The sequence below is a fragment of the Pseudonocardia sp. Ae717_Ps2 genome (genome assembly GCF_001932475.1).
Lineage (GTDB): Bacteria > Actinomycetota > Actinomycetes > Mycobacteriales > Pseudonocardiaceae > Pseudonocardia.
Genome location: NZ_MCIS01000011.1, coordinates 1 through 48992, shown reverse-complemented (window position 1 = coordinate 48992; position 48992 = coordinate 1). Strand labels below are relative to the sequence as shown.

The 48992-nt window shown below is 72.8% G+C and carries 43 protein-coding genes and 1 pseudogene; 23 read left to right on the top strand and 21 right to left on the bottom strand.

The window, feature by feature from the left end:
* Positions 1-1392: 1392 nt before the first annotated feature.
* The 3 genes from Ae717Ps2_RS39675 to Ae717Ps2_RS32375 form a co-directional block, all read right to left on the bottom strand.
* The gene (locus tag Ae717Ps2_RS39675; RefSeq protein ID WP_233147879.1) at positions 1393-1749 is read right to left on the bottom strand and encodes a hypothetical protein; all 357 of its coding nucleotides are present in this window, start codon (positions 1747-1749) and stop codon (positions 1393-1395) included.
* Positions 1750-2310: 561 nt separating this feature from the next.
* Complete coding sequence (locus tag Ae717Ps2_RS32380) at positions 2311-3459, bottom strand: hypothetical protein (RefSeq protein WP_075334782.1); 1149 nt, start codon at positions 3457-3459, stop codon at positions 2311-2313.
* Positions 3460-3495: 36 nt separating this feature from the next.
* On the bottom strand, positions 3496-4299 hold the full coding sequence (locus Ae717Ps2_RS32375) for a hypothetical protein (RefSeq protein ID WP_198932381.1): 804 nt from the start codon (positions 4297-4299) through the stop codon (positions 3496-3498).
* A gap of 323 nt (positions 4300-4622) precedes the next feature.
* On the opposite strand from Ae717Ps2_RS32375, the gene Ae717Ps2_RS32370 reads away from it, so the two are divergent.
* The gene (locus Ae717Ps2_RS32370; RefSeq protein ID WP_143510831.1) at positions 4623-5387 is read left to right on the top strand and encodes a hypothetical protein; all 765 of its coding nucleotides are present in this window, start codon (positions 4623-4625) and stop codon (positions 5385-5387) included.
* On the opposite strand, the gene mobF (Ae717Ps2_RS32365) is transcribed toward Ae717Ps2_RS32370, so the two are convergent.
* Positions 5384-10156 carry a MobF family relaxase gene (mobF, locus tag Ae717Ps2_RS32365; RefSeq protein WP_158071610.1) on the bottom strand — a complete coding sequence of 1591 codons (4773 nt, stop codon included), beginning with the start codon at positions 10154-10156 and terminating at the stop codon, positions 5384-5386. The genes Ae717Ps2_RS32370 and mobF (Ae717Ps2_RS32365) overlap by 4 nt on opposite strands.
* 387 nt (positions 10157-10543) lie before the next feature.
* Between mobF (Ae717Ps2_RS32365) and Ae717Ps2_RS37680 the strand changes: the two genes are divergently transcribed.
* The 7 genes from Ae717Ps2_RS37680 (at position 10544) to Ae717Ps2_RS32330 (ending at position 16560) form a co-directional block, all read left to right on the top strand.
* A complete protein-coding gene (locus tag Ae717Ps2_RS37680) occupies positions 10544-10861 on the top strand; it encodes a hypothetical protein (RefSeq protein WP_075334781.1) in 318 nt (105 codons plus the stop codon).
* Between the two features lie 381 nt (positions 10862-11242).
* Positions 11243-11434 carry a hypothetical protein gene (locus tag Ae717Ps2_RS37675; protein WP_158071609.1) on the top strand — a complete coding sequence of 64 codons (192 nt, stop codon included), beginning with the start codon at positions 11243-11245 and terminating at the stop codon, positions 11432-11434.
* 61 nt (positions 11435-11495) lie between these two features.
* Positions 11496-12401, top strand: a complete 906-nt coding sequence (locus tag Ae717Ps2_RS32350; protein ID WP_158071612.1) for an alpha/beta fold hydrolase — start codon at positions 11496-11498, stop codon at positions 12399-12401.
* A 416-nt stretch (positions 12402-12817) separates the two neighbouring features.
* Positions 12818-13792 carry a hypothetical protein gene (locus Ae717Ps2_RS32345; RefSeq protein ID WP_075334779.1) on the top strand — a complete coding sequence of 325 codons (975 nt, stop codon included), beginning with the start codon at positions 12818-12820 and terminating at the stop codon, positions 13790-13792.
* Between the two features lie 423 nt (positions 13793-14215).
* Positions 14216-14527, top strand: a complete 312-nt coding sequence (locus Ae717Ps2_RS32340; protein ID WP_075334751.1) for a hypothetical protein — start codon at positions 14216-14218, stop codon at positions 14525-14527.
* Between the two features lie 213 nt (positions 14528-14740).
* On the top strand, positions 14741-15613 hold the full coding sequence (locus Ae717Ps2_RS32335) for a hypothetical protein (RefSeq protein ID WP_143510843.1): 873 nt from the start codon (positions 14741-14743) through the stop codon (positions 15611-15613).
* A 146-nt stretch (positions 15614-15759) separates the two neighbouring features.
* Complete coding sequence (locus Ae717Ps2_RS32330) at positions 15760-16560, top strand: serine protease (RefSeq protein ID WP_075334776.1); 801 nt, start codon at positions 15760-15762, stop codon at positions 16558-16560.
* Positions 16561-16593: 33 nt separating this feature from the next.
* On the opposite strand, the gene Ae717Ps2_RS32325 is transcribed toward Ae717Ps2_RS32330, so the two are convergent.
* The 12 genes from Ae717Ps2_RS32325 to Ae717Ps2_RS32275 form a co-directional block, all read right to left on the bottom strand.
* The gene (locus Ae717Ps2_RS32325; RefSeq protein WP_075334775.1) at positions 16594-17298 is read right to left on the bottom strand and encodes a nuclease-related domain-containing protein; all 705 of its coding nucleotides are present in this window, start codon (positions 17296-17298) and stop codon (positions 16594-16596) included.
* Positions 17299-17373: 75 nt separating this feature from the next.
* The gene (locus tag Ae717Ps2_RS32320; protein ID WP_143510841.1) at positions 17374-17655 is read right to left on the bottom strand and encodes a hypothetical protein; all 282 of its coding nucleotides are present in this window, start codon (positions 17653-17655) and stop codon (positions 17374-17376) included.
* 74 nt (positions 17656-17729) lie between these two features.
* Positions 17730-18260 (bottom strand): hypothetical protein, encoded by a 531-nt coding sequence (locus Ae717Ps2_RS32315; protein WP_075334773.1) that lies wholly within the window; start codon positions 18258-18260, stop codon positions 17730-17732.
* A gap of 387 nt (positions 18261-18647) precedes the next feature.
* Positions 18648-19031, bottom strand: a complete 384-nt coding sequence (locus Ae717Ps2_RS32310; RefSeq protein WP_143510839.1) for a hypothetical protein — start codon at positions 19029-19031, stop codon at positions 18648-18650.
* Positions 19028-19318, bottom strand: a complete 291-nt coding sequence (locus Ae717Ps2_RS32305) for a hypothetical protein (RefSeq protein ID WP_075334771.1) — start codon at positions 19316-19318, stop codon at positions 19028-19030. Before Ae717Ps2_RS32305 ends, Ae717Ps2_RS32310 begins: the two co-directional genes overlap by 4 nt.
* A gap of 595 nt (positions 19319-19913) precedes the next feature.
* On the bottom strand, positions 19914-20042 hold the full coding sequence (locus Ae717Ps2_RS39960) for a hypothetical protein (RefSeq protein ID WP_255407986.1): 129 nt from the start codon (positions 20040-20042) through the stop codon (positions 19914-19916).
* Between the two features lie 349 nt (positions 20043-20391).
* On the bottom strand, positions 20392-20724 hold the full coding sequence (locus Ae717Ps2_RS32300) for a hypothetical protein (protein WP_075334770.1): 333 nt from the start codon (positions 20722-20724) through the stop codon (positions 20392-20394).
* A complete protein-coding gene (locus tag Ae717Ps2_RS32295) occupies positions 20721-21542 on the bottom strand; it encodes a ParA family protein (protein ID WP_075334769.1) in 822 nt (273 codons plus the stop codon). Before Ae717Ps2_RS32295 ends, Ae717Ps2_RS32300 begins: the two co-directional genes overlap by 4 nt.
* Entirely contained in the window at positions 21539-23266 is a 1728-nt protein-coding gene (locus Ae717Ps2_RS32290) for a ParB/RepB/Spo0J family partition protein (RefSeq protein WP_075334768.1), read from the bottom strand. Before Ae717Ps2_RS32290 ends, Ae717Ps2_RS32295 begins: the two co-directional genes overlap by 4 nt.
* Before the next feature lie 73 nt (positions 23267-23339).
* Complete coding sequence (locus tag Ae717Ps2_RS32285) at positions 23340-24548, bottom strand: hypothetical protein (RefSeq protein ID WP_143510837.1); 1209 nt, start codon at positions 24546-24548, stop codon at positions 23340-23342.
* A 551-nt stretch (positions 24549-25099) separates the two neighbouring features.
* A complete protein-coding gene (locus tag Ae717Ps2_RS32280; RefSeq protein WP_075334766.1) occupies positions 25100-26050 on the bottom strand; it encodes an SUMF1/EgtB/PvdO family nonheme iron enzyme in 951 nt (316 codons plus the stop codon).
* A 47-nt stretch (positions 26051-26097) separates the two neighbouring features.
* Positions 26098-26895 carry an aminotransferase class IV family protein gene (locus Ae717Ps2_RS32275; RefSeq protein WP_075334765.1) on the bottom strand — a complete coding sequence of 266 codons (798 nt, stop codon included), beginning with the start codon at positions 26893-26895 and terminating at the stop codon, positions 26098-26100.
* Between the two features lie 115 nt (positions 26896-27010).
* Here Ae717Ps2_RS32275 and Ae717Ps2_RS32270 point away from each other — a divergent pair, with 115 nt between their 5' ends.
* Positions 27011-27226: a hypothetical protein gene (locus Ae717Ps2_RS32270; protein WP_075334764.1), complete on the top strand. Its 216-nt coding sequence runs from the start codon at positions 27011-27013 to the stop codon at positions 27224-27226.
* 23 nt (positions 27227-27249) lie between these two features.
* Here Ae717Ps2_RS32270 and Ae717Ps2_RS32265 read toward each other — a convergent pair whose 3' ends face one another.
* On the bottom strand, positions 27250-28008 hold the full coding sequence (locus tag Ae717Ps2_RS32265; protein WP_075334763.1) for a GntR family transcriptional regulator: 759 nt from the start codon (positions 28006-28008) through the stop codon (positions 27250-27252).
* Between the two features lie 216 nt (positions 28009-28224).
* Here Ae717Ps2_RS32265 and Ae717Ps2_RS32260 point away from each other — a divergent pair, with 216 nt between their 5' ends.
* The 6 genes and pseudogenes from Ae717Ps2_RS32260 (at position 28225) to Ae717Ps2_RS32235 (ending at position 33018) form a co-directional block, all read left to right on the top strand.
* Complete coding sequence (locus Ae717Ps2_RS32260; protein ID WP_075334762.1) at positions 28225-28485, top strand: WhiB family transcriptional regulator; 261 nt, start codon at positions 28225-28227, stop codon at positions 28483-28485.
* Positions 28485-29135, top strand: coding sequence for an RNA polymerase sigma factor (locus tag Ae717Ps2_RS32255; protein ID WP_075334761.1), 651 nt, complete (start codon positions 28485-28487; stop codon positions 29133-29135). Before Ae717Ps2_RS32260 ends, Ae717Ps2_RS32255 begins: the two co-directional genes overlap by 1 nt.
* Positions 29136-29235: 100 nt before the next feature.
* Positions 29236-29778: pseudogene (locus Ae717Ps2_RS32250) on the top strand (hypothetical protein); the annotation flags it as partial.
* A gap of 404 nt (positions 29779-30182) precedes the next feature.
* Complete coding sequence (locus tag Ae717Ps2_RS37670) at positions 30183-30512, top strand: hypothetical protein (protein ID WP_158071611.1); 330 nt, start codon at positions 30183-30185, stop codon at positions 30510-30512.
* Positions 30509-32251, top strand: a complete 1743-nt coding sequence (locus Ae717Ps2_RS32240) for a type IV secretory system conjugative DNA transfer family protein (protein WP_075334759.1) — start codon at positions 30509-30511, stop codon at positions 32249-32251. Before Ae717Ps2_RS37670 ends, Ae717Ps2_RS32240 begins: the two co-directional genes overlap by 4 nt.
* Positions 32248-33018 carry a hypothetical protein gene (locus Ae717Ps2_RS32235; RefSeq protein WP_075334758.1) on the top strand — a complete coding sequence of 257 codons (771 nt, stop codon included), beginning with the start codon at positions 32248-32250 and terminating at the stop codon, positions 33016-33018. The genes Ae717Ps2_RS32240 and Ae717Ps2_RS32235 overlap by 4 nt, the downstream gene beginning before the upstream one ends.
* A gap of 1382 nt (positions 33019-34400) precedes the next feature.
* On the opposite strand, the gene Ae717Ps2_RS32230 is transcribed toward Ae717Ps2_RS32235, so the two are convergent.
* From Ae717Ps2_RS32230 to Ae717Ps2_RS32220, 3 genes are all read right to left on the bottom strand, one after another.
* Positions 34401-35165 (bottom strand): AAA family ATPase, encoded by a 765-nt coding sequence (locus Ae717Ps2_RS32230; protein WP_083702711.1) that lies wholly within the window; start codon positions 35163-35165, stop codon positions 34401-34403.
* A 238-nt stretch (positions 35166-35403) separates the two neighbouring features.
* Positions 35404-36708 carry a hypothetical protein gene (locus tag Ae717Ps2_RS37665; protein ID WP_075334757.1) on the bottom strand — a complete coding sequence of 435 codons (1305 nt, stop codon included), beginning with the start codon at positions 36706-36708 and terminating at the stop codon, positions 35404-35406.
* A 98-nt stretch (positions 36709-36806) separates the two neighbouring features.
* Positions 36807-37547 carry a hypothetical protein gene (locus Ae717Ps2_RS32220; protein ID WP_198932380.1) on the bottom strand — a complete coding sequence of 247 codons (741 nt, stop codon included), beginning with the start codon at positions 37545-37547 and terminating at the stop codon, positions 36807-36809.
* Between the two features lie 323 nt (positions 37548-37870).
* Between Ae717Ps2_RS32220 and Ae717Ps2_RS32215 the strand changes: the two genes are divergently transcribed.
* Positions 37871-38635 (top strand): hypothetical protein, encoded by a 765-nt coding sequence (locus Ae717Ps2_RS32215; RefSeq protein WP_143510831.1) that lies wholly within the window; start codon positions 37871-37873, stop codon positions 38633-38635.
* Here the strand turns inward: Ae717Ps2_RS32215 and mobF (Ae717Ps2_RS32210) are convergent.
* Positions 38632-43404: a MobF family relaxase gene (mobF, locus tag Ae717Ps2_RS32210; protein ID WP_158071610.1), complete on the bottom strand. Its 4773-nt coding sequence runs from the start codon at positions 43402-43404 to the stop codon at positions 38632-38634. The two genes, Ae717Ps2_RS32215 and mobF (Ae717Ps2_RS32210), sit on opposite strands and share 4 nt — an antisense overlap.
* A 702-nt stretch (positions 43405-44106) precedes the next feature.
* On the opposite strand from mobF (Ae717Ps2_RS32210), the gene Ae717Ps2_RS32205 reads away from it, so the two are divergent.
* The 7 genes from Ae717Ps2_RS32205 (at position 44107) to Ae717Ps2_RS32180 (ending at position 48859) form a co-directional block, all read left to right on the top strand.
* A complete protein-coding gene (locus tag Ae717Ps2_RS32205) occupies positions 44107-44358 on the top strand; it encodes a hypothetical protein (RefSeq protein ID WP_075334754.1) in 252 nt (83 codons plus the stop codon).
* Between the two features lie 132 nt (positions 44359-44490).
* Positions 44491-44682 carry a hypothetical protein gene (locus Ae717Ps2_RS37660; protein WP_158071609.1) on the top strand — a complete coding sequence of 64 codons (192 nt, stop codon included), beginning with the start codon at positions 44491-44493 and terminating at the stop codon, positions 44680-44682.
* Positions 44683-44743: 61 nt separating this feature from the next.
* Positions 44744-45502 carry an alpha/beta fold hydrolase gene (locus tag Ae717Ps2_RS32195; RefSeq protein WP_158071608.1) on the top strand — a complete coding sequence of 253 codons (759 nt, stop codon included), beginning with the start codon at positions 44744-44746 and terminating at the stop codon, positions 45500-45502.
* A gap of 1372 nt (positions 45503-46874) precedes the next feature.
* Entirely contained in the window at positions 46875-47042 is a 168-nt protein-coding gene (locus tag Ae717Ps2_RS37655; protein ID WP_158071607.1) for a hypothetical protein, read from the top strand.
* Between the two features lie 420 nt (positions 47043-47462).
* Positions 47463-47774: a hypothetical protein gene (locus Ae717Ps2_RS32190; RefSeq protein WP_075334751.1), complete on the top strand. Its 312-nt coding sequence runs from the start codon at positions 47463-47465 to the stop codon at positions 47772-47774.
* Between the two features lie 213 nt (positions 47775-47987).
* Entirely contained in the window at positions 47988-48323 is a 336-nt protein-coding gene (locus Ae717Ps2_RS32185) for a hypothetical protein (RefSeq protein WP_143510827.1), read from the top strand.
* Positions 48320-48859: a hypothetical protein gene (locus Ae717Ps2_RS32180; protein WP_143510825.1), complete on the top strand. Its 540-nt coding sequence runs from the start codon at positions 48320-48322 to the stop codon at positions 48857-48859. Before Ae717Ps2_RS32185 ends, Ae717Ps2_RS32180 begins: the two co-directional genes overlap by 4 nt.
* Positions 48860-48992: the final 133 nt, after the last annotated feature.

The window sequence follows — 48992 nt, the reverse complement described above, 5'->3', positions numbered from 1 at the left end:
GGGGGACCCGCTGGCCGGACATGCAGGGCCCCAATAGACCTAGTGAGTCGACGCCTAGCCGGGATTGAGCCGCACATCCCCCGTTCGGCCCAAAGGGAAGATCTGAACGGGGGTAACGCCATATACGATTTAACACACAGTCGCAATAACGGGCACTGAATGTGCGATAGATCGTTTTACTCGCCACGTGAGATTGTCTCCCTAGTCCTCACTAGGGAGATCAGATGCGCACACCACGGCGGATGGCATATCTTTTTACAGCTGCAGCCGGCGTCGGCATTAGCCTTGGTCGCAGCTCCAGCGACGGCCGATTCTCTCGCTTCTGCCGCGTCAGCCGCTGCCCCGAAGGGCAACTGCGGCGGAGGAGTGCAAACCTACCGAATGACCGGACCTATCAATGCATGGGGGGGTCCGAGTGACCGGAGTCAACCTAACAGGGCAGCTTGGTCTTAGGACCGGCAAATTCTACGTAAACATCGACTCGCCAACAGACCCGGACTTCAGCCGGATCATTCCGTTCGACGAGTTCAATTCTCCCAGTGCATACCACACGATCAACGGGCCGACTGCCAGAGTCTCGGTCCACGTCGAGCCAACTGACCCACCGACCGGTCGCTCTTGTAACTACAGCTTCGTGGCCGAGTACCCTGGACCTACGTAGCCAAGTACCCTCGACCGTAGAGGGTCCTCCAACAGCACTGCCGAGCGCGCACGGATGGGGAGGCCCACACCCGTCACGGCCGGAGGATACATGCCGTTAGGTGCCGCGCTGCACCAGCTCAAGGAGCTGAGCAACGCCTCGCAAGTCGCTCTGCAGAATCATTCAGAATCTGAGTGCGAGATCCGTTCTGAGACATTCGAGGAGGCTGCTCGCTCCTTAACGATAGTGCTTCACCACATCGGAGCACTTGCGGGCGAGGTAGGCCTAGAGCTTCCTCACCACCGCAATGATGCGCAGGACGAGTGGGCCGATTTCATTGGAGCGCTCGACCACAGTCTACGGGCGTCAACAAGGCTGCGGATCGCACTTCGAGGCGGGGAAAGCGAGATCGAGATACCGAGTAATTCAGGCCGGTGGATCGGACCACACTAGTCCGATACCGAGACTCTCGCGCCGCAGCAGTTCCCCAACCAGTGTCAGTATTCAAAAATGTCGAATAAATGATTCCGGATCGGAGAGAAAGGCTCGAGTCAAAGCGACTACGTCCGCGGTGTTGTAGTCGACCTCGTCGATCTGGCCAGCGGAGTCGATTTGCAGAATCCGCGCGCCCGGCAGAGCGAGCAGAATTGGCGAGTGTAGCGACAACGAACTGCGAGCCGTGAGCGACCAGCTCTGCCATTCGAGCGAGCACCGCCATCGCCCCGGTAGGCGACATGGCGGCCTCCGGCTCATCAAGGAGGTACAGCCCCCTTGGGCCGGAAGCGGTGACTCAACAGGGCCAAGAACGCCTCCCCGTGCGACCGGCCGTGCGGGGACCCGCCGAACGCTGGGAGAAGCGGCGGGCCGCCTGGCCCGTCATCGAGCCGCTCAAGCTCGGTGGCGACGTTGTAGTAGGACTCCGCACGCAAAAAGAATGAGCTGCGTTCCCGGCCCGGACGGCGAGTGACCCGTAAGTACCGACCAAGATCGGACTCGCTAGCCCTCGATGCGAATCGGAACGACCGCGAACCGCCTTCAGGGTTCAGCCCGAGCGCAACAGCGAGTCCTTCGACCAGGGTTGACTTACCTGAGCCGTTCTCTCCGACCACGAACGTCACGCCAGGCGCCAGGGCCAAACCACCCCGGCGCCGGAGGCCCGTCGACGGCAGGCAGATCGAACGGGTAGCCCTGGCTCGGGGCGTCCGACCCTCGATAGCAACGCGGCTGATGAAGTGCCCGGCTCGGCGATCCGCGCGCACGCTGCCCGACACCCCCGAAGACTAACCGCAGAGTCCAGACCAAGTACCTCGGGCAGCGCCGCCGCATATGGCTGCTGCGGGGACTGCGGGCAGCACTACCCGCCATCGTTCCCCCGACTCCCAGCACGCGGGTATTGGACGCGCGAGCCCGTAACGAAGATCCCGGCCAGCGCCTGACCAGACCGCCGGATCACGACGGCGTAGCGTCCTCGCGATCGCCACGCTGACCGACCCGGCACCGCGTGATCCTGCTCAGCCTCCGGGTGCTTCCGCCGGACGCATCCGTCCGGCCCGACCGCCGCCGTCTCGGCGGCGTGGCGCGGGCATCGTCCTGGGCGTCCGCCTCGGCCGTCTCGGGCGTCGCGGCCGTCGTCGCGGTCCCCGATGCGGGCCAGCAGGATGCGAACCTGATCAGCGGCGTCCCGCTCGCAGCGCTGCTCGCTCCTCTCGCGCGTCGGCCCGCAGCTGGTCCAGCTCGGCCCGGTGGTCAGTGCGCAGCTGGTCGAGCTCGCCGCGCAGCCGCTCGGCGGTAGCCCTGTCCTCCTCCGCGCGCCGGTCGGCGGCCGCCCGCTCGGCCTCGGCCCGGGTGCGCCCCTCCACCGCGTCCGTCGCCCGCTCCTGCGCGGCCCCGACGTCTTGGGCCGCCTGACGCTGGACGGCCGCCACCTGCGTCTCGGCCTCCCGCCGCACCTGATCTGCGACCTCCTGCGCGGCCTGGACCCGGGCGTCGGCGTCGGCCCGCACACCGGCGATCTCCTCGCGGGTCTGCTCGGCCCGCTCGGCGAGCACACGGTCCCGCTCGGCCTCGACGTCGCGCCGTGTCCGCTCGGCCGTCTCCCGGGCCTCCTCGATCTCGGCCGTGGTTCGCTGGCGCATCCCGGCGAGTTCGGCCGCGGTGTCCTCCCGCACGTGCTCGAGCTCGGCGCGGGCGGCCGCAGCATCGGCGCGCGCGGCCTCGGTGTCGGTGAGCGCCTCCTCGGCCGCCGCGTCGGCCTGCTCACGCAGCTCGGCCTCGCGCTCGGCCCGGCGGGTCTGGTCCCGCGCGGCCCGTTCCGCCGCCGCCTGCGCGCTCTCCGCGGCCGCGACCTGGGTACCGGCCTCGCGGCGGGCCTGGTCGACCTCGTAGCCGGCGGCGTCCGGGTCGGTCGCCGTGGCCGCGATCCGCTCGGCCCGCTCCAGCAGCTGCGTCATCCGCGCCAGCCGGTCGGTCTCAGCCTGGCGGCCCGCGGCCGCCTCCTCCTGGAACCGTGCGAGCAGCACGCCGAGGGTGACCCGCCCGTCGGACACCGGCCGCTCGGCCAGCGCCTCCTCGTCGACGTCGACAGCCGCCGCGCCTGGTCCGGCGCCGGTGCGCTCCAGCGCCCGCCGCGCCGCGAACGCCTTGGCCCGGGTGTGGTCGGGCAGATCGCAGTACCGGCCAGGTCGACCGACGCCGCCGGACCGCTCGATCGGCCGCCCACACACCTCGTCCGGCCCGGTCGGGAACTGGCACCCCTCGACACGCTCGGGGTCGACGTCCTGACCCGGAACCTGCCCCGCCGGACGCTCGCTCTCGGTCATATCGTCACCCTAATACGTCATAGCGTTATTGTCAATCTATTTTGTTAGTAACGTTATTGACGAAATAGAACCACGTCCTACAAGATCACCGGCGACGCCTACTCGCCGCCCTCGGCCTCGTCTTGTTCCGGGGCGAACTCCTGATCGCAGACGCCGCAGACGATCGGCCCGAGCTCGCGCACCGAGGCGGCGACCCGGATCCGGCGACCGCAGCCGCACACGCACGGCGGCGGTCCCGGCTTCTTCGGCTTCGCTGGCCCGCCGCTCTCGCTGGCCGCGGCGCATCCGCAGCGCGCCGCGCAGCTGCTCGATCACCTCGCCGTACGCGGCCTGCGTGGCGTCCGGGACGGTGGTCGGTGACCAGCCGAGCTTCGGGTCCTTCTCGACCGCGATGCCGACCTCCGCGGCGATGGCCTTGAACCGGGCGTTGTGCCAGCGGCCCTGCCGGGAGGTGTCCTGGATCCCGCGGGCGTGGGCCAGGGCGTGCGCGGCCTCGTGCAGCAGCGTGCCGAGCACGTCGACCGGGCCGCGGGCCAAGCCCTCGCCGCCCACGAACACCTCGGCCAGCTGCTCGACGTCCGCCCCGTCCGCACTGGCGTCGGTCGTGCTCCAGCGCATCGCCGCGAAGTGACCGAGCCGCAGCCCGCCGCGGTCGCCGGAACCGGCGCCGAGCACCACCACCACGGCGGGCAGCTCCGGGTGCCGGTCACGGATCGCCGACCACGCCAGTTCGAGCGCGGCCACCATCGGGGCGCTGATCGCCCGCCCCGTTGACACGACCGCGTCAACCTCGGCTGTGCGGTGTCCCGGGCCGATCTCCTGCACGGCGAGCGCGCTCATGCTGGCCTCCTACGAACGGTGCGAGCTGCGGGCCGGTCGGGCCGGGCCCCCTGGTGGCGGCGACTGCTGCCACCCGCGCCGCGGCGCGCCCGGCCTCCGAGGCTCGCTGTCAAGGGCGGCCGCAGGCCGTCGCCGAAGGCGATGCGCAGCACCCTTGATAGGGAGTGAGGCCGGGACATCCTCCGGGCCGGCCGGCCCGCACAGCCCCGCCGCAGGCGGGTCCTCCTGGTCCTCGGCCCGCCCGGCCGTGAGGGCAGAACCTGCACCGCGCCCCTGCCGCCGGCCCGCGGGCGAACAGGCGATGCGCTGGGAGTTGTCGGTGGGTGCCCGTACCGTGGTCGGCGATCCGACTGGCGGTGATGGTGATGGCGGTGCTGGGCAGGTTCGGGGCGACCCGGGTGGAGCCGGCGGTGCTGTTCGACGCGTCCGAGCTGGACGGGCCGGGCCCGCCGGCGGACGCGATCGACGTGCAGTTCCGGGCGCCGCTGTCGTTCTCGCTGCTGGTCGACGGTCTGCTGGCGGCGGGGCGGGACTTGGACGCTGGGACGTGCTTCCGGGTCTACGAGCGGGCGATCGACAAGTCCGTGGCCAGCCTCCAGTTCGCCGGCGGGTACGTCGTCGACGACAACGGCGACTCCGCGCCGGCACGGCTGGAGCTGACGGCGCTAGGCGAGTCGGGGATCCCCGGATTCGCCGAGGTGCGAATGCACCACCACATCTGGGTCGGTGCCACCGCGGAGACCCTCGACGACGGGGTACGTCGTCCCCTCGACCAGCGCCGGCTTGCTCGTGGGATCAAGAACGTTGCCGCGGGTGACTTTCTCTCCGAGCTCCGCCAGGTCTCCGAGCAGATGCTCGGCGTGCGATGGGGGTCCCCACAGCTGGGTGCATCGCTGCAGATCGTGGAGCCGCCGGTGCATGAGCAGCTCGCCGGCCGCGAGCTCGGCGTGTGCCCGTCGCCGTGGGGAGCACGCACGATCTGGGAGCAGCCCACCCCGGACGAGCTGGAGTGGGAGGCGCGAGACGTCGCGCAGCTGGCCGCCCGCGGCCGCACCCGGCCGTCGCGGGGGAAGGTGCTCGACTACTAGTAGGCGATCCCGGGGTCGCCGCTCCAGTCCACCCCGGCGTCGTGGCCCGCGTCGGCTGCACGGCCACGTCCGACGTCGTGGCCGGTGGAGCGCTCGGCCTGGTGGTCGAGCGAGGACCGGGCGGCCTGCGCGTCCGCGGCGTCCTGCTCGGCCTGTGCGGCGCGTTCGCGCTCGGCGGCGCGGTCGCGCTCGGCCTGGCGGCCGCGCTCGCGCGCGTCGTGGTCGCGGCTGGCCTCGGCTACCTGCTGCAGATCCGAGACGACCGGCTCCGGCGCCTCGTCCACCACCGGCTCCGGCGCCTCGTCCACCACCGGCTCCGGCGCCTCGTCCACCACCGGCTCCGGCGCCTCGTCCACCACCGGCTCCGGCGCCTCGTCCACCACCGGCTCCGGCGCCTCGTCCACCACCGGCTCCGGCGCCGGGGTGCTTCCTGCGGAAGCACCCGGCGCCACGTCGTCGCGTTCGCTGTCCAGCTCGGGGCCAGCGACCTCGACTCCCACGTGGGGCTCCGCGGGCTCCGGGTGCGGCTCGGTGCCTCCGGCGGACGCACCGGCATCGAGGTCGTCGACCAGGTCCCCCGCCGAGACCTCGACAGGCTCGGCGGGGTCCCGGTCGTCCTCGTGGCTGTCCGCCTCGTAGTGGGTGTCGTGCTCCGGGTCGGCGCCCCGCTGCTCAGGCCCGGGCTCGTCCGGTCCGCCGGCTCGCTCAAGCGGCAGGCCGCGCCGCCCGAGTTCCTCGGCCGCGAGGCGCGCCTCCTGGGCGGCCGTACGGGTCCTGGCCGCCCACTCCCCGCGCAGCTCGTGCTCGTACTCCAGCCAGTCGACCCGGTCGGCGTGGGCGTCGACCAGGTCGCGTTCCTCGCCCAGGCGAGCGACCACGCTGCCCCACCGCTGATCGTTGCGGGGCATCCGCTCCAGCTCGGCCGCGGCCAACTGGAACGTGATCTGGTGCTCGTGCAGGCTCCGGTGCGCCTCGGCCAGCTCCTCGGCCACCCACGGTGGCGCCGCCTGCTGCTCGCGCACCCACCGCTCGGTCGCTGCGTACAACTCGCCGTCGTCCGCGGCCTCCGGATCCGAGACGTCGACCGGCTGGCCGAGGGCCGCCCGGGCGTGGGACCACAGTGCCCGGTGGAACTCGTACTCCCGGCTCGGCGCGGCGCCGAGAGACACCTGCTCGTCCGGGACGCGGTGCAGCTCCCGGTACGCCGCGGCGATGCCGGCGCGGCGCTCCCACTCCGCGCGCTCCGCCGCCGCCTCGACGGCGTCCGGGACCGGGCCGAGGTGCGCGGTCGCCCACTCCGGGCTTTGCTCGGCGACCTGGCGGCCGAGCACGTCCTGCCGGTCGGTGGCCAGCACCGCGAGGGCTTGGGCGTACTCGCCGACCTCGCCGTCCAGCGGCGCGGCCAGGGTGGTCCAGTCCCGCGGGTCCACCGCCTGCTCCGGCTCCCGGGCCGCGGTGTTGGTGCGCAGCCGCCACCGCACCACGTCCGACACGGAGTCGGCGCCGGCGAACCCGCGCTCGGTCACCGCCTCGACCAGCACGGCCTCGGCGTTGTGCCCGGCCATCTCCGCCTCCCGCACCGCGCGCAGCAGCCGCCCGTACCCGGACTCCTGCCGCAGCTGCTCGACCTGCTGCGGGCCGAGCACCTCCACCAGCGTGGCCTCGTAGCGGCCGCGGGCGTACTGCCCGGCGACGGTGTCCCAGTCCGCCGCGGCCACCAGGAACGACTCCGCGTCGGCGACCCCGCGCTCCCGCACGTGGCTGGCGGCCTGCTGCGCGCTCGACGTGGCCAACACCGCGGCCAGTCGCTCGCGCGCGGACTCGTCGAGACGCTCCGGCTCGTGCACGTCCGGCGCCCGTTCGGTCACCAGGTGCAGCACGTTGCGGGCGCGGCCGCGGGTCGCGGCCGGGTACAGGTTCTCCCGCGCCCAGTCCCGATCCACGATCGGATAGCCGGAGTCCACCGTGACGCCCTGCGCCGAATGCACCGTCACCGCGTACGCGAGGTTCAGGTGCTCGCGCACGTAGTCCGGTGGCAGGTGCACCGTCGCGCCGTGCCGGTCGGTCGCCAGCAGGTCCCCGGTGTGCTGATCGACGCCGGTCACGGTGTAGATCGCCCGGCGCATCACCGGCTCCACCGGGCCCGCCTGCCCGGCTGCGGGGTCCACACGCAGGTCGTAGTTGTTCATCAGGGCCTGCACACGGTCACCCACGGAGACCAACTGGCGGTAGCGCCCGGCCACGGCGACATGCTGCTCGCCGACATGGCCCAGCTCGACGAGTTCGTCGCGGACTCGCCGCGACAGCTCGTTGGCGTGGTCGTTGGTGCCGACGATCAGCAGCGACGACCTGCCAGCCACCGTGTCCGCGAGGTACGCGCGGGCAGCCTGCTCCTGCATCTCCTCCACGGTGCCCGTACGCAACCGGCCCCGGTCGCCGTAGGCGTCCACCGCCGCCTGGTCCCCGGCGCGCAGCTGCAGACTCGCCTCGGCCTCCCACGGCTCCAGGAACCGGTGCACCTCGGTCAGCTCGTGGTGCGGCCCCGTACGCACCAAGTGCGCGAACAACCCGCCCGCCTCGACCGCGTCGAGCTGCTGCTGATCACCGGTGTAGACGACCTTCGCCCCCGCCGCCGCGCACAGCGCGGTGATCTCCGAGAGGTCCCGGGTCGACGACATCCCGGCCTCGTCGATGACCACCATGTCCCCCGCGGCCAACCGGTCACGGGACTGGCCGGTGACCGGGTCCGGGGAGAACGCGTGCAGGAAGCGGGTCGAGTTGATGGCCTCCAGGCCGTCCCCGGCCAGGTTCTGGGTCGCGATCTGCGAGGTGGCCACCCCGATCACCCGGCCACCGGTCTGGCCGGTCCACACCGTGGCCAGCTGCCCGACCGTCCGCGACTTCCCCGCGCCGGCCGGACCGACCAGGACGTCCCCGACCCGGCCAGACGACACGATCCCCGCGACCGCGTCCACCTGGTCACCGGACAGCCCCGCGGCCTGCAGCTCGACGCGCAGCATCTCCAGCTGCGGCCCGTCGACCGCGAGGCCGAGCTCGGCCCCCGCCTGCGCCAGCACCCGATCCTCCGTCGCCAGGTGCTCCGCGGTGGCGTAGCGCTGCCCGTTCGCCCTCCGGTAGATGCTGCCGCCGTCCGGGCGGCGCAACTCGCCCGGCACGATCACGGGATCCGGCGCGGACACCAGCACCACGTTCGACCGGTGCAGCGCCTCCCGGGTCAGCTCCTCGAGCAGCGCCGGCCGCACGGCGGCGTCCACGCCGAGCTCGTGCGCACCGCCGAGTCGGCGGTCCAGCGCGAGCGCGAGGTTGCCCATCGTCCACACCGCGTACTGCGCCTGCACGTCCTCGACCGCGGCGGCCATGACCGCCTCCCGGTCCAGCCCGGCCACCGGCCCGACAGCCTGACCGGTCATGTCCGGCCCCGTCCCGAGCTGCTGGCCGGTCCGCTGCGCGGTGGCCGCGTGGCCAGACGCCCCGCTGGCCACGTCCGGCCCGGTCACCGGGCGGCCGTCCGGGCCCAGCTGGTGGCCGTGGGCCTCGACCTCGTCGAGCATGTCCACCAGCCGCTCGACCCGCTCCGCTCCCCACGCGGCCACCGCCGCCGGCCCGGCCTCCGCGCCCTTGGCCTTGCGGGTGTCCAGGGTGGCCATGTCGGCCATCGCCTTGCGCGCCGCCGCGTCCGGCTCCCGGCCGTGCCGTGACCGGTACTCCGCGGCCAGCTCCTCCACCCGTGCGGTCACCTGGCCACGCCGGGTGGACGCCTCGGCCATCAGCTCCGGGTCCACCCCGACGATCTCCCGCGCGACGCCGTCCGGGCGCAACGCGAACCGCGCCCCGGTCGCCTCGGTCGTCAGCTGCTCCAGCGCCCGCTCGTACGCGGTCGCGATCGCCTCTTTCACCCCGCGGAACGCCGACCCGTCCAGCGCCCGGACCTTCCCGTCCGCCGTCGTGGTGCGGTTCAACAGCCCACCGTGGGTGTGCAGCTGCGGCTCGTTCTCCCGGCTCGTCGAGTGCCCCCACAGGGTCCACACCGTGCCGCGGCCGGCCTCATGCTTCCCGACCGACTCGTTCCCACTGGTCGTGCGCCCATGCCAGCCCGTGCGGGTCTGCGCCAGGTACTGCTCGCCGTAGGAGACGGCGATCTCCACCGCCCGCTCGTGCGCCCCGCGCACCGCCGCGGCCTCGCCCTCCGCCCCGGCCGCCAGCAGGGCCGCGTAGTAGACGCTGACGCTCTTCGGCGCGGAGAACGTGAAGTCGTAGTAGGCGACGCCCTTCCGGCCGTCAGTGACCGACTGTTCCCGCAGCTCACGCTCCCGCTCCGGCGTGACCAAGCCACCCGGCTCCTTCGCGGCCAGGGCCTGATACCGCTGCTCCGCCGTTCGGTACGTCGGCGGCCGCCGGCCCAGGAACTCCGGCGCCTCCTCCGTCGACTCTGGGCGCCGCAGCTGCCCGAACACCGCCCGCACATCATCCGGATCAGCGACGTCCCCGGACCGCGCCGCCAGGCCCATCGCCTCCAGCCCCGAGCCGAACCAGTAGCCCTGCGGCTCCCCGTGCACCACCGCGGCGTCGAAGTACGCCGGGCCCTGACCGTCACGCTCCGCGCCCACCGCGGCGGCCCGCTCGGCGCTGTGACCCCCTCCGTTCCCGGCAGTGCGGTCCAAGTCCTGGACGTGCTCGTGGTCCGTGCACCCCGACCCGCGAATCAGGTACTCCACCGCCCCGGCGGAGATCGCGGTGATGCGGAGCATGATCGACATCATACCGGACCGACCCAAGATCACAAACACTATGCATAGGTGTGTGGCAGTAGCAGTAGGTAGTGGAAGTGGAGGTGTTGAGTCTTAGAGGTTGAGAGATGGGTTGTACAGGAGGTGTGTCTGAAGAGATGGGTCGACGAGGTGTCGGGAGGGATGCAGGAGGAGTGGATCGTGAGGAGGTGAGGACGTAACGGAGCGCAGAAAGTAGGCAGCGCGGTGCGCGGCAAGCAGTTACGGCGCGTGGCCGGTCGCGCGCCGTCGACTTGGCGGCGGGGCCTGCGCTGGCGGCGAGCCTCGCGCGCGATCGGAACTTGTCGGGGGTGCAGAGGACGCTCAGGCCGCGACGCCACGAGCGTCGCCCGACGACAGGAGGACACGATGGCCACCCGCTGGGGACCCTGGCAGCTCACCAACAACGGCGACGCGCTCACGCTCGACCCGAGCGGCGCCACCCTCGCCCACGACTGGATCGACCTCACCCGCTGCACCACCGCCGCCGAGACGCTCGACGCGATCGTCCACGCCTCCCGCCACGCCCCCGACGGCGGCGAGCGCGACGACGCCTACATCGCCGGGCTCGTCCGCGCGATCGACGACATGCTCGACCCGATGGCCAACCTGTGCTCCGGCGGCCAACCCAAGACGCTGTCGCCGCGGCGCCTGCGCAGCATTCTCGACGACGGCGGCGCACGATGACCCGCGCGCTCCCCGACCACGAGATCCTCCGCCAGCGCGAACCACACTGGCGCGAGCAGGGCTGGACCGCGCGGGAGGGTCGCCGAAGCGCGGGAGCACGCGCTGCTCGGCACCGACCCGCCGTGCCTGCGTGAGCCCCGCGACATCTGGGAGCTGGTCCACGAGATGAGCGGGCACCTCGACACCCGGCGATCCGCCCGCGACAAGAGCGCCGACCTCGACGTCGACGACCTCGAACTCGCCCCGTAGGACGGCCCCTGCCCCAACAGGACAGTACGGGCACGCGCGAACGCGCACAGCCCACGTGCATAGGTCGTCCCACCCGACCGCGCCGACCAGCACGACCTGGCGCAGACCAGCGAGGTACATACCGTGGCCGACGTGACCACCGACCAGGACCCGGCAACGGGCGCCGTCCCGACCCTGCGGGACCGGATGCGCGCCGCCGGTATGTCCGATGAACGGATCGCCTACCACGCCGAGGCGAACGCGATCGCCCTCGACGGCGAGCTGGCCCGCGGCCTGGACCAGCCCGCGCCGCCCGGGACCCGTTGGCACTTCGTCGGCCGTTGACACGGGGGCGTCAACGGCCGACGAACGTGGAATGTCGGTGGCCCGCCGTACGGTCACCGGCATGTCCGAGCCCCCTGAGCGACGCGACCCGGCGTCCTCGACCGACAGCGAGCGGCCGGCCGCTACCGACCGGAGTGTGCCTGGCGAGCGGCGTGTCCCGGTGGAGAGCCGGGACGTGGCGGTCCGGCTCACCGGAGCGGACCGGCCCGGCCCACCAGTTGTGTTCCTGTCGGGGCTGACCGGCTCGCACTCCGAGTGGGAGGGCGTTGTACCGCTGCTGCCGGACAGCCCGCTGCTGACCTACGGCCGCCCCGGGCTCGGCGGTAGCGACCCGCTCCCGCACGAGGAGCGGCAGCGCGACGACCCGAGCGACGTCGCCGAACACCTCCACCAGGTCCTGCGCGCCACCGGGCTCCCCGGCCCGTACGTGGTGGTCTCCCACTCGATCGCGGGCTGGTTCGCCGACCGCTACGTCGCCCGGCACCTTGAGGACGTGGCCGCCGTGGTACTCATCGATCCGACGAACTTCACCTCGTGGCCCGACGAGAGGACCGGCCTGGCCGACGGCGGGCCCGGCGGGTTCCAGCTCGAATGGCAGGCGAGCTTCGCCGACCTCGAATGCCCGCCCCGCCGCCCACCCGGCGGCGCCGTAGTGATCAGCACGGCCGTCGGCGCTTGGGTCCGGAAACCACCGAAGAGCCCCTGGTACGCGCCGCTGACGCTGGGTCAGGCCGACGCGCGGTGGCAGCACGACCAACGGGCCTGGGCCGCTCGACTGCATGCAGACCACGTCATCGCCCACGCACCGGAGCACCTGATCCAGCGAGCGCAGCCGCTGCTCGTCGCCGTGTGCGTCACCGCAGCGGTGCGCGCGGTCCGCGCAGGCGTCGCGGTGGCCCTTGACCCGAGCATGGTCTCGACAGCAGGCGGGACGCTCGTCTCCACCGGTTCAGCCGCCGCACGATGATCAGGAGCGGTTCATCCGCAGTTCTGTCCAACAGCACCTCGGCGCGGGCGCGGGCGGCCGCGGGACGGCACAGGGCCCGCCCCGGCGTACGAGACCGGCGGCGGGCCCTGGCTGGAAGGTCGTCCGAGCTGCTCCGGCCCCGGGAGTCCGGCTCCGGCGAGGAGTGCAACCTCGACGCGGAACGCAGGCGAACGAACCTTCCGACGATCACTTTGCACGGCCCTGCGTGACCGGGCAAGGGCGTTCGGCCGCCGGATTCGACCGGTTCCGAGCAAAGCCGTCTTAACCCTCGGGAGCTGATACGCTAGCGCCTCGGTGTGGCACTCTGCGCCTCATGATGGAACGTACGCTTGCGCATGGGATAGAAGCAGGTCAGTGCACTGAACTATGGAGTGCTCAGAGTGCAAAGGATAACCGTGGATGCCATCGAGGATACGGACGAGGCGCTAGCGTCGCGAGTTCTCGAAGCCGGCCCCGGAGGGGCACCGGAGGCGGCGGTCGACGAGACCGGCCCCGCGGTCGGCGGGACCGCCGCCGACGCCGGGGAGGAGTTCGCCAAGCGCCTCGGGGCCAAGCGTCGAGAGGCCGGCGCCCCGGTCCGGAACTGGTTCGTGGCCAACGACAACCCCGACGTCCGACCCCCGCTGGCGCAGCTGCTCAGCTCCGGGCGCACCGGGGGCGGCGGCCGCGGCGGGCAGCTGCGCGTCAAGCTGTACCTGTCGCTGCTCTGGATCTGCGCCGCAGCTCCGTACGAGACGGTCCGGCCGGGCCGGGCGTGGGCCGGCCTGCTCGGGCTCGACGACCCGGAAGTCAACGGCGCCCGGCGCGTGCAGGCAGCGATGCGGGACCTGCGGGCCCGGAACATGGTCACCACCCGGGACCGGGGCGGCTGGGCCACCGCGGTCACCCCGCTGATCGAGCACGGCACCGGTGCGCCGTACAGCTCCCCCTCCGAGATGCACAACCAGCTCCGCCAGCACGGCGCGTCGAACGACCAGCTCGCAGGCCACCGGTACTTCCGGCTGCCCTCCGCGGTCTGGACCAGCGGACTGCTCAGCCGACTCTCCGGGCCCGGCCTGGCGATGCTGCTCGTGCTGCGCTGCGAACAGCAAGGCCGGGATGGGACGCCGGTGTGGTTCTCCCCCGAGCGCGCAGTGAACCGTTTCGGCCTGGCCGAGAGCACCCGCCGCCAAGGCCTCGCCGAACTACGGGAGCTTGGCCTGGTGACCACCGCCAGCCAACGACTCTCGGAGAGCGGCGACTACATCGACGTCTACCGCCGCCGGAAGGTCCACACCCTCACCTTGGCCGCCGCGACTGCAGCCGGCACGGCGACCGCTAGGGTCGACGGCCGCCCGACGATCGGCGAGTTCATGGCCGGTCAGGGGTGAGCGGGCCCCACCCACACCGGCTGCTCCGAGCAGTCGGTCTCGGCGATCACCAGCCGTGACAAGCGCTGCCTCCAGCAAGCACCAGTAAGCACCCTACCGGCCGGTAATCGAACATAAGAGCAGTTAGCGGCGAGCACGAGCAGGGGAAACACGGACCCCGTCCGTTATCCGGCCAGCAAGCACCCGAAATGTCCGATCATGCAGTGACGGACTGGATAGTTATGCGGCTACGGACGGCGACGCGGGCGAGCCGCGATGCGACCGGGGGTGCTTCCGGCGGAAGCACTCTGGCGGGCCGCGGCCGGTGGGTAGCGGCCAGGACCGTGGGTCGTTCATGCTGCGGTGCTGCAGGACCCGGTCCCGACGCTTCCCCCGGCGGGTCCGGTCGACCACTCGACGGCTCGACACCAGGGGGACGAACTCGTGGCAACCGACCATCACGCCGCCGACTCACCGGCGCTCAGTACACCGACATCGGTCCGGGAGCTGAAGGACGTCGTGCGGGCCGCGGCGTTCGGGCTGCGTCACGCGGCCACCCAGGGCGCCTACCGAGGCCTGCAGCGACCCGAGCGGGCCTACGCCCTGGCCTCGGTGCTCGACCTGTTCGAGATCCGCTGGGCCGAGCAGGACCCCGAGGTGCTCGACGAGCTGCTCCGCTGCTGCCGGGTGCTGCTGACCCCCGATGCTGCTGCCTGCGACGGCGGACCGCTCCCGGCGGTCGAGCTCGAGCGGTGACACTGACACGTCAACGCGTGCGCGTCCGCGAGTACGTGTTCGCGATCGTGACCGGTTGCCGTGCGATCGGTGATCGTCGGCGGCGCGGTGGCCCATGCTCCCGGCTATGCGACCTCGACACCTTGCGCTCGCGGTAGCCGCGGCCGTCGTGATGGCGACGGCGGTCACCACGGCTGTGACGGATCCGAGCGGTGCCGGAGTGCGGCCTGCGCGGTGAGCGAGACCTATCCGCCGCGGTCACGGCGACGCTGGGCAGTGGCCGGGCTCCTGGCCGCTGGTGCGCTGGTGGTGTGGCTGGTCGCGGGTGCGCCGTGGTGGGCGCCGGCCGCTCTGCTGGCCGGTGGCCTCGCCGGTCGTTTGATGGCCGCGCTGTTCCCGGCCCGCTACCGGGTGGCCGCGGTCCGGATCGGAGTGCTTGCTGCCGCGGTGTGGCTCGCCATCGGTCTGTCCCCGTCGGGCTGGGCGGTGGTCGCGGGCCTGCTCGCGCTCGCCGGGCTGGTGAGCATGCCGCCACAGCCCTCCCCCAGCGCAGCTGGCGCCGGGCGGATGAGGCTGGCCCTCGGGACGACGGCCACGGTGCTGCTGGTCGGCGGCGGAGTAGGGACGCTCGTCGAACGTGACCTGGCCGCCCGGGACCGGGCCGAGATCGACGCGCACGCCGGTGATCTGTCCCGGGCGCAGATGCTGCCTGCGACGCCGGCCCGCGCGGTGCAAGCGCTGCTGCGCGCGATCGCCGAGGACGACCCGCGGGCGGTCTGCTCCGCGTTTTCCGCCGCCGCGACGGCCGAGCTGGCCACCGCTCACGGCGGCGTGGACTGCGCGGACGCCGTCCACCGCCTGCACACCCAGGTCCGCGACCTGGCCCGCTACCCCCGCCCCGACCGCGGTTCGGTCACCGAGTGGATCGCCCCGGACGGCCAGTCCGGCGCTGGGAACGGGTGCGCGCTCACGTGGACGGGTCTGCCGAGGCTCCTCGATCCCGGCACGGCCGCGGCCGCCGCGCCGGCGGGCCCGTATCCGGGGGTACTGACCGGGCAGCGCCAGCTCGGCCAGGGCTACCTCGTGACCGGCTACCGCCCTTGCTGACACACCACGGACCCGGCCGGATCCGGCGCGGGCCGAGTAGTTCTACGGCTCCTGCGCCGACATCGGAGCTGATGGAATGCGTCCTGAACGACCTCAGCCCGGAACGGCGCCGTCGGAGGTCTCGACGTGGGTGGAGGGTATCTCGGATGAGCTGGACCGGAGCGAGCAGCGAGCGGACCACGCGGTGGGTGTCGCGGGCGGGCGTCCTGGCCGCAGTGCTCGCAGTGCTCGGCGTCCTCGGGGTGATGGCACCCGACGGGAGCGCGCAGGCGGCCGAGCCGGCGGCGCAGCAGCCGGCGAGTACCTCGACGGTCGGGTGGCTGGTGAGCTCGGGTCAGGCGTGCACCGCCACCGTGATCTCCTCGACCTCGCGCAGCCTCGCGGTCACCGCGGCCCACTGCGTCTACCGCGGAAGCGACTGGCAGCTGAACGGAGCGCGGTTCCTGCCCGGGTACCGGAACGGGACGGCCCCGTACGGCCAGTGGACGGTCCAGACGGCGTGGGTGCCGACTGCGTGGCAGCGCGGCGGCGGTGCCGCCGGCGACCGCGGCGGGCAGCCCGTCTCCGACGTGGCGTTCCTGCAGCTGGCCCCCGACCAGGACGGGCGCCGGGCTCAGGATGTCCTCGGCTCGCAGGGCATCCGGTTCGACGAGCGGGCGGGTGACGAGGTGACGGTGCTGGGCTATCCGGGCGCGCGCGGGTTCGACGGCGAACGCCTGGTCAGCTGCGCCGGGGAGACGACGACGATCCCGATGGACGACGGGGACGCCGTCGGCGTCGACTGCCGCTCGGGCGAGGGCGCGTCCGGTGGACCGTGGATCGCCGGACAGGACGCCGACCGCGCTGTGGTCGCGGTGATCTCCAGCGGCGAGAGCGACCGCGTGTACGGGCACCTGTTCGACGCCGCGACCGAACGTCTCTACCGGCAGGCCGACCAGGCGGGATGACCCGTGGCTGACCGTGGGATTGACACGCACGCGTCAACGGGGCGGGGCGGTGTCCCAGGTGGTGGAGCGGCGAGCGACGTCGAACAGCGCGTCAACGCAGTCGGGGTCGAGCTCGGGGCGCAGCGCGCGCAGGCTGTGCAGCAACCGCTCGGTCATCACCACGCTCGCCCCGGGCGGGTAGCTGCGGGCGGTGAGCCGGCCGCCGACGACCACCACGAACGGCCGGACCGAGATCTGCCGGATGCTGGCGGGGAGTGCGGCTTGCAGCAGCGCGGCCGCGCGGGAGGCCTCGCGGCGCGCCTTCGGTACGTAGTCGGTGCGGCGGCCGTTGAGGGTCAGGTCGTCGCCGTCGAGGCGCAGGCGCCCGGTGCGGTGGTGCTTGGTGTTGATCGTGACCACGCCGGGTGGGCCGATCAGGACGTGGTCGATGTCGCCGCGGATCCGGCCGTGGCCGTCGCCGAGCGGGACGGAGTGCAGGACCCGCCACCCGGGCCGGCGACCGCGTAGTCGTGACCATCCCCTGACCTGGGTGAGTTCGGCGAGCAGATCGGCGACCTCGGCCTCGCCGTCCGCGCCGACCCGCCACGACCGGTCCGCTCCCGCGCCCTGGGCGCGGCGTCGGCGCGTGCTCTCATGGAGCACTCCCGCGCCGGGCAGGGTCGCGGCCAGGTCCACCCACCCGCCGTGGCGGCCGCCGCCGTCATCGTTGTCGTCGGGCGCTGGCCAGTGCGTGCTCATTGGGTCCTCCCCCGGGTCCCACGGTGTGGCGGGCACGCTCAGTGTGCGGGCGGGCGCCGACGGGCCGTGGCGGATTCACCAGGTCGCCGCCGCTGCGGTGCGGTCGCGCGGGAGGACGTCGTCGACGCCGGACAAGTCCAGCCCCCCGGGCCGGTCGTCGTCGAGGCCGGGCCACGCGATCACCTCGATGTCGTCGACCTCCAGCCGGTACTCCTGGCGCCGGCCCTCCCGCAGGGCGAGCTCGTGCACCGCGTCGATCGCGCGCCGGCGCACGGTGCTCCAGTCGTCGGCCGCGCCGGACGCCGTCCAGGTGGTGTTCTCGGTGCCTGCTCGCAGGACTCCCACTCGCCAGTTCATGACCTGAGCGTGACCCGGTCGGCCCGGCCGCCCCAGCGGCCGGGCCGATTCGTGGCCGCGTTGTCCACATCCGGCTAGTCGAGGTCCGGGCTGTCCACAGCGAGCAGGTTCGCCGCGGCCCGCCACCCGTTGAGCATCGTGGTGTAGGCGGCGGCGTCGCACAGGTCCCAGGTGATCGGCCCGACCTGCAGGCGCAGCATGGTGGGCAGCTCGGACCCGGCTCGGGTAGGGATCAGCCCGCCGGTGAGCTTCGGCGCGCCGCCCAGCTGGACCATCGCCGCGACCGACCAGGGCCCGGTGGCCATCACTCCGCGACGGCGCCCGGCCAGGAACGGGACGAGGGCCGCTGCCTGCGGCGCGGCCGATGCCCAGGCCTGTTCGACCAGTCGGGCGGTGTAGTGGGTGCGCAGGTACACCAGCACCATCCCCAGCGAAAGTCCGAGCTGGCGGTCCGGTGTTCCGGCGTGGCGCAGGTCCAGCCGGGTCGGGACCCGCCCGGCGACCCGCACCGAGAACCCCATCACCTGGGCGGCGCCGCCCCGGCGCTCGAGCTCTTCGGTGTCGTGGTCGTCTACCTGCTGCTTGTGGTGCTGGCTGCTGTTCATGCTGGCCCTCCCCGGTCGTCGGGCCTGTCGGCCCGGGTACCCCTTGCGGGTGGCGGGGCGCTGTACCCCGCCGCCCGTGAGGGCGTCCCGGCACGCCCGGCGAGGCTCGCGGTCAAGGGCGGCCGCCAGGCCGTCGCGCAGCGACGCGGAGCGCCCTTGACCGGGAGACCGGGCGTGCTAAGCCACCGGGCCGTCAGGCCCCGCCGCAGGCGGTCCGCCGAGGTTCTCTTGGCCTCGCGCGGCCGTGAGCGCGGCCTCGAACTCGATGTTCGCAGCGGGTAGTGGGCACTCCGGTTGTGCCGAAGTGCCGTTGCAGGGTGCTCGCCGTCACGGGGCGGCTCTCGGGCTCGTCGCCGCAGGCGACGCGCAGAACCCTGTTGCCCGCGCTCATCGGCGCTGCTCCGGGATCCGGGCGGGTGCGTCGAACAGGCCTGGGAGCTCGTCGTCGGCCTGGCGGCGGGCGTCGCGGGTCTGGGCGGTCTCGCGCCGGCGGGCGCCGGGGATCTCGTCGGAGAGGTGGGCGACCCACGCCGGGAGCGGGCTGCGGTCCAGGAGGGCCTTGGCGATGACTCGTGACGGGCAGTCCCTCCGGGTGGTGGTGGCTCGCCAGTCGCAGCGCGGGCACTGGCTGATGCCGGGGCTGTCGTGGTCGACGAGGACCTGCAGCTGTGTGGTGCGCCCCGAGGGCTCGCGCAGCCGGGCGTCGACGTCACCGGCCTGTGGTGTCGGGTCCGGCACGTCCCACTCCAGGGCGGGTCTCTCCCGGCTCATGACCGGCACCCGGCCGCGACCGCACGCTGCCCGGCCTCGGTGAGCTCGTAGCGCCACTCGCCGATCCCGGCGGCGGGGTCGATCTCGACCGGCTCGGTGATGCGGCCGCGCGCGTCCGGGCACAGGACCGATCCGTCGCGGTGGGAGAACTCCGGCGCCTGCCCGGCCGCGGCCGGCCATTGGATCGGCGGCTCGGGTACCGCGGTGGAGCCGCAGCCGGGACAGACCAGGTCTTCGGCTCGTACGGCCGTGCTCACCGCGCTCGCGGTGCTGCTCGTGGCGCCCATGACGACCTCCGTCGTGGTGGATCGGATGGGCCGGTCGGCCCGACCCCCGGGTGGCGGCGTCTGCCCCGCCACCGCGCCGTCAGGCGCGCGCGGCCTCGGAGGCTCGCCGTCAAGGGCGGCCCTCGGGCCGTCGCCGCAGGCGATGCGCAGCACCCTTGATGGGGAGGGAGGCCGTGCTCAAACTCGGGCTGGGCGGCCCTGAGCCCCGCCGCAGGCGGGTCCAGCAGAGGGCCCTGGCCGGCGCGGCCGTGAGCGCCTTCTCCGGTGCGGGAGGCCTGCCGGGGCGTTCGCGGGGCACCGGAGCGGGAGATCCGGGGGGTCGACGTGGGCGCTTCCGTCGGAAGCATCGGAGGCGCTATCCAGGTCGCGACTGGACCGTCTCGGGAGCCGGGGATGGCGTTGTGAACGACATTCACGATGAGAACCGTGCTAGCGGGGTTCTGTAGTCTTAACGCGTACGGCTAACAAGTTCCCGCACTGGCGTCGTCAGGGATCGTCGCCAGCGGGAAGTTGAGGAACGTGCCGGGCCCCGAACTCCAGCGGGAACTGGAGCCGGGGTCCCGACACCCACCGCCCTAGGGCGGTGGTGCACCTCCTACGGGAGGTGCTGGGACAGGGCGTAGATCACCCACGCGATCCGGAACGCCCATCCCGCCACCGCCATCAGCCTGGCGACTGCCGGGCTGATGGCCGGTTTCTTGCTGGACTTGCGATGACGTGCCATCGCTCCTCCTGCACCTCTCCGGTTGTCCGCCGGAGATCCGCGGTCGAGCCGGAGGTCCCGGCGTCGCCGGCCGACGTCGGGGCGAACCCGTGACGCGCGACCCGGCGCCCGCCGCCCGACGTCGGGACGGACCCGCTCCGAGCGACCCGGCGTACCCGCGAGGTGCACTGCCCAGGGTACCGACGGCCGCCGACGCGCCGCGGCCGTGATCGCCCCCCGGAGCGGGCGCGGCCGAGGATCGTGCAGCGACTACGCTCGTGTCCGACCGGCCCGCCGGGCCGGTCGGACACGGGCTACGTCGCAGCACGACCAGGTGCCGACCACTGCCTCGCTGTGATTCGAATCACATCTACCGGGGGTCCGGCGGCTCTCCGATGCTACGGCCGGGCGGGAGCGCGCGCGGGTCGTCCGGCCAGGGCCGCCCGTCGTTGTGGCGCTCGGCGAGCCGGGCAGCGTGCTGTTCGACGGCCTCGGTCAGGAACTGGCGCAGGGTGAACCGCTCGCCGGTCGCGCGGGTGACGCCGTTGCACACCGAGCGAGCCAGCCGGCGGACCGAGGGCCGCACGCTGGTCTGCAGCACCACCCACCCGGCGCTCCCTGCTGCGCCGTCGTCGTCGGGTCGGGCCCTTCCGGCGGAAGCACCCGCGGCGTGCTCGGGGTCCGTCGGGCGCGGGTCGGTCACCGGGCGGCGCCCGCGCCGCCGGTGACGACGCCGGCGGCCAGGAGGTGGTCGACGACGGCGGCGAGGTCGGCGGTGACCTCCTCGCGGGGCGCGTACACCGACAGCGGCAGCTGGGCGCTGTAGGCCTCGGGGACGCGCACGGAGCGGCGCACGGGCGGGGTGACCAGGTCGCCCCATCCGTCACGGACCTGGTCGAGGACGTCGCTGTAGTAGCGGCCGCCGCCGCCGGGGACGATCGACGGGACGACGGCGGCCAGGCGCAGCGTCGGGTTGTAGGCCTGGGCGACCTGGCCGACGGTGTCCTCGAACGCGGCGACCGCGCCGGCCTCCTTCTCCATGGGCGCGAACACGGTGACGGCGACGTCGGCGGCGACGAGGGCGGCGACGGTGACCGTGCTCAGGGAGCCTGGGCAGTCGATGAGGGTGATCGCGGGCGGTGCCGGGTCGGCGGCGATCGCCATGCGCAGCTTCTGCTCGCCGCCGAGGATCCGGGACAGGGTGACGTCGGCGCCCTCCATCTCGGCCCGGCGGGCCGGGACGACGGTGAGGTGTTCGACGTCGACGACGGGGCGGGCCGCGTCGGCGAGGGCGGCGCCGGTGAACAGGACGTCGCTGACGGTGGGCTGGCCCTGCGGCTGGTCCGCGGCTGGGCGGGGGTCGAGGGCGTGGCCGAGCCAGTGCGAGGCGTTGGCCTGGGCGTCGAGGTCGACGACGCGCACGGAGCATCCGAGGAACTCGGCGAGCCGGGCCGCGGCGTTCACGACGAACGTGGTCTTGCCGGCGCTGCCGCCCTGGTTGCCGACGGCGATCACGGTCATGCCGGGGATCCTTCCGGGTCCGGAGTGCTTCCGCCGGAAGCGCCCGCCGCGGCGGGCTCGTCGGCGGCGGGGGCGGGGGCGAGACGGCGGTGGTCGTCGTCGGTGAGCTCGTAGCCGGCGACGGCGGCCAGGCGGCGGACGTGGCGGCGCGCCCGCTCCGGCCAGTCGGCATCCCGGCCGTCGCGGCCGTCACGCGGCCACCACATGGGGTGCGCGATGAGGTGCTCGGCCTCGGCGAGGGCGACGGCGACGGCGGCCCGGCGGGCGCGGATGCCGCCGAGGGCGGCCTCGCGGGCCATCCAGAACCCGACGATGTCGTCGAACGCGTCGGCCAGCTCGGGCTCCAGCCCCTCCTCGAGCGCGGCGAGGTCGACGCCGCACCACTCGGCGGCGGTGGCCGCGAACTCGTAGGGCTCGACGGTGTAGCTGACGAGCAGCGTGTCGGCGAGGATGTCGCCGGCCAGCTCGGCGTCCAGATCCCCGGCGACGAGCCGGGCGCAGGCCTGGGCGCGGGCGTCCGCGGCGAGGCGGGCCCGCTCCCGCTCGGCGGCGGCGTCCCGTCGCCGCCGCTCCTCCTCGTCGCTCAGCCCTCCGCCGGCTCCGGGCCCGGCCGGGCCGGGGTTGGTGGTGCTTCCGCCGGAAGCACCACCAACCGTGCCGTAGTGGTCGTCGGCCGGGTCGCGGGTGTAGTAGCCGACGAACGCGCGCTGGCCGTGGCGGGCGACATGGGCAAGGGCGCCGTCCGGTAGCGGCGGCGCCCCATCGGCCACGCGGGCCTCGACGCCGGGAACGGCGAAGTTCGCCCCGAGCTGGTGGCGGTAGTGGTCCCGGCCGAACTCGGCGGCCGGGTCGTCGATCAGCTCGATCCCGGCGGCGCGCAGCTGCTCGCGCAGCCGCCCGGCGAGGGCGTCGGCCTCGGCGACGGCCAGGCGGTACTCGACGACGCCCCGCACCCCGCGCCAGGTGTCGCGCTGGGCGTCGGACCAGGCCGCGGCGATCTCGCCGTCGGGCAGCTCCAGCAGCCGCAGCGCGTCGGCGACGGTGAGCGCTCCGGAGCCGAGGGCGGCGGCGACCGGTTCGGGGAGCCGGAGCAGGGACAGCCGCTTGTGCACCTGACCGGCGCTGACGCCGGTCTCCTTGGAGATCCGGCGCTCGGAGAACCCGCGGCCGCGCAGCCGACCGAAGGCGCGGGCCTCCTCCATCGGCGTCAGGTCCTGGCGCTGCAGGTTCTCCACCAGCATTGACACGACGGCGTCATCGTCGCCGGCGAGCTCGTCGCGGACCACGACCGGGACCGTCGGGGCCGCGGCGAGCTGGGCGCCGGCGAGACGGCGGTGACCGGCGAGGATGACCCACTCGGCTCCGGCATCCAGCTCGACGTCGGGGCGGGCGGCGCCGAACGCGGCCCGGCTCACGACGACGAGGGGCTGCAGGACTCCACGCTCGGCGATCGACGCGGCCAGCGACGTGACGTCGCCGAGCGCGTCCCGGACGTTGTCCGGGTGCGGTGCCAGCGCCCCGAGCTGCACGTCGAGGACCCGCTCCCCCGCGCCGGGCGGCTCTTCCACGGCGGCAGCGAGGGCGCCGAGGATGCCGCCGCTCTGCGGCGGGGTGCTTCCGGCGGAAGCACCCTCGGTCGGCTGCTCGGTGGCGGCGCCACGGCGCCCGATGCGGCTGCGGGCGTCGCCCTGCAGTCCGCGGGTGGTCCTGGTTCGTGCCGTCATGTGTGCGCTCCGCCCGCCGTCGACGACTGCTGTCCATCATCCGGGTCGGTGCTTCCGCCGGAAGCACCGACCGTCATTGTATGTATTGTACGTATTTCTGGGTCGGGGTGCGAGCCGGGGTGCTTCCGCCGGAAGCGGCCGTACGCTCCGCCGCGGTGATGCGGCTCGCGAACAGGGCGCGGGCGGCCTCGATCCCGCGCCGGCTCGCCGGGAAGTGCCCGCCCGCAGGGGCCGCTCCGCAGACTGCTGTCCCGCCGACTCCTGCGAACCGTGCGTTCCGCTCACGGCGCTCGTCGGGATCTACCGCGCCGAGCTCGGCCGGGATCTCGTCGAGACGCCCGCGCCACGGGGTGAGACGGAATCCGAGGACGCGGAGCGGGTCACGCGCGTTGCGCAGGGCGTCGCCGCGAGGCTCGCTCGGCCGGTCGGGATGGTGGTCGATCGCGTGCAGCAGCGCGGCGATGCAGGCGCTGTCGCGCCACCACGGCGTGAGGAGGCCGTGGGCTCGGTGCAGCGGCACCCGGCCGGTCAGGCCGACCCGCTCCAGCAAGGTCCGGGTCGCGGCGGTCCGTTCGGACGGAGTACGGGCCAGGTCCCGGGCCGGCCACGACGGCGGCCGGGGTCGTTCGTCGTGGCGGCTGTTAAGCCCTCGTGTTTCGCCGAGGGTTAGGTCTCTAACGCAAGATGCGGGGGGGTTGCCAGGTTCATCAACAGGCTGGTCAGGTGGGCTCCAGGAGGACGGTGGTGGGACACCGGTGGGGAGGGTGAACACGTAGGCGGGGGAGCGGTTGCGGTCGGTGCCGAGGAACTCGGCTGTCGCCCCGGTCTCCACGCACACGAGCAGCTCGACGTCGTAGGCCCAGGCGAGCAGCCGGGACACGGTGCGCTCGCTGACGCCCGCACGGGCGGCGAGGTGGGCGCGGGTGACGCCGGTGATCAGACCGGTGCTCCAGTCCATCCCGGCCGTCAGGGCGGCGCACAGCGCCAGCCAGGACCGCCGTCGGTCGGCCCGCCAGAGCTCTTCGTCGACGAGCTCGGCGGCGCGGGTGAGCGCGGCTCGCTGGTCGGTGAGCACGACGCGGCCGCGGGGGACGCGGTGGCGCCAGCCGGGGTGTACGGCGAACTGGCCTGCGGCGACCCGCCGGGCGGCGCGGCCGCGGCCGTAGGCCAGCCGGCGGGCGTTGCGTGGCGGCCGCGACCGGGTGGGCCGGCGTCCTATCGGAGCGGCGGGGGCGCGTTCGTGGGTCGGACACAGGTCGGCGTCAGGGGTGGCTGCAAGCACCGCCTGGCCGCCGGCGTAGCAGGTCGAGCACCAGCCGACCGGCTCGCTAACAGTTGTTTGGTGTCGTGCGTGCGCGTCGGGACGCGCAGGGGTTATCGTGGGCACGCGAAAGCGCCCCTTCTCCTGGCAAGGGTGTGGGGAACGTGCTCCGGTTCGCCGGGGCAGCGGCGTCCGTCCGGATGGCAGTCCAGACGGCGCGAGAACGGATCCGAGGCGGCCCCTGTGGCGGGGGCCGCCTCGTTCTCGTTACGAGGCCTTCGTCAGGGGCAGGCCTCCTTGTGGCCCGTACGGAACACCGACTAGCTCGGCTAGTGCTTCGCCGACGAAGTCGTTGAAGGTCATGCCGCGGCGCGTGGCCTCGGCCTGGAGCGCTCGGCGAAGCTGGACCGGTACGCGTGCGCGGACTTCCTCGCGCTCACCTTTGCTCGGAGGTCCCGGTTTCCTGCGCTCCATGTCGCGGATCATGCCGTCTCTGCGCGCAGAGACGGCTGTCGACACGCCGGTTTCTGCGCGCAGAGATGAACCGAGGGGCTGCTGCACGTGATCGCGGTCTATCGCGTGCTGAGCTGATCGGCTCGGCGCGCTACGCACCGGAAACCGGTGTCGTCGTCGTACATGTCGGCTGAGGCGTCGTTGAAGTTCGACGGTGTGCATCGCGCGAAAGGGCTGGTGAACGCGCTGCCCTTCAGCTGGTAGCGGCCCGCGGTGGTCTCGTCGGAGCACCACTCCCAGGTGTTGCCGCAGAGGTCGTAGACCTCGTACGGGCTGACGCCGCTCTGGTACCGGTCCACTGGGGTGGTCGCGTTGATGCCGCCCTCGCGCACGTTGCACTTGGCCGGAGTGAGCCGGCTTCCCCACGGATAGAGATCACCGCGGATGCCGCGGGCAGCCTTCTCCCACTGGACGCCGCTGGGTAGGGATTTCCCGGCCCAGTCCGCGTACGCGGCCGCGTCGTGCCAGGTCACGAAGACCACCGGGTGGTCGGCGAGGTCGCCGGCGGCCGCCGCGGCATCCCAGGCGTGAGGAGCCGGACGGCCGGTGGCGGCGAGGAAGCGTGCGTAGTCGGCGTTCGTCGTCGGGTAGACGTCGATGTAGAACTCGGGAAGCCAGAGCGGGACGTCGTTGCTGGGGCCGCTGATGAACACGCCCTCATCGACGCGCGCCATCAACTTCCCGTCGCGTGGGTGACGAACCAGCCGGTCGAGGTCGACGGCGACCTCCTCGGTCGCCGCGTCCGCGTCGGCGCTGGAGGGGGTCACATCCACAGCCACCGGGCGTGCGCTGCGGGCAAACCGGTCCTGCTCGGCCTCGGTGGAGATGTCGAGAAACGTGTCGAGCGCGCTCTGGTTGACCGGCCGCGGGACGGTGTCCTCGCCGCCGCCCTCCCACTTGGCGACCATCCGCTCGCTGACGCCGATCTTCGCCGCGAACTCCTGCTGGGTGAGGCGTTTCGCATCCCGGAGCGCGCGGATCAAGCGTCCGTTCCAGACGTCGATGGACACGCGAGCCATGGCTACTTGGCACCTTCGGGGATCGGTCGGACCGGAGGTCACGACCGTACGGTGCGGGCCACCGGCTCAGGCGGGATTTCGGCGAACTCGTCGCGCAGCACCTCGATGATCGGGTGCTCGGTGGGGAAATCGACCGTCTCGATAGCAGCGAGCGCTCGCACGCCGACGGTGACGTTGGTGGCGAATGCCGCCTGCATGGTGCCGACCTCGTCGAGGGTGACGGGTCGGATCACCGTGTCGTCGTGGACCTGCTGGAGCAGGGTCATCGTGATTCCGGGTAGGACCGCTGCGTCCGGCCAGATCACGTTCTCCCCGTCGTAGAAGCCGACGTTCCACGTCGCGCCCTCGGAGAGCTGCTTGGCGTCGTCGCAAAACAGGACGTCGTCGAAGCCGCGGAGTTGTGCCGAGCGTCGATGCGCGAGCGCGCCGAACAGGCCGATGTGCTTGGCCTCGGGGAACTCGCGGGTGTAGGGCGCGACGCCGGCACGGAGCGGTGGCGCGGGGAGTGCCACAGTCGGCCGAGTGGTCACGAGAACCTGCGGGTTGGCGCTGTCGCCCGGATGCCCCATCTCCAGGGCTGGGTCGTAGACCGTCACCCGGACGTTGAAGGAACCGGATCGGCCCTCGATGGCCTGAGCGATGTAGCCGTGCACCATCCCGCGGTCGAGGTCCACGCCGAACACGGTGCGGCAGTCGCGGACCAGGCGTTCGAGGTGGTGGGTGAGGCCGCGGACCGCGCCGTCGTCGACCCGCATGGCGGTGTAGTGCCCGTAGTTCGTCAAGGCGAGGGCCTGGAGCTCGGCGGCTGTCGCCGGCCGTCCGTTCAGCTCGGTCATGGCGTGAGCGTGACACGCTCGAACAGCCGTAGGGCCCCGAAGTTCAGGCGGAGTTCGGTGCGCCTGCAGGGCGAGGACGTTCTGGTCGGACCGGCGGTCGCGCACGCTCTTAATCATGGACATCGTCGCGGCGCTCATCGTGTTCTCGCTGATCGGGGCGGTCATCTGCGTCAAGGCGCGAGCTGCTGCACCTGCGCTGTTCTTCGGCGTCGTGGCGGTGGTGCTGTTCTGCATGACCCCGCTGGGATCCGGGCTCCCGGGCGCTGCGGCAGACGTCGCCGGCTGGATCGGCGACCATGGCGCCTCTGCAGTTGAGGCCGATGCGACGTGACGCCCGGGCGGTGTGAGTACGCGCTACTCGGCTGGGAGCTCGTAGACCAGCTCGTACCGGTGGCCAGTGATCGTGATGTCGTTCAGCTCAACCGCCCGCTCGCCGGACCACGCGATTCGGCGGAGCCGATAGACAGGCTCTCCCGGGCTGACCTGCATCTCGCGGGCCTCCTGCTCGGAGGCCCTGCCGATTCGGACGCGCTCCGTGTAGCGGGTCAGCTCGTAGCCAGCCTCTTCGAGCCGAGCGTAGATCCCGCCGGGGCCGGAAGACTGCTCCTCGATAAGCGTGCCCGCAGTGATCGAACGCGGCAGGTAGCTGGTCGCAAGCTGGAGAACCTCTCCATCTCCGCGCATGATGCGCTCGCGTACACAGACCTCGGTGCCAGCGTCGAGCCCGAGCGCTGCGGCGACCTCATCCGGGGCTGTCTGAAGTCGGACGTCGTTGCTGACGTCCGGCTCGATGCCCGCCTCGTGGCAATCGGTGGTGAACGCCCCCCGTCCTGCTCGTCGCTCCTGGCGGGAGAGTCGGTTCCGAGTCGAGCGCACGATCGAACGCTGCTCGCGCACGATCCAGCCGGCGGTCGAACGGGCAACGAGGTAGCCCTCATCGCGCAACTGGTGGGTGGCCTGGGCGATCGTCCGGTTGTTCGCGGCGTACTCGATCGCGAGCTGCCTGACTGTCGGCAGCCACTGGCCGGCCTGGAACTCGCCAGCTTCCAATCGACGACGCAGGTCAGCGGCGACCTGTTGCCAGGTCGTTCCGCGTTCTGCGTTCGGTGCCATCCGCGCACCGTATCCCGCTCTTGTCGTACGCCAAACGAGGGGGATGCTCGTGTCGACTATTGCTTGATGTACATCAAGTCTGCAACTCTCGACAAAGCTTGATGTACATCAAGCCGATGCTGGCAATGGCCTCGATTCGTGACGACGGCCTCGGCAGGGATTGGGCCCCTGCCGAGGCCTGGGCCGGACTCAACCAACGCGAGGGAGAGATGACCCATGGAGAGGTTCCCAGACTGGCGAGAGGCTGTCTGTCGCGGCGAGGACCCGGAGCTGTTCTTCCCCGTAGGGACGAGCGGCCCGGCGATGCTGCAGATCGCCGAGGCCAAGTCGGTGTGCCGACGGTGCCCGATGACCGGGCAGTGCCTGGCGTGGGCTCTGGACTCCGGCCAGGACGCCGGCGTGTGGGGCGGCATGAGCGAGGACGAGCGCCGCGCGCTGAAGCGCCGCGGGGGTCGCACTCGCGCGAGGACCGCGTGATGGCGGCTGCCGAGACCACCGCGGCCGCGGTACTGGTGGGGGAGCGGTTGGTGAACGTCGCCGACCTGGTGCGCCGGATCTGTGTGTCCCGCCTCGGCGTCGACGACGGCGCGGACGCCGCCCAGGAGGCGATGCTGCGGCTCTGGAGGGCCGTGCAGCGTCCCGAGTTCCGCGCGGAGGGTCTCTACGGCTACGCGGCCGCGGTGGCCCGCTACGAGGTGCTGCGCACCTACGGCCGCCGCGACCGGCACCGCCACGTCCGGCTCGGCGAGGCGGCCGAGCACGTGGTCGCCGACCCGGCGCCGGCCCTGGCCGAGCGGGTCGAGCAGAGGCTGGACGCGGCGGCCGCGGTGGCCGATCTGGCCGCCAGGTTGTCGCCCCGGCAGCGGGCGGTTCTCGCGTCGAGCCTCGCGGCTGACTGGGACACCGACTCCGTCGCCGAGCTGCTGTCGCTGACCCCGTCCGGGGTGCGCTCGTCGCAGGTCCGGGCGATGGCGCAGCTGCGTGCCGCGGCCGGGGTCGCATCGCCGAACCCGCTGGCCTCGCCGCTCAGCGAGAGCGCCCGGAAGCAGCGGCGCCGAGCGGCGGCGCACGACCAGGAGCCGATCGACGCGGGACGGCAGGAGGTGCTCTTCGATGTCGCTGCCTGACACTCACGAGCAGAACCTGGCGGCCGACGTCGCCGGGATCGAGTTGACACGTCAGCGTCAACTCCTCGAGGAGGCCTCCGCGGCTGACCGGCCGGCGCCGGTGTCCGGCGCCGCGCGCCGCCTCGCTGTGGAGGCGGCCGAGGCGGCGCAGGTGCGGGCGTTGTCGACCGACCCGGACGTGGTGGCGCTGCGCATCGAGCGGGTCCGTGTGCAGGTGGACCGGCTCGCCTGGTCCGGGATCGTCCTCGGCCTGGCCTTCACCATGACCAACGTCCAGGCGTTCGCCGCGGCCGGGCAGCCGGCGTGGTCGCCGACCTGGATCGCGGCCTGGGCGCTGGACCCGATGGTGTCGCTGGTGCTGATCGCCGTGCTGCGCGCCGAGCAGGTCACCGCCCGCTGGCAGGTCACTCCCGGGCCGTGGGTGCGCCGCGCCCGCTGGACCACCCTGGCTGCGACGTACGTGATGAACACCTGGTCGGCGTGGGCCGCCGGGATTCCGTCGCAGGTCGTCCTGCACTCGGTGCCGCCGCTGGTGGTGTTTGTGGCTGCCGAGGCGGTCACCGGCCTGCGCGAGGCGCTCACCCTGGCCGTGCTCGCCGCGGCGGCCGCCGGCACACCGCCTCGCACCGCGGCATCACCGGGTACCGAGGGCGCGGGCGGGTCCGGCGGAGGCACCCCGGAGACTGCTTCCGCCGGAAGCACTCCGGAGCTGCCGGCCGCCCCGACGCCGGACCAGCTGGAGGGGACACCCGCACAGGCCGAGGGATTCGAGCTGGACCCCCGCGTGCGGGAGCTGGCCGAGCTCTTAGTGGCCGGGGAGCCGATCACCGGTGCCCAGGCGGGTGCCCTGCACGCCGTGTCGGCCCGCTCCGGACGGCGTCTGCTTGCCGCGGCGCAGGACGCCGTCGGAGCCGGTGTCGTCACGGCCGGGCGGGCAGGCGCCAAGGGTGCTTCCGGCGGAAGCACCCCGACGGCGAGCGCCTCGCGCGGCGACGAGGAGACCGACGAGGACGAGCCGGTGCTGCTGTCCGTGGCGGGGTGGTCGTGATGCGTGCCGTCACTGGGCGTCCGGCCCACCGTGCGGGGTGGTGGCTGCTGCTGCGCCGCGTCTGGCCGCTGGGGGCGCTGCTCGTGGCGGGGGTGATCGTGCTGGCCTCGCCTGGGCTGCAGGCCCTGCTGACCGTGCTGATCTGGGCGTCGTGGCTGCTGATCGGGGTCTGCGCGGTCACGTCGTCGCCGCGGGTCCGTCACCTCGGGCTCCAGCTGGTGGTGGCGGGCGGCCAGGTCGGCGCGGCGGTGCTGCGGATGCTGCTGGTCCAGTACCGGAGGCTGCGGACCCGGGTGCGCGGCGAGCTCGCGGCGGGGGAGCGGTCGTGACCGGCGCGGCCGTGCGGCGCCTGTCCGGCGGACCGCCGCAGCGCACCGAGCACGAGGTCCGGGCGGTCGAGGTCCGCGTCGGCGCGGCCGGTGCGGCGGCCGCCGTCGGGTCGGCTGTGCTGGGCGCGGCGACCGGGGTGCCGCTGGTGGACGCGATCGCGCTGCTCGGCGGGGCCGCCGGGTCGGTCACCGCCGCGGCAGCGGCCTGCCATCACCGCTACTACTTCGAGCCGAACCGCCGGTTCCGTCGCGAGCTCGGCGGGCCGGCCGGGTGGCTCGACGAGCAGGACCTGCGATCGACCGCCGGCGCGGACGCCGTGCGCCAGTTGGCGGTCGGGACCTGGGGGGAGCGGGACCCGTGGGCGCACCACGTAGCGGTGTCCGGGTGGGAGGCCGGACGGCTGGTGTCCGGGCCGCGGCGGCTGCGCGGGCGGCGCGTATACAGCCCGTGGGCGCGTGGGATCGGGATACTCGGCCCGCAGGGCTCCGGCAAGACTCAGTACCTGATCCGGATGCTGCTCGACGCGCCGGGCGCGGTGGTCGCGCCGTCGACCAAGCCCGAGCTGGCGGAGGCGACGTTGGCGCTGCGCGCCGAGTCCGGGCCGGTGTACGTGTTCAACCCCGGCCGGCTCGGCACGCTCGAAAACACGTTCCGCTGGAACCCGGTCGCCGGCTGCGCGGACCAAGCGATCGCCGACAAGCGGGCGTGGGCGCTGGTGCGGGGCGGCACCCCGCCCGGCGGGAGCGAGAGGCAGGAGTTCTGGTCGCTCAAGGCCCAGGAGATCATCCGCTGCTACCTGATGGCGGCGGCGTTGTCCGGGCGCGGGATGGACGCGGTGGCGGCGTGGGCGAACCGGGACGCTGTGATCACCTCGGAGGAGCGCCGGCGCGGCACGACCGCGGATGACCCGGCGCAGATCCTGCGCGGTCACGCCCGCGCCGGCGGCCCGGTCCCGCCGGGCTGGGTGGAGACCCTGGAGACCCACCTGGGCGCGGCGCCGAACACGAAGACCGGGTACTTCGCCACGGTCACGCCGTCGGTCGGGTTCATGGACAACCCCACCGTGGCCGAGGCCTGCCGCCCCGGCGCCGACGAGCTCGACGTGCACGCGTTCCTCGCCGGGCGCGGCACCCTCTACATGATCGGCGGCTCCGGCGATCGCCGGTTGGCGCCGCTGCTGACCGCGCTGACCGAGCACCTGTTCGACGAGGCGCAGCGGGTCGCCGCCCGCTACGGCGGGCGGCTGCCGACGACGCTGGCGTTCCTGCTCGACGAGGTCGCCAACATCACCCCGGTCCCGCTGGACCGGTGGGCGGCGGACTCGCGCGGCTGGGGGATCACCGTCTGCGCGGTGCTGCAGTCGTTGGCGCAGCTGGCGACCACGTGGGGCCGCGACGCCGGGCACGTCATCTGGGAGAACCTCCCGACCAAGGTGATCCTGCCCGGCGTCGCGAACCCCGACGACCTGGACCACCTGTCCTACCTGGGCGGACAGCGCTGGGTCGCCCGCGAGTCCGAGGGCGCGTCGATCGGCGCCGACGGCCGTCATGGCCACTCGGTGTCCACTCAGCGCACCCGCGAGCCGGTCATGGCCGGGGACGTGATCTCCCGGATGCCGGCCTGGCACGCCTATGTTCTCGGGCTGGCCCGGCATCCTGCCGTCGTGCGCTACGAGCCCGGGTACCGCCTCGTCGCCCGCGCCCGCGCGGCCAACGGAGTCGGAGCAGGCCGCGGATGAGCGACGACAACGGCCAAGACATCAGCCCCGAGGACAACGGCCCGGACCCGGCGACACCGGGGCCGGGCCGACGGGCGCGGGCGAACCCGCGTGACCGCGCCCGCGACGAGCTGCTGGCAGCGCTGGACGCCCGCGGCCGACGGCTGGACGAGACCGTCGCCGAACACGCCGACCTGATCGGGCAGGCGCTGCCGCGGATCGACACCCTCGGCGAGCGGCTCGGCGAGCTCACCGGCCGGGTCGACGAGCTCGCCGGCGCCGAACCCGCGCCGCCGCCCCCGAACCCGCCGGTGCACTGGCCGGAGCTGACCGCGGAGCGGGCGCGTACCGAGTGGGACCGGCTTGCCGGCTGGATCGCCGAGATCCTCCAGCCCTGGTACGGGATCACCCGCGGGGAGCTACCCGACTGCTGGGCGCTGCACCCGCGCGCCGTCGTGACGCTGTCCTGGCTGCGCACCGCCTACGTTGCCGCCTACCTGCCCACCGCCCGCCCGGACGCGGCAGCCGAGTGGCACACCCGCTGGTACCCGGCCGCGCTGACCGAGGTCGACGCCGCGATCCCGGCTGCCTGGTGTCGCCCCGGCATCCACCGGGTCTACGCCCCCAACGAACGCCGTGACTGGACAACCCGCCCGGCCGAACCACACGAGTCCACCACCGGCACGGTCAAGGTCATCACCGACCCCACCAGCCAGCGGTACTGGGGACAGTTCTGCGACCAGGCCATCAGAGAGGACCTCGCGCGCCGGTCGGCCGCCAGTCGGTAGGTCCGTTGCGTGCCCGCACCCCGGAGTGCTTCCGCCGGAAGCGCCCAGCATCGGGCGGTCCGCTATCGGCCGGTGTCCACCGGGCGGACCGACGACGTCGCGACAGATCTGCGACGATGAGGCGATGAACACGCTCTGTAATTGCCCAGGTGCACTGAGTTAACAGGTGCGGTTCGAGATCCTCGCTGGCTCCTGCAGGAGATCCGGGGCAACCACCTCCTCGCCGAGGCGCCCTGGGGGGGACCCGCTGGCCGGACATGCAGGGCCCCAATAGACCTAGTGAGTCGACGCCTAGCCGGGATTGAGCCGCACATCCCCCGTTCGGCCCAAAGGGAAGATCTGAACGGGGGTAACGCCATATACGATTTAACACACAGTCGCAATAACGGGCACTGAATGTGCGATAGATCGTTTTACTCGCCACGTGAGATTGTCTCCCTAGTCCTCACTAGGGAGATCAGATGCGCACACCACGGCGGATGGCATATCTTTTTACAGCTGCAGCGGCGTCGGCATTAGCCTTGGTCGCAGCTCCAGCGACGGCCGATTCTCTCGCTTCTGCCGCGTCAGCCGCTGCCCCGAAGGGCAACTGCGGCGGAGGAGTGCAAACCTACCGAATGACCGGACCTATCAATGCATGGGGGGGTCCGAGTGACCGGAGTCAACCTAACAGGGCAGCTTGGTCTTAGGACCGGCAAATTCTACGTAAACATCGACTCGCCAACAGACCCGGACTTCAGCCGGATCATTCCGTTCGACGAGTTCAATTCTCCCAGTGCATACCACACGATCAACGGGCCGACTGCCAGAGTCTCGGTCCACGTCGAGCCAACTGACCCACCGACCGGTCGCTCTTGTAACTACAGCTTCGTGGCCGAGTACCCTGGACCTACGTAGCCAAGTACCCTCGACCGTAGAGGGTCCTCCAACAGCACTGCCGAGCGCGCACGGATGGGGAGGCCCACACCCGTCACGGCCGGAGGATACATGCCGTTAGGTGCCGCGCTGCACCAGCTCAAGGAGCTGAGCAACGCCTCGCAAGTCGCTCTGCAGAATCATTCAGAATCTGAGTGCGAGATCCGTTCTGAGACATTCGAGGAGGCTGCTCGCTCCTTAACGATAGTGCTTCACCACATCGGAGCACTTGCGGGCGAGGTAGGCCTAGAGCTTCCTCACCACCGCAATGATGCGCAGGACGAGTGGGCCGATTTCATTGGAGCGCTCGACCACAGTCTACGGGCGTCAACAAGGCTGCGGATCGCACTTCGAGGCGGGGAAAGCGAGATCGAGATACCGAGTAATTCAGGCCGGTGGATCGGACCACACTAGTCCGATACCGAGACTCTCGCGCCGCAGCAGTTCTCCCCAACCAGTGTCAGTATTCAAAAATGTCGAATAAATGATTCCGGATCGGAGAGAAAGGCTCGAGTCAAAGCGACTACGTCCGCGGTGTTGTAGTCGACCTCGTCGATCTGGCCAGCGGAGTCGATTTGCAGAATCCGCGCGCCCGGCAGAGCGAGCAGAATTGGCGAGTGTGTAGCGACAACGAACTGCGAGCCGTGAGCGACCAGCTCTGCCATTCGAGCGAGCACCGCCATCGCCCCGGTAGGCGACATGGCGGCCTCCGGCTCATCAAGGAGGTACAGCCCCTTGGGCCGGAAGCGGTGACTCAACAGGGCCAAGAACGCCTCCCCGTGCGACCGGCCGTGCGGGGACCCGCCGAACGCTGGGAGAAGCGGCGGGCCGCCTGGCCCGTCATCGAGCCGCTCAAGCTCGGTGGCGACGTTGTAGTAGGACTCCGCACGCAAAAAGAATGAGCTGCGTTCCCGGCCCGGACGGCGAGTGACCCGTAAGTACCGACCAAGATCGGACTCGCTAGCCCTCGATGCGAATCGGAACGACCGCGAACCGCCTTCAGGGTTCAGCCCGAGCGCAACAGCGAGTCCTTCGACCAGGGTTGACTTACCTGAGCCGTTCTCTCCGACCACGAACGTCACGCCAGGCGCCAGGGCCAAACCACCCCGGCGCCGGAGGCCGTCGACGGCAGGCAGATCGAACGGGTAGCCCTGGCTCGGGGCGTCGACCTCGATAGCAACGCGGCTGATGAAGTGCCCGGCTCGGCGATCCGCGCGCACGCTGCCCGACACCCCCGAAGACTAACCGCAGAGTCCAGACCAAGTACCTCGGGCAGCGCCGCCGCATATGGCTGCTGCGGGGACTGCGGGCAGCACTACCCGCCATCGTTCCCCGACTCCCAGCACGCGGTATTGGACGCGCGAGCCCGTAACGAAGATCCCGGCCAGCGCCTGACCAGACCGCCGGATCACGACGGCGTAGCGTCCTCGCGATCGCCACGCTGACCGACCCGGCACCGCGTGATCCTGCTCAGCCTCCGGTGCTTCCGCCGGACGCATCCGTCCGGCCCGACCGCCGCCGTCTCGGCGGCGTGGCGCGGGCATCGTCCTGGGCGTCCGCCTCGGCCGTCTCGGCGTCGCGGCCGTCGTCGCGGTCCCCGATGCGGGCCAGCAGGATGCGAACCTGATCAGCGGCGTCCGCTCGCAGCGCTGCTCGCTCCTCTCGCGCGTCGGCCCGCAGCTGGTCCAGCTCGGCCCGGTGGTCAGTGCGCAGCTGGTCGAGCTCGCCGCGCAGCCGCTCGGCGGTAGCCCTGTCCTCCTCCGCGCGCCGGTCGGCGGCCGCCCGCTCGGCCTCGGCCCGGGTGCGCCCCTCCACCGCGTCCGTCGCCCGCTCCTGCGCGGCCCCGACGTCTTGGGCCGCCTGACGCTGGACGGCCGCCACCTGCGTCTCGGCCTCCCGCCGCACCTGATCTGCGACCTCCTGCGCGGCCTGGACCCGGGCGTCGGCGTCGGCCCGCACACCGGCGATCTCCTCGCGGGTCTGCTCGGCCCGCTCGGCGAGCACACGGTCCCGCTCGGCCTCGACGTCGCGCCGTGTCCGCTCGGCCGTCTCCCGGGCCTCCTCGATCTCGGCCGTGGTTCGCTGGCGCATCCCGGCGAGTTCGGCCGCGGTGTCCTCCCGCACGTGCTCGAGCTCGGCGCGGGCGGCCGCAGCATCGGCGCGCGCGGCCTCGGTGTCGGTGAGCGCCTCCTCGGCCGCCGCGTCGGCCTGCTCACGCAGCTCGGCCTCGCGCTCGGCCCGGCGGGTCTGGTCCCGCGCGGCCCGTTCCGCCGCCGCCTGCGCGCTCTCCGCGGCCGCGACCTGGGTACCGGCCTCGCGGCGGGCCTGGTCGACCTCGTAGCCGGCGGCGTCCGGGTCGGTCGCCGTGGCCGCGATCCGCTCGGCCCGCTCCAGCAGCTGCGTCATCCGCGCCAGCCGGTCGGTCTCAGCCTGGCGGCCCGCGGCCGCCTCCTCCTGGAACCGTGCGAGCAGCACGCCGAGGGTGACCCGCCCGTCGGACACCGGCCGCTCGGCCAGCGCCTCCTCGTCGACGTCGACAGCCGCCGCGCCTGGTCCGGCGCCGGTGCGCTCCAGCGCCCGCCGCGCCGCGAACGCCTTGGCCCGGGTGTGGTCGGGCAGATCGCAGTACCGGCCAGGTCGACCGACGCCGCCGGACCGCTCGATCGGCCGCCCACACACCTCGTCCGGCCCGGTCGGGAACTGGCACCCCTCGACACGCTCGGGGTCGACGTCCTGACCCGGAACCTGCCCCGCCGGACGCTCGCTCTCGGTCATATCGTCACCCTAATACGTCATAGCGTTATTGTCAATCTATTTTGTTAGTAACGTTATTGACGAAATAGAACCACGTCCTACAAGATCACCGGCGACGCCTACTCGCCGCCCTCGGCCTCGTCTTGTTCCGGGGCGAACTCCTGATCGCAGACGCCGCAGACGATCGGCCCGAGCTCGCGCACCGAGGCGGCGACCCGGATCCGGCGACCGCAGCCGCACACGCACGGCGGCGGTCCCGGCTTCTTCGGCTTCGCTGGCCCGCCGCTCTCGCTGGCGCGGCGCATCCGCAGCGCGCCGCGCAGCTGCTCGATCACCTCGCCGTACGCGGCCTGCGTGGCGTCCGGGACGGTGGTCGGTGACCAGCCGAGCTTCGGGTCCTTCTCGACCGCGATGCCGACCTCCGCGGCGATGGCCTTGAACCGGGCGTTGTGCCAGCGGCCCTGCCGGGAGGTGTCCTGGATCCCGCGGGCGTGGGCCAGGGCGTGCGCGGCCTCGTGCAGCAGCGTGCCGAGCACGTCGACCGGGCCGCGGGCCAAGCCCTCGCCGCCCACGAACACCTCGGCCAGCTGCTCGACGTCCGCCCCGTCCGCACTGGCGTCGGTCGTGCTCCAGCGCATCGCCGCGAAGTGACCGAGCCGCAGCCCGCCGCGGTCGCCGGAACCGGCGCCGAGCACCACCACCACGGCGGGCAGCTCCGGGTGCCGGTCACGGATCGCCGACCACGCCAGTTCGAGCGCGGCCACCATCGGGGCGCTGATCGCCCGCCCCGTTGACACGACCGCGTCAACCTCGGCTGTGCGGTGTCCCGGGCCGATCTCCTGCACGGCGAGCGCGCTCATGCTGGCCTCCTACGAACGGTGCGAGCTGCGGGCCGGTCGGGCCGGGCCCCCTGGTGGCGGCGACTGCTGCCACCCGCGCCGCGGCGCGCCCGGCCTCCGAGGCTCGCTGTCAAGGGCGGCCGCAGGCCGTCGCCGAAGGCGATGCGCAGCACCCTTGATAGGGAGTGAGGCCGGGACATCCTCCGGGCCGGCCGGCCCGCACAGCCCCGCCGCAGGCGGGTCCTCCTGGTCCTCGGCCCGCCCGGCCGTGAGGGCAGAACCTGCACCGCGCCCCTGCCGCCGGCCCGCGGGCGAACAGGCGATGCGCTGGGAGTTGTCGGTGGGTGCCCGTACCGTGGTCGGCGATCCGACTGGCGGTGATGGTGATGGCGGTGCTGGGCAGGTTCGGGGCGACCCGGGTGGAGCCGGCGGTGCTGTTCGACGCGTCCGAGCTGGACGGGCCGGGCCCGCCGGCGGACGCGATCGACGTGCAGTTCCGGGCGCCGCTGTCGTTCTCGCTGCTGGTCGACGGTCTGCTGGCGGCGGGGCGGGACTTGGACGCTGGGACGTGCTTCCGGGTCTACGAGCGGGCGATCGACAAGTCCGTGGCCAGCCTCCAGTTCGCCGGCGGGTACGTCGTCGACGACAACGGCGACTCCGCGCCGGCACGGCTGGAGCTGACGGCGCTAGGCGAGTCGGGGATCCCCGGATTCGCCGAGGTGCGAATGCACCACCACATCTGGGTCGGTGCCACCGCGGAGACCCTCGACGACGGGGTACGTCGTCCCCTCGACCAGCGCCGGCTTGCTCGTGGGATCAAGAACGTTGCCGCGGGTGACTTTCTCTCCGAGCTCCGCCAGGTCTCCGAGCAGATGCTCGGCGTGCGATGGGGGTCCCCACAGCTGGGTGCATCGCTGCAGATCGTGGAGCCGCCGGTGCATGAGCAGCTCGCCGGCCGCGAGCTCGGCGTGTGCCCGTCGCCGTGGGGAGCACGCACGATCTGGGAGCAGCCCACCCCGGACGAGCTGGAGTGGGAGGCGCGAGACGTCGCGCAGCTGGCCGCCCGCGGCCGCACCCGGCCGTCGCGGGGGAAGGTGCTCGACTACTAGTAGGCGATCCCGGGGTCGCCGCTCCAGTCCACCCCGGCGTCGTGGCCCGCGTCGGCTGCACGGCCACGTCCGACGTCGTGGCCGGTGGAGCGCTCGGCCTGGTGGTCGAGCGAGGACCGGGCGGCCTGCGCGTCCGCGGCGTCCTGCTCGGCCTGTGCGGCGCGTTCGCGCTCGGCGGCGCGGTCGCGCTCGGCCTGGCGGCCGCGCTCGCGCGCGTCGTGGTCGCGGCTGGCCTCGGCTACCTGCTGCAGATCCGAGACGACCGGCTCCGGCGCCTCGTCCACCACCGGCTCCGGCGCCTCGTCCACCACCGGCTCCGGCGCCTCGTCCACCACCGGCTCCGGCGCCTCGTCCACCACCGGCTCCGGCGCCTCGTCCACCACCGGCTCCGGCGCCTCGTCCACCACCGGCTCCGGCGCCGGGGTGCTTCCTGCGGAAGCACCCGGCGCCACGTCGTCGCGTTCGCTGTCCAGCTCGGGGCCAGCGACCTCGACTCCCACGTGGGGCTCCGCGGGCTCCGGGTGCGGCTCGGTGCCTCCGGCGGACGCACCGGCATCGAGGTCGTCGACCAGGTCCCCCGCCGAGACCTCGACAGGCTCGGCGGGGTCCCGGTCGTCCTCGTGGCTGTCCGCCTCGTAGTGGGTGTCGTGCTCCGGGTCGGCGCCCCGCTGCTCAGGCCCGGGCTCGTCCGGTCCGCCGGCTCGCTCAAGCGGCAGGCCGCGCCGCCCGAGTTCCTCGGCCGCGAGGCGCGCCTCCTGGGCGGCCGTACGGGTCCTGGCCGCCCACTCCCCGCGCAGCTCGTGCTCGTACTCCAGCCAGTCGACCCGGTCGGCGTGGGCGTCGACCAGGTCGCGTTCCTCGCCCAGGCGAGCGACCACGCTGCCCCACCGCTGATCGTTGCGGGGCATCCGCTCCAGCTCGGCCGCGGCCAACTGGAACGTGATCTGGTGCTCGTGCAGGCTCCGGTGCGCCTCGGCCAGCTCCTCGGCCACCCACGGTGGCGCCGCCTGCTGCTCGCGCACCCACCGCTCGGTCGCTGCGTACAACTCGCCGTCGTCCGCGGCCTCCGGATCCGAGACGTCGACCGGCTGGCCGAGGGCCGCCCGGGCGTGGGACCACAGTGCCCGGTGGAACTCGTACTCCCGGCTCGGCGCGGCGCCGAGAGACACCTGCTCGTCCGGGACGCGGTGCAGCTCCCGGTACGCCGCGGCGATGCCGGCGCGGCGCTCCCACTCCGCGCGCTCCGCCGCCGCCTCGACGGCGTCCGGGACCGGGCCGAGGTGCGCGGTCGCCCACTCCGGGCTTTGCTCGGCGACCTGGCGGCCGAGCACGTCCTGCCGGTCGGTGGCCAGCACCGCGAGGGCTTGGGCGTACTCGCCGACCTCGCCGTCCAGCGGCGCGGCCAGGGTGGTCCAGTCCCGCGGGTCCACCGCCTGCTCCGGCTCCCGGGCCGCGGTGTTGGTGCGCAGCCGCCACCGCACCACGTCCGACACGGAGTCGGCGCCGGCGAACCCGCGCTCGGTCACCGCCTCGACCAGCACGGCCTCGGCGTTGTGCCCGGCCATCTCCGCCTCCCGCACCGCGCGCAGCAGCCGCCCGTACCCGGACTCCTGCCGCAGCTGCTCGACCTGCTGCGGGCCGAGCACCTCCACCAGCGTGGCCTCGTAGCGGCCGCGGGCGTACTGCCCGGCGACGGTGTCCCAGTCCGCCGCGGCCACCAGGAACGACTCCGCGTCGGCGACCCCGCGCTCCCGCACGTGGCTGGCGGCCTGCTGCGCGCTCGACGTGGCCAACACCGCGGCCAGTCGCTCGCGCGCGGACTCGTCGAGACGCTCCGGCTCGTGCACGTCCGGCGCCCGTTCGGTCACCAGGTGCAGCACGTTGCGGGCGCGGCCGCGGGTCGCGGCCGGGTACAGGTTCTCCCGCGCCCAGTCCCGATCCACGATCGGATAGCCGGAGTCCACCGTGACGCCCTGCGCCGAATGCACCGTCACCGCGTACGCGAGGTTCAGGTGCTCGCGCACGTAGTCCGGTGGCAGGTGCACCGTCGCGCCGTGCCGGTCGGTCGCCAGCAGGTCCCCGGTGTGCTGATCGACGCCGGTCACGGTGTAGATCGCCCGGCGCATCACCGGCTCCACCGGGCCCGCCTGCCCGGCTGCGGGGTCCACACGCAGGTCGTAGTTGTTCATCAGGGCCTGCACACGGTCACCCACGGAGACCAACTGGCGGTAGCGCCCGGCCACGGCGACATGCTGCTCGCCGACATGGCCCAGCTCGACGAGTTCGTCGCGGACTCGCCGCGACAGCTCGTTGGCGTGGTCGTTGGTGCCGACGATCAGCAGCGACGACCTGCCAGCCACCGTGTCCGCGAGGTACGCGCGGGCAGCCTGCTCCTGCATCTCCTCCACGGTGCCCGTACGCAACCGGCCCCGGTCGCCGTAGGCGTCCACCGCCGCCTGGTCCCCGGCGCGCAGCTGCAGACTCGCCTCGGCCTCCCACGGCTCCAGGAACCGGTGCACCTCGGTCAGCTCGTGGTGCGGCCCCGTACGCACCAAGTGCGCGAACAACCCGCCCGCCTCGACCGCGTCGAGCTGCTGCTGATCACCGGTGTAGACGACCTTCGCCCCCGCCGCCGCGCACAGCGCGGTGATCTCCGAGAGGTCCCGGGTCGACGACATCCCGGCCTCGTCGATGACCACCATGTCCCCCGCGGCCAACCGGTCACGGGACTGGCCGGTGACCGGGTCCGGGGAGAACGCGTGCAGGAAGCGGGTCGAGTTGATGGCCTCCAGGCCGTCCCCGGCCAGGTTCTGGGTCGCGATCTGCGAGGTGGCCACCCCGATCACCCGGCCACCGGTCTGGCCGGTCCACACCGTGGCCAGCTGCCCGACCGTCCGCGACTTCCCCGCGCCGGCCGGACCGACCAGGACGTCCCCGACCCGGCCAGACGACACGATCCCCGCGACCGCGTCCACCTGGTCACCGGACAGCCCCGCGGCCTGCAGCTCGACGCGCAGCATCTCCAGCTGCGGCCCGTCGACCGCGAGGCCGAGCTCGGCCCCCGCCTGCGCCAGCACCCGATCCTCCGTCGCCAGGTGCTCCGCGGTGGCGTAGCGCTGCCCGTTCGCCCTCCGGTAGATGCTGCCGCCGTCCGGGCGGCGCAACTCGCCCGGCACGATCACGGGATCCGGCGCGGACACCAGCACCACGTTCGACCGGTGCAGCGCCTCCCGGGTCAGCTCCTCGAGCAGCGCCGGCCGCACGGCGGCGTCCACGCCGAGCTCGTGCGCACCGCCGAGTCGGCGGTCCAGCGCGAGCGCGAGGTTGCCCATCGTCCACACCGCGTACTGCGCCTGCACGTCCTCGACCGCGGCGGCCATGACCGCCTCCCGGTCCAGCCCGGCCACCGGCCCGACAGCCTGACCGGTCATGTCCGGCCCCGTCCCGAGCTGCTGGCCGGTCCGCTGCGCGGTGGCCGCGTGGCCAGACGCCCCGCTGGCCACGTCCGGCCCGGTCACCGGGCGGCCGTCCGGGCCCAGCTGGTGGCCGTGGGCCTCGACCTCGTCGAGCATGTCCACCAGCCGCTCGACCCGCTCCGCTCCCCACGCGGCCACCGCCGCCGGCCCGGCCTCCGCGCCCTTGGCCTTGCGGGTGTCCAGGGTGGCCATGTCGGCCATCGCCTTGCGCGCCGCCGCGTCCGGCTCCCGGCCGTGCCGTGACCGGTACTCCGCGGCCAGCTCCTCCACCCGTGCGGTCACCTGGCCACGCCGGGTGGACGCCTCGGCCATCAGCTCCGGGTCCACCCCGACGATCTCCCGCGCGACGCCGTCCGGGCGCAACGCGAACCGCGCCCCGGTCGCCTCGGTCGTCAGCTGCTCCAGCGCCCGCTCGTACGCGGTCGCGATCGCCTCTTTCACCCCGCGGAACGCCGACCCGTCCAGCGCCCGGACCTTCCCGTCCGCCGTCGTGGTGCGGTTCAACAGCCCACCGTGGGTGTGCAGCTGCGGCTCGTTCTCCCGGCTCGTCGAGTGCCCCCACAGGGTCCACACCGTGCCGCGGCCGGCCTCATGCTTCCCGACCGACTCGTTCCCACTGGTCGTGCGCCCATGCCAGCCCGTGCGGGTCTGCGCCAGGTACTGCTCGCCGTAGGAGACGGCGATCTCCACCGCCCGCTCGTGCGCCCCGCGCACCGCCGCGGCCTCGCCCTCCGCCCCGGCCGCCAGCAGGGCCGCGTAGTAGACGCTGACGCTCTTCGGCGCGGAGAACGTGAAGTCGTAGTAGGCGACGCCCTTCCGGCCGTCAGTGACCGACTGTTCCCGCAGCTCACGCTCCCGCTCCGGCGTGACCAAGCCACCCGGCTCCTTCGCGGCCAGGGCCTGATACCGCTGCTCCGCCGTTCGGTACGTCGGCGGCCGCCGGCCCAGGAACTCCGGCGCCTCCTCCGTCGACTCTGGGCGCCGCAGCTGCCCGAACACCGCCCGCACATCATCCGGATCAGCGACGTCCCCGGACCGCGCCGCCAGGCCCATCGCCTCCAGCCCCGAGCCGAACCAGTAGCCCTGCGGCTCCCCGTGCACCACCGCGGCGTCGAAGTACGCCGGGCCCTGACCGTCACGCTCCGCGCCCACCGCGGCGGCCCGCTCGGCGCTGTGACCCCCTCCGTTCCCGGCAGTGCGGTCCAAGTCCTGGACGTGCTCGTGGTCCGTGCACCCCGACCCGCGAATCAGGTACTCCACCGCCCCGGCGGAGATCGCGGTGATGCGGAGCATGATCGACATCATACCGGACCGACCCAAGATCACAAACACTATGCATAGGTGTGTGGCAGTAGCAGTAGGTAGTGGAAGTGGAGGTGTTGAGTCTTAGAGGTTGAGAGATGGGTTGTACAGGAGGTGTGTCTGAAGAGATGGGTCGACGAGGTGTCGGGAGGGATGCAGGAGGAGTGGATCGTGAGGAGGTGAGGACGTAACGGAGCGCAGAAAGTAGGCAGCGCGGTGCGCGGCAAGCAGTTACGGCGCGTGGCCGGTCGCGCGCCGTCGACTTGGCGGCGGGGCCTGCGCTGGCGGCGAGCCTCGCGCGCGATCGGAACTTGTCGGGGGTGCAGAGGACGCTCAGGCCGCGACGCCACGAGCGTCGCCCGACGACAGGAGGACACGATGGCCACCCGCTGGGGACCCTGGCAGCTCACCAACAACGGCGACGCGCTCACGCTCGACCCGAGCGGCGCCACCCTCGCCCACGACTGGATCGACCTCACCCGCTGCACCACCGCCGCCGAGACGCTCGACGCGATCGTCCCACGCCTCCCGCCACGCCCCCGACGGCGGCGAGCGCGACGACGCCTACATCGCCGGGCTCGTCCGCGCGATCGACGACATGCTCGACCCGATGGCCAACCTGTGCTCCGGCGGCCAACCCAAGACGCTGTCGCCGCGGCGCCTGCGCAGCATTCTCGACGACGGCGGCGCACGATGACCCGCGCGCTCCCGACCACGAGATCCTCCGCCAGCGCGAACCACACTGGCGCGAGCAGGGCTGGACCGCGCGGGAGGGTCGCCGAAGCGCGGGAGCACGCGCTGCTCGGCACCGACCCGCCGTGCCTGCGTGAGCCCCGCGACATCTGGGAGCTGGTCCACGAGATGAGCGGGCACCTCGACACCCGGCGATCCGCCCGCGACAAGAGCGCCGACCTCGACGTCGACGACCTCGAACTCGCCCCGTAGGACGGCCCCTGCCCCAACAGGACAGTACGGGCACGCGCGAACGCGCACAGCCCACGTGCATAGGTCGTCCCACCCGACCGCGCCGACCAGCACGACCTGGCGCAGACCAGCGAGGTACATACCGTGGCCGACGTGACCACCGACCAGGACCCGGCAACGGGCGCCGTCCCGACCCTGCGGGACCGGATGCGCGCCGCCGGTATGTCCGATGAACGGATCGCCTACCACGCCGAGGCGAACGCGATCGCCCTCGACGGCGAGCTGGCCCGCGGCCTGGACCAGCCCGCGCCGCCCGGGACCCGTTGGCACTTCGTCGGCCGTTGACACGGGGGCGTCAACGGCCGACGAACGTGGAATGTCGGTGGCCCGCCGTACGGTCACCGGCATGTCCGAGCCCCCTGAGCGACGCGACCCGGCGTCCTCGACCGACAGCGAGCGGCCGGCCGCTACCGACCGGAGTGTGCCTGGCGAGCGGCGTGTCCCGGTGGAGAGCCGGGACGTGGCGGTCCGGCTCACCGGAGCGGACCGGCCCGGCCCACCAGTTGTGTTCCTGTCGGGGCTGACCGGCTCGCACTCCGAGTGGGAGGGCGTTGTACCGCTGCTGCCGGACAGCCCGCTGCTGACCTACGGCCGCCCCGGGCTCGGCGGTAGCGACCCGCTCCCGCACGAGGAGCGGCAGCGCGACGACCCGAGCGACGTCGCCGAACACCTCCACCAGGTCCTGCGCGCCACCGGGCTCCCCGGCCCGTACGTGGTGGTCTCCCACTCGATCGCGGGCTGGTTCGCCGACCGCTACGTCGCCCGGCACCTTGAGGACGTGGCCGCCGTGGTACTCATCGATCCGACGAACTTCACCTCGTGGCCCGACGAGAGGACCGGCCTGGCCGACGGCGGGCCCGGCGGGTTCCAGCTCGAATGGCAGGCGAGCTTCGCCGACCTCGAATGCCCGCCCCGCCGCCCACCCGGCGGCGCCGTAGTGATCAGCACGGCCGTCGGCGCTTGGGTCCGGAAACCACCGAAGAGCCCCTGGTACGCGCCGCTGACGCTGGGTCAGGCCGACCGCGCGGTGGCAGCACGACCAACGGGGCCTGGGCCGCTCGACTGCATGCAGACCACGTCATCGCCCACGCACCGGAGCACCTGATCCAGCGAGCGCAGCCCGCTGCTCGTCGCCGTGTGCGTCACCGCAGCGGTGCGCGCGGTCCGCGCAGGCGTCGCGGTGGCCCTTGACCCGAGCATGGTCTCGACAGCAGGCGGGACGCTCGTCTCCACCGGTTCAGCCGCCGCACGATGATCAGGAGCGGTTCATCCGCAGTTCTGTCCAACAGCACCTCGGCGCGGGCGCGGGCGGCCGCGGGACGGCACAGGGCCCGCCCCGGCGTACGAGACCGGCGGCGGGCCCTGGCTGGAAGGTCGTCCGAGCTGCTCCGGCCCCGGGAGTCCGGCTCCGGCGAGGAGTGCAACCTCGACGCGGAACGCAGGCGAACGAACCTTCCGACGATCACTTTGCACGGCCCTGCGTGACCGGGCAAGGGCGTTCGGCCGCCGGATTCGACCGGTTCCGAGCAAAGCCGTCTTAACCCTCGGGAGCTGATACGCTAGCGCCTCGGTGTGGCACTCTGCGCCTCATGATGGAACGTACGCTTGCGCATGGGATAGAAGCAGGTCAGTGCACTGAACTATGGAGTGCTCAGAGTGCAAAGGATAACCGTGGATGCCATCGAGGATACGGACGAGGCGCTAGCGTCGCGAGTTCTCGAAGCCGGCCCCGGAGGGGCACCGGAGGCGGCGGTCGACGAGACCGGCCCCGCGGTCGGCGGGACCGCCGCCGACGCCGGGGAGGAGTTCGCCAAGCGCCTCGGGGCCAAGCGTCGAGAGGCCGGCGCCCCGGTCCGGAACTGGTTCGTGGCCAACGACAACCCCGACGTCCGACCCCCGCTGGCGCAGCTGCTCAGCTCCGGGCGCACCGGGGGCGGCGGCCGCGGCGGGCAGCTGCGCGTCAAGCTGTACCTGTCGCTGCTCTGGATCTGCGCCGCAGCTCCGTACGAGACGGTCCGGCCGGGCCGGGCGTGGCCGGCCTGCTCGGGCTCGACGACCCGGAAGTCAACGGCGCCCGGCGCGTGCAGGCAGCGATGCGGACCTGCGGGCCCGGAACATGGTCACCACCCGGGACCGGGGCGGCTGGCCACCGCGGTCACCCCGCTGATCGAGCACGGCACCGGTGCGCCGTACAGCTCCCCCTCCGAGATGCACAACCAGCTCCGCCAGCACGGCGCGTCGAACGACCAGCTCGCAGGCCACCGGTACTTCCGGCTGCCCTCCGCGGTCTGGACCCAGCGGACTGCTCAGCCGACTCTCCGGGCCCGGCCTGGCGATGCTGCTCGTGCTGCGCTGCGAACAGCAAGGCCGGGATGGGACGCCGGTGTGGTTCTCCCCCGAGCGCGCAGTGAACCGTTTCGGCCTGGCCGAGAGCACCCGCCGCCAAGGCCTCGCCGAACTACGGGAGCTTGGGCCTGGTGACCACCGCCAGCCAACGACTCTCGGAGAGCGGCGACTACATCGACGTCTACCGCCGCCGGAAGGTCCACACCCTCACCTTGGCCGCCGCGACTGCAGCCGGCACGGCGACCGCTAGGGTCGACGGCCGCCCGACGATCGGCGAGTTCATGGCCGGTCAGGGGTGAGCGGGCCCACCCACACCGGCTGCTCCGAGCAGTCGGTCTCGGCGATCACCAGCCGTGACAAGCGCTGCCTCCAGCAAGCACCAGTAAGCACCCTACCGGCCGGTAATCGAACATAAGAGCAGTTAGCGGCGAGCACGAGCAGGGGAAACACGGACCCCGTCCGTTATCCGGCCAGCAAGCACCCGAAATGTCCGATCATGCAGTGACGGACTGGATAGTTATGCGGCTACGGACGGCGACGCGGGCGAGCCGCGATGCGACCGGGGGTGCTTCCGGCGGAAGCACTCTGGCGGGCCGCGGCCGGTGGGTAGCGGCCAGGACCGTGGGTCGTTCATGCTGCGGTGCTGCAGGACCCGGTCCCGACGCTTCCCCCGGCGGGTCCGGTCGACCACTCGACGGCTCGACACCAGGGGGACGAACGTGGCAACCGACCATCACGCCGCCGACTCACCGGCGCTCAGTACACCGACATCGGTCCGGGAGCTGAAGGACGTCGTGCGGGCCGCGGCGTTCGGGCTGCGTCACGCGGCCACCCAGGGCGCCTACCGAGGCCTGCAGCGACCCGAGCGGGCCTACGCCCTGGCCTCGGTGCTCGACCTGTTCGAGATCCGCTGGGCCGAGCAGGACCCCGAGGTGCTCGACGAGCTGCTCCGCTGCTGCCGGGTGCTGCTGACCCCCGATGCTGCTGCCTGCGACGGCGGACCGCTCCCGGCGGTCGAGCTCGAGCGGTGACACTGACACGTCAACGCGTGCGCGTCCGCGAGTACGTGTTCGCGATCGTGACCGGTTGCCGTGCGATCGGTGATCGTCGGCGGCGCGGTGGCCCATGCTCCCGGCTATGCGACCTCGACACCTTGCGCTCGCGGTAGCCGCGGCCGTCGTGATGGCGACGGCGGTCACCACGGCTGTGACGGATCCGAGCGGTGCCGGAGTGCGGCCTGCGCGGTGAGCGAGACCTATCCGCCGCGGTCACGGCGACGCTGGGCAGTGGCCGGGCTCCTGGCCGCTGGTGCGCTGGTGGTGTGGCTGGTCGCGGGTGCGCCGTGGTGGGCGCCGGCCGCTCTGCTGGCCGGTGGCCTCGCCGGTCGTTTGATGGCCGCGCTGTTCCCGGCCCGCTACCGGGTGGCCGCGGTCCGGATCGGAGTGCTTGCTGCCGCGGTGTGGCTCGCCATCGGTCTGTCCCCGTCGGGCTGGGCGGTGGTCGCGGGCCTGCTCGCGCTCGCCGGGCTGGTGAGCATGCCGCCACAGCCCTCCCCAGCGCAGCTGGCGCCGGGCGGATGAGGCTGGCCCTCGGGACGACGGCCACGGTGCTGCTGGTCGGCGGCGGAGTAGGGACGCTCGTCGAACGTGACCTGGCCGCCCGGGACCGGGCCGAGATCGACGCGCACGCCGGTGATCTGTCCCGGGCGCAGATGCTGCCTGCGACGCCGGCCCGCGCGGTGCAAGCGCTGCTGCTGCGCGCGATCGCCGAGGACGACCCGCGGGCGGTCTGCTCCGCGTTTTCCGCCGCCGCGACGGCCGAGCTGGCCACCCTCACGGCGGCGTGGACTGCGCGGACGCCGTCCACCGCCTGCACACCCAGGTCCGCGACCTGGCCCGCTACCCCCGCCCGACCGCGGTTCGGTCACCGAGTGGATCGCCCCGGACGGCCAGTCCGGCGCTGGGAACGGGTGCGCGCTCACGTGGACGGGTCTGCCGAGGCTCCTCGATCCCGGCACGGCCGCGGCGCCGCGCCGGCGGGCCCGTATCCGGGGGTACTGACCGGGCAGCGCCAGCTCGGCCAGGGCTACCTCGTGACCGGCTACCGCCCTTGCTGACACACCACGGACCCGGCCGGATCCGGCGCGGGCCGAGTAGTTCTACGGCTCCTGCGCCGACATCGGAGCTGATGGAATGCGTCCTGAACGACCTCAGCCCGGAACGGCGCCGTCGGAGGTCTCGACGTGGGTG

Bases quoted from the DNA above. Each gene is read 5' to 3' on its own strand.
- Ae717Ps2_RS32205 (WP_075334754.1), top strand. From the start codon at position 44,107: ATGACCCGCGCGCTCCCGACCACGAGATCCTCCGCCAGCGCGAACCAC.
- Ae717Ps2_RS32180 (WP_143510825.1), top strand. From the start codon at position 48,320: ATGAGGCTGGCCCTCGGGACGACGGCCACGGTGCTGCTGGTCGGCGGC.
- Ae717Ps2_RS32235 (WP_075334758.1), top strand. From the start codon at position 32,248: ATGAGCGACGACAACGGCCAAGACATCAGCCCCGAGGACAACGGCCCG.
- Ae717Ps2_RS32195 (WP_158071608.1), top strand. From the start codon at position 44,744: ATGTCCGAGCCCCCTGAGCGACGCGACCCGGCGTCCTCGACCGACAGC.
- Ae717Ps2_RS32265 (WP_075334763.1), bottom strand. From the start codon at position 28,008: ATGGCACCGAACGCAGAACGCGGAACGACCTGGCAACAGGTCGCCGCT.
- Ae717Ps2_RS32290 (WP_075334768.1), bottom strand. From the start codon at position 23,266: ATGACGGCACGAACCAGGACCACCCGCGGACTGCAGGGCGACGCCCGC.
- Ae717Ps2_RS32350 (WP_158071612.1), top strand. From the start codon at position 11,496: ATGTCCGAGCCCCCTGAGCGACGCGACCCGGCGTCCTCGACCGACAGC.
- Ae717Ps2_RS32330 (WP_075334776.1), top strand. From the start codon at position 15,760: ATGAGCTGGACCGGAGCGAGCAGCGAGCGGACCACGCGGTGGGTGTCG.
- Ae717Ps2_RS39960 (WP_255407986.1), bottom strand. From the start codon at position 20,042: ATGGCACGTCATCGCAAGTCCAGCAAGAAACCGGCCATCAGCCCGGCA.
- Ae717Ps2_RS32220 (WP_198932380.1), bottom strand. From the start codon at position 37,547: ATGAGCGCGCTCGCCGTGCAGGAGATCGGCCCGGGACACCGCACAGCC.
- Ae717Ps2_RS37665 (WP_075334757.1), bottom strand. From the start codon at position 36,708: ATGACCGAGAGCGAGCGTCCGGCGGGGCAGGTTCCGGGTCAGGACGTC.
- Ae717Ps2_RS37670 (WP_158071611.1), top strand. From the start codon at position 30,183: ATGCGTGCCGTCACTGGGCGTCCGGCCCACCGTGCGGGGTGGTGGCTG.
- Ae717Ps2_RS32260 (WP_075334762.1), top strand. From the start codon at position 28,225: ATGGAGAGGTTCCCAGACTGGCGAGAGGCTGTCTGTCGCGGCGAGGAC.
- Ae717Ps2_RS32295 (WP_075334769.1), bottom strand. From the start codon at position 21,542: ATGACCGTGATCGCCGTCGGCAACCAGGGCGGCAGCGCCGGCAAGACC.
- Ae717Ps2_RS32380 (WP_075334782.1), bottom strand. From the start codon at position 3,459: ATGACCGAGAGCGAGCGTCCGGCGGGGCAGGTTCCGGGTCAGGACGTC.
- Ae717Ps2_RS32320 (WP_143510841.1), bottom strand. From the start codon at position 17,655: ATGAACTGGCGAGTGGGAGTCCTGCGAGCAGGCACCGAGAACACCACC.
- Ae717Ps2_RS32315 (WP_075334773.1), bottom strand. From the start codon at position 18,260: ATGAACAGCAGCCAGCACCACAAGCAGCAGGTAGACGACCACGACACC.
- mobF (WP_158071610.1), bottom strand. From the start codon at position 10,156: ATGCTCCGCATCACCGCGATCTCCGCCGGGGCGGTGGAGTACCTGATT.
- Ae717Ps2_RS32255 (WP_075334761.1), top strand. From the start codon at position 28,485: ATGGCGGCTGCCGAGACCACCGCGGCCGCGGTACTGGTGGGGGAGCGG.
- mobF (WP_158071610.1), bottom strand. From the start codon at position 43,404: ATGCTCCGCATCACCGCGATCTCCGCCGGGGCGGTGGAGTACCTGATT.
- Ae717Ps2_RS32275 (WP_075334765.1), bottom strand. From the start codon at position 26,895: ATGACCGAGCTGAACGGACGGCCGGCGACAGCCGCCGAGCTCCAGGCC.
- Ae717Ps2_RS32310 (WP_143510839.1), bottom strand. From the start codon at position 19,031: ATGAGCCGGGAGAGACCCGCCCTGGAGTGGGACGTGCCGGACCCGACA.
- Ae717Ps2_RS32305 (WP_075334771.1), bottom strand. From the start codon at position 19,318: ATGGGCGCCACGAGCAGCACCGCGAGCGCGGTGAGCACGGCCGTACGA.
- Ae717Ps2_RS32270 (WP_075334764.1), top strand. From the start codon at position 27,011: ATGGACATCGTCGCGGCGCTCATCGTGTTCTCGCTGATCGGGGCGGTC.
- Ae717Ps2_RS37680 (WP_075334781.1), top strand. From the start codon at position 10,544: ATGGCCACCCGCTGGGGACCCTGGCAGCTCACCAACAACGGCGACGCG.
- Ae717Ps2_RS32375 (WP_198932381.1), bottom strand. From the start codon at position 4,299: ATGAGCGCGCTCGCCGTGCAGGAGATCGGCCCGGGACACCGCACAGCC.
- Ae717Ps2_RS32325 (WP_075334775.1), bottom strand. From the start codon at position 17,298: ATGAGCACGCACTGGCCAGCGCCCGACGACAACGATGACGGCGGCGGC.